Source organism: Rahnella sp. P4_A8 (assembly GCF_056402435.1).
This window is the reverse complement of sequence record NZ_JBFUHK010000004.1, coordinates 115,344-173,014: the sequence shown is the minus strand read 5'-3', so window position 1 is coordinate 173,014 and position 57,671 is coordinate 115,344. Positions and strand designations below refer to the sequence as shown.

The window sequence follows — 57,671 nt, the reverse complement described above, 5'->3', positions numbered from 1 at the left end:
CAGCAAAAACAAAGAGCTGATGAACAACATGCGTAACGTCGCACTGGAAGAACAAGCGGTCGAAACTCTGTTGTCTAAAGCGAAAGTGACTGAAAAAGCCACTACCTTTACTGAACTGATGAACCAGACTCAACCTGCATAATTGTAATGCACGTTGCTGAACCTGTTTACAGGTTTGCTTCCAAAGCCCGCGGTTTTTACTGCGGGCTTTTTATTTCCTGAAAATCAGGTATTTTTGTTTTGGCTGTTGTTTTTGCACTATATTTATCAATATAAAGCACAGCCCACGTAGAAACTGTTGACTGACACCCTCAGGATGGCTTTTTACTGGCTCAGGGGGCACGCCAAAAAAGAAATATCACTGCAGGCTTGAAAAAGGGGGCAATTCCCCCAATTGATAAGAGCTAACCCAGGTAAATTTGTAGTTAAAATCTGACTGATAAACACCGTCAGGCGTGTAAATGGCGACTTGGCCGCTTGAGCATAGTCATGTGTGCCTATCTCAAGTAGAATCGATTTTAAATAGCGCCAAACAGAATCTATTAGGAGACGGTTATGTCATACAGTGGTGAAAGAGAGCAATTTGCACCAAACATGGCGTTGGTACCCATGGTGGTTGAGCAAACTTCACGGGGCGAGCGTTCATACGATATTTTCTCCCGTCTGCTTAAGGAACGTATCATCTTCCTGACCGGTCAGGTTGAAGACCATATGGCTAACCTGATTGTTGCCCAGATGCTGTTCCTGGAAGCAGAAAGTCCGGAAAAAGACATTTATTTGTATATCAACTCACCGGGCGGCGTGATCACTGCCGGTATGTCGATTTATGACACCATGCAGTTCATCAAACCGGATGTCAGCACGATTTGTATGGGACAAGCCTGTTCAATGGGCGCATTCCTGTTAACAGCCGGTGCCGAAGGCAAACGCTTCTGCCTGCCAAATTCCCGTGTGATGATCCACCAGCCACTGGGCGGTTTCCAGGGCCAGGCGACGGATATTGAGATCCACGCTAAAGAAATTCTGAAAGTGAAATCTCGTATGAATGAGCTGATGGCGAAACATACGGGCAAATCTCTTGAAGAAATAGAGCGTGACACTGAGCGTGACCGTTTCCTGTCCGCTGATGAGGCTGTACAGTACGGGTTAGTAGACTCCGTATTTACCCATCGCGCCTGACGGCTTATTTCTGCCGGGCTGATGGTCTATAGTTATACTCATACGGACGTCTCAAAGGCAGGGCTTGAGTTACTGAAGTTCTGCAAGCAATGAGTCATAACAGGAATGAACAGACATCAGCCAATCATGCGGCTGTTGTGTAATATAGTCGTGTCGTGGTGTTATTGTTACGCTGCGGGACTGATACCAGAGAAGAGGTTTACTGATGACAGATAAGCGCAAAGACGGTTCAGGAAAGCTGCTGTACTGCTCTTTTTGCGGCAAAAGCCAGCATGAAGTTCGTAAGCTGATTGCCGGGCCGTCAGTGTATATCTGCGATGAATGTGTCGATTTATGTAATGACATTATTCGCGAAGAGATCAAAGAAGTCGCGCCACACCGTGAACGCAGTGCATTACCGACGCCGCATGAAATCCGTCAGCACCTTGACGATTATGTTATCGGCCAGGAACCTGCAAAAAAAGTGCTGGCAGTGGCGGTCTACAACCACTATAAGCGCCTGCGTAATGGCGATACCAGCAACGGTATAGAATTAGGCAAGAGTAACATCCTGCTGATCGGGCCGACCGGTAGCGGCAAAACGCTGCTGGCTGAAACCCTGGCGCGTTTCCTGGATGTGCCATTTACCATGGCCGATGCCACCACGCTGACCGAGGCCGGTTATGTGGGTGAGGACGTCGAAAATATCATTCAGAAACTGCTGCAGAAATGTGACTACGACGTACAGAAAGCGCAACGCGGCATTGTTTACATTGATGAAATTGACAAGATTTCTCGCAAGTCTGACAACCCATCGATCACGCGTGATGTGTCCGGTGAAGGTGTACAGCAGGCACTGCTGAAACTTATTGAAGGCACCGTGGCTGCTGTTCCACCGCAAGGCGGACGTAAGCATCCGCAGCAGGAATTCTTGCAGGTTGATACTTCGAAAATCCTGTTTATCTGTGGCGGTGCTTTTGCCGGCCTGGATAAAGTGATTGGACAGCGTATCAATACGAATACCGGTATCGGTTTCGGCGCTGAAGTGAAAGGCAAAGAGCAGAAAGCGACTGAAGGTCAGTTACTGGCTCAGGCTGAACCCGAAGATTTGATTAAATTTGGTCTGATCCCAGAGTTCATAGGTCGTCTGCCAGTGGTGGCGACTCTGAGTGAGCTCAATGAAGAAGCCCTGATTCAAATCCTGAAAGAGCCGAAAAATGCCCTGACTAAGCAATATCAGGCATTGTTTAATCTCGAAGGCGTTGAACTGGAATTCCGGGATGAAGCGCTGACGGCCATTGCCAAAAAAGCCATGATCCGTAAAACCGGTGCGCGTGGCCTGCGTTCCATTGTGGAAGCGGCATTGCTGGATACCATGTATGATCTGCCGTCTCTCGAAGATGTCGAGAAAGTGGTTATTGATGAATCCGTGATTGCGGGTCAGTCAGAGCCTCTGATGATTTATGGCAAGCCGGAAGCACAACAAGCATCTGGCGAATAATTAGCCAATCTATCCAGAGAGTTAGCCACGAAATGGGGGATTTTGTCCCCCATTTTTTTTTCGCACATTCTTATCGTTGAATGTCGGACATTCATCCCCATATACTCAGTTAACGACTTGCTGAAACCCGTCTGACTCGTGTTTCACGAGATTTCCTTAACCTGGCGGAAGCTAAACTAAGAGAGAGCTCTATGAACCCTGAGCGTTCTGAACGCATAGAAATCCCCGTATTGCCTCTGCGCGATGTGGTGGTTTATCCGCACATGGTGATCCCGTTGTTTGTTGGCAGGGAAAAATCGATTCGATGCCTCGAAGCTGCGATGGATCACGACAAAAAAATCATGCTGGTGGCGCAGAAAGAAGCCTCAACAGATGAGCCGGGCGTTAATGATCTCTTCTCCGTGGGTACGGTTGCCTCAATATTACAAATGCTGAAGCTCCCGGATGGCACGGTAAAAGTGCTGGTGGAAGGGTTACAACGCGCGCGTATTACGACACTTTCTGACAGTGGCGAGCATTTTGCTGCCCAGGCGGAGTACCTGGAATCTCCGGCCGTGGATGAACGCGAGCAGGAAGTTCTGGTGCGTACTGCGATTAATCAGTTTGAAGGCTACATCAAGCTGAACAAAAAGATCCCGCCGGAAGTGCTGACTTCGCTGAACAGCATTGAAGATGCTGCACGTCTGGCTGACACCATCGCGGCACATATGCCACTGAAACTCGCTGACAAACAATCTGTACTGGAAATGTTTGATATCACCGAGCGTCTGGAATATTTGATGGCGATGATGGAATCGGAAATTGACCTGTTGCAGGTTGAGAAACGCATTCGCAATCGTGTCAAAAAACAGATGGAGAAAAGTCAGCGCGAGTACTATCTGAATGAGCAAATGAAAGCGATTCAGAAAGAACTGGGCGAAATGGATGACACGCCTGACGAGCACGAGGCGCTGAAACGCAAAATCGAAGCGGCCAAAATGCCGAAAGATGCGCGTGAGAAAACCGAAGCTGAGCTGCAAAAACTGAAAATGATGTCGCCGATGTCCGCCGAAGCTACGGTTGTCCGTGGATATATCGACTGGATGCTTCAGGTGCCATGGAATGCCCGCAGCAAAGTGAAAAAGGACCTGATCAAAGCACAGGAAGTTCTGGATACTGACCATTATGGTCTGGAGCGTGTCAAAGACCGCATTCTGGAATACCTCGCCGTGCAGAGTCGCGTCAGCAAAATCAAAGGCCCAATCCTGTGTCTGGTCGGGCCTCCGGGTGTGGGTAAAACCTCACTGGGTCAGTCAATCGCACGCGCGACTGGCCGTCAGTATGTTCGTATGGCGTTGGGTGGCGTACGTGATGAAGCGGAAATCCGTGGTCACCGTCGTACCTATATCGGTTCCATGCCGGGCAAACTGATCCAGAAAATGGCGAAAGTGGGGGTTAAAAACCCGCTGTTCCTGCTTGATGAAATCGACAAGATGTCATCGGATATGCGTGGCGATCCGGCTTCTGCCTTGCTGGAAGTATTGGATCCGGAACAGAACGTGGCGTTCAACGATCACTATCTGGAAGTCGATTACGACCTGTCAGATGTGATGTTTGTGGCGACCTCGAACTCGATGAACATCCCGGCTCCGCTGCTGGACCGTATGGAAGTGATCCGTCTTTCCGGTTATACCGAAGACGAAAAACTGAACATCGCCAAACAGCACCTGTTGCCGAAACAGCTTGAACGTAATGCGCTTAAGAAGAACGAACTGACTGTGGATGACAGCGCAATAACTGGCATCATCCGTTTCTATACCCGTGAAGCGGGTGTACGTAGTCTGGAACGTGAGTTGTCGAAACTGTGCCGTAAAGCGGTTAAGCAATTGCTGATGGATAAAGACATCAAGCACATTGAAATTAACGGCGACAACCTGAAAGATTTCCTCGGCGTGCAGAAGGTCGATTATGGCCGTGCTGATACCGAAAACCGGGTGGGCCAGGTTACTGGTCTGGCGTGGACCGAAGTGGGCGGTGAATTGCTGACCATCGAAACGGCCTGCGTACCGGGCAAAGGTAAGCTGACTTACACCGGTTCTCTCGGTGAAGTCATGCAGGAATCCATTCAGGCTGCACTGACGGTTGTCCGTTCACGCGCAGACAAACTGGGTATCAACCCTGACTTCTACGAAAAACGTGATATTCACGTTCACGTACCCGAAGGGGCAACGCCGAAAGATGGCCCGAGTGCCGGTATTGCCATGTGTACCGCGCTGGTGTCTTGTCTGACGGGTAACCCGGTTCGTGCGGATGTTGCGATGACCGGTGAGATCACACTGCGTGGTCTGGTTCTGCCAATCGGTGGTCTGAAAGAAAAGCTGCTGGCGGCCCATCGTGGTGGCATCAAAGTGGTTCTGATCCCGGACGACAACAAACGTGATCTGGAAGAAATTCCGGCGAACGTGCTGGCAGATCTTGAGATCCATCCGGTAAAACGCATTGATGATGTTCTCAACATCGCACTGCAAAATCCGGCTTACGGAGCATTGCCGGTGGCAGCAAAATAGTGACCTCAGCTTACACAGTTGAATAAAACTCAGGCTGGCAGGTGAAATCTCACTTGCCAGCTTTTTTTTGTGCCGTTAACTTAGTGAACGGTCAAAGGGTTTCAGGCTGCTTTCAGTCGCTTGCATCACTCTGACAAGATTGATATAACAGCAGCGCGGTCACGTCTGCAGGGAAAATGCGCCGTGATGAACGAATTTTAAGAGGGGATGATAAGAGTGAATAAGTCACAATTGATCGACAAAATTGCTGCCGGTGCTGATATTTCTAAAGCCGCAGCGGGACGTGTTTTAGATGCTGTTCTTGCATCTGTCACTGACACCCTGAAAGCTGGGGATGAAGTAGCTCTGGTTGGTTTTGGTACTTTCTCCGTTCGCGAGCGTTCAGCACGTACTGGTCGTAACCCACAGACCGGTAAAGAAATCAGCATTGCAGCCGCTAAAGTGCCGGGCTTCCGTGCAGGTAAAGCGCTGAAAGATGCCGTTAACGGTTAATTACCCGCAGACTGACGTTGAAACTGTGTGAGGCGCATCACTGATGCTTTTCATTCAGGTCTGGTTGTTAAACAATAACCTGACGTCATCGGGCTGGTAAGGTAAGATACAAGGCGCATCGAAAACGGTGCGCTTTTTTTATTACAGCGGAGTGTTGCCACACTATGATGGACAATTTACGCGCGGCCGCCAATCACGTCGTGCTCAAAATCATTCTGGCCCTGATTATTCTGTCCTTTATTTTGACAGGGGTAGGCAACTACCTGATCGGCGGTTCAGGCGACTATGCAGCGAAAGTGAATGGTCAGGAAATAGGACGTGCTCAGCTGGAACAGGCAGTTCAAAACCAGCGTAGCCGCTTGCAACAGCAGCTTGGAGATCAATTCTCTGCGCTTGCGGGCAGCGACGGTTATATGCAGCAATTACGCCAGGAATCCCTGAGCAACCTGATTGACGTCACGTTGCTGGATCAGTATTCCAAAAAATTAGGCATTACCGTCAGCGATCAGCAGATCAAAGATGCGATTTTTGCGACCCCGCAATTCCAGACTGATGGCCGTTTCGACAATGCTAAATATCTGCAAAGCATCCAGGGTATGGGATACACCGCGGATAACTTTGCGCAGTTGATGAAACAACAGTTAATCAGTCAGCAACTTGAGCAAGCCTACGGTCAGTCCGATTTCGTTTTGCCAGTGGAAAGTAAATCTCTAGGTGGGTTGATTCTGCAAAGTCGTGATGTGCAGACTGCCACATTGGATACCGATGCGCTGGCAGCTAAACAGCAGGTCACTGACGCTGAATTGCAGGCATTCTACGACCAGAATAAAAACAGTTTCCTCTCGCCTGAACAGGTGAAAGTCAGCTACATCGAAATGGATGCAGCGGCCATGCAGGGGAAAACTAACGTGACGGATGCGGATATCAGCGCCTATTACGACCAGCATAAAAGCGAATTTGGTCAGCCTGAACGCCGTCGCTACAGTGTCATTGTTCTGAAATCTCAGGCCGATGCTGACGCAGTGGCTGCCGAGCTGAAAAAAGGCACCGATTTCGCGGAACTGGCTAAGACCAAATCGACCGATGCGCTGAGTGCCAGACAAGGTGGTGACCTCGGCTGGATGGAGCCTGAAACGACGTTACCAGAATTTAAAAATGCCAATCTGACCACCAAAGGTCAGGTGTCTGGTGTGATTAAATCGGACAGCGGTTTCTTCATTTTGCGCCTTGATGACGTGACGCCTGAGCAGGTCAAACCGTTAGCTGACGTTCGCAACACGATTGCCGACAAGCTTAAACAAGAGAAATCATTGGATGCCTACTACGCGCTGCAACAGAAAGTCAGCGAAGCGGCAACCAATGACAACGAATCTCTGGCTTCAGCTGAAGATGTTGCCGGTACGAAAGCGGTTCACACAGATTGGTTCACTCAGAATCAAATCCCGGCAGGTATCAATTTCAAACCTGTCGTACAGGCGATTTTCGACGGTGGCCTGATTGGTCAGGACGGTTCTCCTGGCAGTAACTCAGACATTATTACCGTTGATGGTGACCGCGCCTTTGTAGTTCGCGTGGATGCGCACAAAGCTGAAGGGGTTAAACCTTTCGCTGACGTGAAAGATCAGGTGACGACGCTGGTGAAACGGCAGAAAGCACAGGATCAGGCGCGTATGGAAGGTGAGAAACTGCTGACCGCGTTGAAAGAAGGCAAAGGCGATGACGCCATGAAAGCTGCCGGCCTGACATTTGGTGCCGTCCAGAAAGTACAGCGTAGCCAGCAGCCTTCTGCATTCGAAGAAAACGTTTACGCACTGCCTCATCCTCAGAAAGACCAACCGGTTTATGGGCTGACTCAGGACGATAAAGGCAACAGTGTACTGGTCAAACTGAATGCGGTGACGCCGGGTACCATTCCTGCCGCTGATACAGCACGTTTCAATCAGGAAATGCAACAGACGTCCTCGAATGTGGCCTTTGATTCGCTGCTGACCAACCTGCGTCAGGAAGCGAAAATCAAATACGGTTCTGCTGCACAAAACCAGTAAACGCCGCAAAGTTTTGCAACGCGTTGCAACAAACAAAAGGCCGCTTCCGCGGCCTTTTCCACATTTGAATGTTGCCCGTTGTCCGCTTTCTCTGCCTGATGCATTCTCTCCGTGCTGTCAAACACATGGAGGATACAGCATGAAAAAATTAGGCATCACCTCACTTTCGTTAGCTCTCGCTCTGGGACTTTCCACACTACCGGTCATGTTGCAGGCCGCGCCCAATGCGGCCAGCAGCGTGGCGACCACGACGGCGGCGCCAGCGACGGCAGCCAGCAAAGTCACTGGCCCGCAAGTGAAAAAGGAACAAGTGGCAGTGACCGATGAAAGTACCGTAAGCATCAACACGGCGACTGCGGAAGAATTTGCCAATGTGATGAACGGAGTAGGGATGAAAAAAGCGCAAGCCATCGTCAGTTACCGCGAAGATCTTGGGCAATTTACGGATATCGAACAATTGCGTGAAGTTCCGGGAATTGGTGCTGCATTGTTTGAACGTAACAAGGACCGTCTGAAATTGTGACGGATGTCGCGGCGGTGATCCCTTAACGGTTGCCGCCGTTTTCTTCTGCTAATCTCTAGAGACATCTGACCAGTTTGGTTGTAAGCCTCAGACGACTATCAGGAGTTTCTTAACGATTATGCATACGTTCATTAAAGTTCGCGGTTTCCACATTGACGTTTATCAGCACGTAAACAACGCGCGTTATCTGGAATTTCTTGAAACAGCGCGCTGGGAATGGCTCGACAATCAGTCAGGTTTCCAGTGGATGAGCCAGAACAAGATTGCCTTCATCGTGGTGAATATCAACATCAATTACCGCAAGCCTGCGGTATTGGGGGATGTATTGCGCATTGACAGCAGTTTGCAGCAACTGAACGGGCGCAGTGGTGTTCTCGAGCAGGTTGTCACGTGTGAAGGTGATGTGGTTGCGGATGCGACGCTGACGTTCGTGTGTATCGATTTGCGTACGCAAAAAGCGCTGCCGCTGGAAGGGGAATTGCTCGAGCGGTTACGTGAACTGGAACTGGAAAACGATTAATCGTTTCCCCTTACGCAAGATCACTTTCCCGTCAAAAGAATACGCCAACGGGCGGTTGAAAGCCGCCCGTTACCGGCAAAACATTAAAACTGAAAAATTAACGCAGTCCGGTTTTGTTCTTCAGGCTGGTCATCACGCCCGCTTTATCCTGCTGGTATTGCTGCAAACCATTAGCGCGTAAATGACAGGCGGCACATTCACCACAACCATCACCAGCAATGCCGTTGTAGCAGGTCAGCGTTTTATGACGAACCAGATCCAACTGCTGGTAATAATCGGCCAGCGCCCAGGTTTCGGCTTTATTGAGCCACATCAGCGGCGTTTCGAAACGCACATCTCGCGCCAGACCCAGCGACACAGCCGTATTCAGCGCCTTGACGAATTCATCACGGCAATCCGGATAACCGGAGAAGTCAGTTTCACACACGCCGGTGATGACGGCTTCTGCCTGGATCTGATAGGCATAAATGGCCGCCAGCGTCAGGAAAAGAATATTACGACCGGGAACGAACGTACTCGGCAAGCCCCCGTTGTTTTCATCACCAAAATTAGGCACCGGAATGTTATCGCGGGTCAGGCTGCTGACAGCCAGTTCGTTTAACAACCCGACATCCAGCACTTTATGGGCACGTGCGCCCAGTTCCACAGACAGTTTTTGTGCAATCTCGATTTCTGCACGATGACGCTGACCATAATCGAAAGTAACGCAGTGGACTTCGTCATATTGCTTCAGAGCCTGAATCAGACAGGTTGTTGAATCTTGTCCGCCGCTAAAAACTACCACTGCTCTTTTCATTCTGATTACCTGTTGTTTGAAACCATTATCTGAAATTCACTGCGCATCGGGCAGTAAAAGTGCCCTAATGTTACTTTCCTTTACCCCCGGAGTGTAGTGAAACAGCTCCTTCAGGCACTTTCCGTTGGCAGCGGCGGCGGAACCCATGCCTGACAGAAATCGAACCAGCCCCATGCGGTGAGTTGCACACCGCTGATGCGTGGTGGTGCGCTGACCTGATACTGATAATTAAACAACGGTGTGACGATGGCCGACTGCATCCACTGAAATAAATGATCGCGCAGTTCGTCCGAGCGATGGTTCTCCAGCGGGATTTGCTGAATAGCGGCCAGGCGCTGTTGCTGGCAAACATAATCTTTTTCGCGCAGGATCCCCGGCCAGAGCGGATCTTGCTGTAACCAGTTCTCCAGGGAGGCATCGGGAGATTCGCCAATCAAACGATCACCGAGAAGCAGATCGGCCCAGCCCAGCAGCGCATCATCTTCCCAAAGTCGCCCGGCATGATATTTAACCTCCAGTGCACAATCTTCTTCCGCCAGCTTTTCCTTTAGTGCCTGCGCCACCAGCTCAAATTCAACCGGCGGGTGAAACAGCAATGTCAGCTTTTCAGGCAATGGAACATCAGCATCGTCATGCAAAGGTATTGGCCAGCCAGGCAGCATTTCTTTGCTGGCTTTCACCAGATCATGATCGATAGGCAAATTATCCAGCATGCCGCTGCGCTGGATCAGACGGACGATTTTACGCGCCTGAGCCTCATTCAATACGCCACGTTTCAGATTGGCGGCGATGTAGCAAAATCCCAAGCTGGTGCTGCGTCTGACCGGTTTCACGCGCGATAATTCATCCTGTTCACCCAAAATGATCCTGACCGGATGCTGGCAACTGACATTGCTTTTTTGTGCAAAGAGTTGCGGTGTGATCCAAAATTCAATAGCCGCCAGATAAGGATGCTGTAAGGCGTACAACGTATGTTGTTCAAGCCTGATCAGTTCAGGTGAAAAGGTAGTCAGGCGAAAAGGACCCGCGCCGATATGTGGATTATCGGGATGGGATAACAGGCAGTTAAGGTCGGCAAACCGGTGCGCCAGCCAGTAATCGGGTTTATCGAGATCAAACTGCAGACAAAGTGCGTGCGGCTGAGACAATTTGCTCACGCAAGCCAGATTATGTTTACTGCGCGGTGAGTTTTGCAGTTGTTCAAAGCGCGCCATTAATTGCGCGGTCTTCAGTGGTTCTCCGTTATGCCAGAACAACTGACTACGCAGGAAAAATTGCCAGGTTTTGCCGTTATTACTGATTTGCCAGTGATGGGCCAGATCGGGCTGGGGGGCTGAATTTCCCGGAATAAAACGCGTCAGTCCTGCATGAATAGTATGGGCAAGATGTTGCTCGGCACGGCCGGTCAACGTCAGCGGATCTAAAGGCTGGAGAGGGCGATAATAGGGTATACGCAGCGTGGGCGCATCTTCCTGCCATTGCCCGCCCAAATGCGGCGCCAGCAGTGCATTGAGATGGCTCGGATCCAGCTGGCTTAGCTGCAACGCGGCCGAATGTTCGCCATTTTTCAGCAACTCCTGCAAACAGGCTCCCCGCAATTCTTCGGGGGTTTTCAGGCAGCAAAGTGACGCACGCTTCCCCCGACCTGCTTGGGATTGCCAGTCAATCCAGCCCGCATCCTGAAAGTGTTTCAGCAACGTTCGGGTATGACGTTCACTGCAACAGAAAATCTCAGCCAGTTCGGCCACGGTAAACTGAACCGGAACTTGTCCGGTCTTCAGGTATAAACGCTGAAATTGATTAAGCCGGTTTTGCAGGCGCACGGTAAATACGGAACCTTATTTTTGCTGTGAATTATCCTGTTCATCATATCGTGCGTATGGCGCGCTGGCTTGCAGCGAAGAGCCAGAGTGTGAGCTAAAACCGGAACAGTATTCACAAACTGTTCACTATTAGTTCCGCAAATCGCAGTCCATACTTTGAGGGTGAAAATCATTCCTTTTCTGAGAGAAAATATGTTCCGTTTAGCTGCATTTGATATGGATGGCACTCTGCTTTTACCCGATCACACGCTGGGCGAAAAAACACTGGCAACATTGCGTCAGCTGGCTGAAAAGCCGGTAAAACTGACGTTTGCCACCGGCCGTCATTATCTCGAAATGAAAGATATTCTGGCGAACATCGGACTGGACGGTTTTCTGATCACCGGAAACGGCACGCGAATTCATGACTTGTCTGGGCACCGGTTGCATGCCAGTGACTTGTCCGAAGATTGTGCACACGAGCTTTTGCACACGCAATGGGATACACCTGCCAGCCAGCATGTATTCCGTGATGATGGCTGGTTTACGTCTCTGGACGATCCGGATTTGCTGATCCCGCATCAGTTCAGCGGCTTCCGCTATCAGTTACAGGATCTGCGTTTATTGCCTGATTCTGGTAACAGCAAAGTGTGTTTCTGCGCACCGCATGAAACCTTGCTGGCGCTGGTACCCCAACTGGAAGCGCATTTCGGCCCRCGTCTTGACCTGTGTTTTTCAGCGGCAGATTGTCTGGATGTGCAGCCCGCAGGCAGTAATAAAGGCAGTGCTCTGGCGCTTCTCACTGCAGGTCTGGGGATCGATATGTCTGAATGCATGGCATTCGGCGATGCCATGAACGACAAGGAAATGCTGGAAAGTGTCGGGATGGGGCTGATTATGGGCAACGCCTTGCCGGTGCTGAAAGAGCAGGCCTCTCATTTACAAATCATCGGACATTGCCGTAATCAGGCTGTGTCTCACTTTTTGCAACACTGGCTGCACACTCCACACCTCACCTATTCCCCCGAATATTAAGGTATTGCAGCAAGCCGGGTTCACTTTAACTGTCCCGGCTTTTTTCCTCTTCATCCTTCGAACTGCAACTGCGTTAGCTGCATTCTTTCACCCGAATCACTTACTCTTGTAAGCTCATCGGGATTCATTCATTTGCTGCCTTGTTGTAGTTCGAATGATTTCGAGGATATTCAGTTGAGACCTTCCAGTTGTGCAGCGTAAACGGAAATATCCCCGATATTCTTCGCTACCCAGTTGTCATCAAAGTAGGTATTCAGATAACGTTCACCGCTGTCGCAAAGCAGGGTAACGATCGAGCCGGTTTCACCTTTCTCGCGCATTTGTTTTGCCAGTTGCAATGCCCCCCACATATTGGTTCCCGTCGAGCCGCCGACTTTTCTCCCCAGTACCTGTTCAAGCCAGCGAACGGTAGCAATGCTTGCAGCATCAGGTACTTGCATCATGCTGTCAATGACGTCGGGGATAAATGAGGGTTCGGCGCGCGGGCGGCCAATGCCTTCAATGCGGCTGCTGCATTGAGCGGTAACGCTGGCATCACGTTGCTGAAAGTAATCGTAAAAGACAGAGTTTTCCGGATCCACCACGACCAGTTCGGTATCGTGCCCCTGATAGCGGATGTAGCGGCCTAGCGTTGCGGACGTTCCGCCGGTACCCGCACTCATCACCAGATAACGCGGCACCGGATACGGTTCGCGGGACATCTGACGGAAAATACTGTCTGCAATGTTGTTGTTTCCGCGCCAGTCGGTGGCCCGTTCTGCGTAGGTGAACTGATCCATATAATGGCCGTTCAGCTCTTTAGCGAGCTGCTCTGAGGCAGCATAAATCTGACCTGAGTTTTCGACAAAGTGGCAGCGACCACCATAAAACTCAATTTGCTGAATTTTGCGCGGGGCTGTACAGGCAGGCATTACGGCAATAAAGGGCAGGCCCAGCAGACGCGCGAAATAGGCTTCGGAGACAGCGGTACTGCCCGAAGACGCCTCAATAATCGGCGTATTTTCGCGGATCCAGCCATTGCACAGGCCATATAAAAACAATGAGCGTGCCAGACGATGTTTCAGGCTTCCGGAAGGATGCGTGCTTTCATCTTTGAGGTACAACGAAATTCCAGGAAAGTCGTTCAGCGTGAGACGAATTAAATGTGTGTCGGCTGAACGTTGATAATCGGCGTCGATTTCTTTAATGGCGTGAGTGACCCAGGAATTGCGCATGTTGCAGGCTCATTTAAGTGTTTTGATGAGATAAAGAATAACGTAATCACCAGAGAAATAAGTTACTCTTTGACCCATAGATCATCTTATTTGGAGAAATATTTTCTCCGGGAGTGCGATATGGTAGATAAAATTGACCTCAGGCTTTTATCGCTGCTACAGCGGGATTGCACCCTTTCTCTGAACGAGCTGGCTGAGGCCGTCAACCTCACCACCACCCCCTGCTGGAAAAGAATAAAGCGCCTTGAAGATGACGGGATTATTTGCGGAAAAGTGGCGTTACTTGACGCTGAGAAACTGGGACTTAGCCTGACAGCATTTGTGCTGATTAAAACCCAGCATCACAACAGCGAGTGGTATCAGCGATTTGTTCAGCAAGTCGAAGCGTTTCCAGAGGTGCTGGGTTTTTACCGGATGGCGGGCGAGTACGATTATTTGCTGCAAGTTCAGGTCTCCGATATGAAAAGCTACGATAACTTTTACAAGCGACTTGTGAATGGCATTCCGGGACTGAACGACGTGACCTCAAGTTTTGCGATGGAGCGCATAAAATCGACCACAGCATTGCCGATTTAATGCAAAAGTTGCAGTAAAAAGTTTCATCAGAAACCCCTGTTAACTCTGGTATCCTTGTCGGCCTGAAGAGAAAATTGGTCTTTCTGTCGCCGGTTTAACTCAATAAAATTATTATTATTTGTATGGAAAACACTGCGTGAGATTGTTTGCACAATTAGGCTGGTACTTCCGGCGTGAATGGCGCCGGTATTTGGGTGCCGTCGCCTTACTGGTCATTATCGCCGTTCTGCAATTACTGCCGCCAAAACTGGTGGGCGTAATTATCGATGGTGTTACGTCAAAACAAATGTCTTACGGCGTGCTTTTTGCGTGGCTTGGCCTGATGCTCGGCACGGCTGTTGTGGTGTATCTGCTGCGTTATGTCTGGCGCGTGCTGCTGTTCGGCGCGTCTTATCAGCTTGCTGTTGAACTACGACAGGATTTTTTCCGTCAGCTGAGCCGTCAGCATCCCGCTTTTTATCTGCGCCATCGCACCGGTGATTTGATTGCCCGAGCGACTAATGACGTCGACCGGGTGGTGTTCGCTGCGGGAGAGGGCGTATTGACGCTGGTCGATTCGCTGGTCATGGGGCTGGCGGTACTTATCGTTATGGCAACCCAGATCAGCTGGGAACTGACGTTATTGTCGCTGGTGCCGATGCCGGTAATGGCGATCATTATCAAGCGATATGGTGATCAACTTCATTCCCGTTTCAAAACCGCACAGGCGGCGTTTTCCTCGCTTAACGATCAGGCGCAGGAAAGCCTGACCAGTATCCGTATGATCAAAGCTTTTGGCCTGGAGAATCATCAGTCATCGCAGTTTGCTGATGTGGCTGCGGATACCGGTGCAAAAAATATGCGTGTCGCGCGTGTTGATGCCCGCTTTGATCCGACCATCTATGTCTCTATCGGTATGGCAAACCTGCTGGCCATCGGCGGCGGTAGCTGGATGGTAGTCAATGGCCACCTGACGCTGGGTGAACTCACCAGCTTTGTGATGTACCTTGGCCTGATGATCTGGCCGATGCTCGCGCTCGCCTGGATGTTTAACATTGTCGAACGTGGCAGCGCGGCTTACAGCCGTATCCGTAGCCTGTTACAGGAAGCCCCGGCTGTTGTTGATGGCACAACACCGTTACCGGCAGGCCGCGCGACGCTTGAGGCTCACATCAACGATTTCCATTATCCGGAAAATAGCCACGCTGCTTTAACGACCGTTACTTTTTCCCTGCAACCAGGGCAAATGCTGGGGTTATGCGGTCCGACAGGTTCCGGTAAAAGTACGCTGCTTTCACTCCTTCAGCGCCAGTTCGATGTCACTGACGGTGACGTGTCCTATCACGGGTTATCCCTTAAAGAAATCCAGCTTGATGACTGGCGTGCCCGGCTGGCAGTTGTCAGTCAGACGCCTTTCTTGTTCTCAGACACTGTCGCGCAGAACATTGCGCTCGGAAGGCCTGATGCCACGCAGGAAGAGATTGAAGAAGCCGCGCGTCTCGCCAGCGTTCATGATGACATTCTGCGATTGCCTCAGGGATATGAAACTGAAGTCGGCGAGCGCGGCGTCATGTTATCGGGTGGTCAGAAGCAGCGTATTTCGATTGCGCGCGCATTGCTCCTCAAAGCCGAAATTCTGATCCTGGATGATGCTTTATCCGCCGTTGATGGCCGGACGGAGCACCAGATTCTGCACAATCTGCGTCAGTGGGGAAATGACCGTACGGTGATCATCAGCGCACATCGTCTCTCTGCACTGACCGAAGCCAGTGAGATTCTGGTCTTCAGCCAGGGGAGTATTTCGCAGCGTGGCAATCATGACCAGCTTGCTGCCGAAGCCGGCTGGTACCGCGATATGTTCCGTTATCAGCAATTAGAAGCTGCGCTGGATGATGTGTCACAGGAAAAGGAGCCGGAACACCGTGGCTGAACCCAAAAAAATTAAAATTCAGAAGCTTTGGCCAACGCTAAAGCGCCTGTTGAAATACGGGAAACCTTACCGCAAGCCGTTGTCTTATGCGGTTCTGATGTTGTGGATTGCAGCGGCAGCGGAAGTGACCGGCCCTATATTAATCAGCTTCTTTATCGATCACTACGTGGCTAAAGGTGAAATGCCGTGGGGGAAAGTCAGTTTGCTCGCGCTGAGTTTTATCTTCCTGCAATTCCTGGCAGCAAGCCTGCACTATTTTCAGGCACTGTTGTTCAACCGTGCTGCGGTGGGGGTCGTCCAATGCTTGCGCACCGAAGTCATGGATGCGGCATTACGGCAACCGTTGAGCGCATTTGATACACAGCCTGTAGGTCAGCTGATTTCCCGCGTGACTAATGACACGGAAGTTATCCGTGATCTGTATGTGACCGTGGTGTCGACAGTCTTACGCAGCATCGCCCTGATTGGTGCGATGCTGGTGGCGATGTTCAGCCTCGACTGGCGACTGGCATCGGTGGCAATTTGTATCTTCCCGGCCGTATTTGTCGTGATGGGGCTGTACCAGATTTACAGTACGCCGGTGGTGCGCAAAGTACGCGCTTATCTGGCGGATATTAATGATGGCTTCAATGAAGTCATCAACGGTATGAATGTGATTCAGCAATTCCGTCAGCAGAAAAGGTTTGGCGAACGACTTGCCCGCGCCAGCCAGTCGCACTACCTGGCCCGCATGCAAACGCTGCGACTGGAAGGATTTCTGTTGCGTCCTTTGCTCAGCTTATTCTCGTCGTTGATTTTATGCGGTCTGCTCATTCTCTTTGGATTCAGTGCCGAAGGTTCTGTGGGCGTTGGGGTTCTGTACGCCTTCATCAATTATCTCGGACGGCTCAACGAGCCTCTGATTGAACTGACCTCACAACAATCGATTATGCAGCAGGCAGTCGTTGCCGGTGAACGTATCTTTGATTTGATGGACAGGACGCAACAGCAATACGGGCCAGACGAAAAGTTGCTCACCAGCGGCGAGATTGACATCAAAGACGTCAGCTTTGCTTACCTCCCGGATAAATGGGTGCTGGAAAATATTTCCCTGCACGTGCCTTCGCGCGGTTTTGTGGCGTTGGTTGGACATACCGGCAGTGGTAAAAGTACGCTGGCAAATCTGCTGATGGGTTATTACCCGTTAAACAAAGGTGAGGTCAGGGTTGACGGACGTAACCTCGCCGACTTATCGCACACCAGCCTGCGCAAAGGTATTGCAATGGTTCAGCAGGATCCGGTGGTTCTGGCAGAATCCGTGTTCGCTAATGTCACGTTAGGCCGTGATATTGATGAAGCGCAGGTGTGGCACGCGCTGGACATTGTGCAGCTCTCACCGCTGGTACGCGAAATGCCCGAAGGTTTGAATACGCGTCTGGGAGAGCAGGGCAATAATCTTTCTGTCGGGCAGAAACAATTACTGGCGATGGCGCGCGTTTTGGTGCAGGCACCGGAAATTCTGATCCTTGACGAGGCAACGGCCAATATTGATTCCGGCACCGAGCAGGCTATTCAGCGTGCATTACGGGCTATCCGGCAGCAGACTACGCTTGTGGTTATCGCACATCGGCTTTCGACGATTGTGGATGCCGATAATATTTTGGTATTGCACCGTGGCCAGGCTGTTGAGCAGGGTAATCACTTGCAACTGCTGGCAGAAAAAGGCCGGTATTATCAGATGTATCAGTTGCAACTTGCCGGACAGCAATTGGCTTCTGCCGGACAGATTATGCCTGCAACAGAAAACGCATAATCTTTGCATCGGTGCCGTATCCCTGCGGCACCGGCTTTCTTCTTTCTCCGTTTTTCATTTCCTGTTTTTCTTTTCCCCGCACTGTATTCATGCAGGCAGAACCCTTTTTCAATTCGGGTGCACTAAAAAGCAGCGGTGAGCACTTAAATGGTGCGTGTGCTGCTGTGCTGCATATGGCATGACAACTGTGCGCCTGGTCACGATTATTCTGAAAATGCCGTATTACGCGGGAATTGCATGAATCTGCGCCCGATTTCAACTCTGGCACATCCTTTGCTTTATCCAATCCGTATCGGGCGCGAATCCTCTCGCGGCAAGCCCTTAATTCGAGGAGTGGCACAATGAAGCTGGTTACTGTGGTGATCAAACCTTTTAAGCTGGAAGACGTGCGTGAAGCGCTGTCTGCTGTTGGAATTCAGGGGCTGACCGTAACGGAAGTTAAAGGTTTTGGCCGTCAGAAAGGTCATGCCGAACTTTACCGTGGCGCGGAATACAGCGTGAACTTTCTGCCAAAAGTAAAAATCGACATTGCTATTGCAGACGATCAGCTTGATGAAGTGATCGATGTGATCAGCAAAGCGGCCTATACCGGCAAGATCGGTGATGGCAAAATTTTCGTTGCTGAATTGCAACGTGTTATCCGTATTCGTACTGGTGAAACCGACGAAGCAGCACTGTAATTTCAGGCTTTTATCTCTCATACCAATCGGTTTGAGATAAATCAGATTAGAAAAAACAGTTTTGAGAAACAGGGGTGGGTTAATAATGAAAAAACTTTTATCCATGATGGGGCTTGGTGCCGTGGCTTTGCTGCCTTCGCTTGCCATGGCAGCAGCGCCAGCAGCGGCAAACGGTGCTGATAACGCCTTTATGATGATTTGTACCGCGCTGGTATTGTTCATGACCGTACCGGGCGTGGCGTTGTTCTACGGTGGCTTACTGCGTTCTAAAAACGTTTTGTCCATGCTGACTCAGGTTATTGTCACCTTTGCTCTGGTCTGCGTGTTGTGGATCCTCTACGGCTACAGTCTGGCCTTCAGCGAAGGTAACGCGTTCTTCGGTGGTTTCAGTAACGTCATGATGAAAGGCATCGGCCTGGACTCCGTGACAGGCACCTTCTCCCAGATGATCCACGTTGCTTTCCAGTGCTCATTTGCCTGTATCACTGTGGCGCTGATCGTGGGCGGTATCGCTGAACGTGTACGTTTCTCAGCGGTTCTGATTTTCACTGTGATCTGGCTGACTTTCTCTTACATCCCGATGGCTCACATGGTGTGGGCAGGCGGTTTCCTGGCTGCTGATGGTGCGCTGGACTTTGCCGGTGGTACTGTTGTTCACATCAACGCCGCTATCGCAGGTCTGGTGGGGGCTTATCTGCTGGGTAAACGTGCCGGTTTCGGTAAAGAAGCTTTCAAACCACACAACCTGCCAATGGTCTTCACTGGTGCATCAATCCTGTATGTGGGTTGGTTCGGCTTCAACGCAGGTTCTGCAAGTGCAGCAAGCCCTGTTGCCGCGTTGGCTTTCCTGAACACGGTGATTGCAACGGCTGGTGCAATCCTGTCCTGGACACTGGTTGAATGGATGGTGCGTGGTAAACCTTCACTGCTGGGCGCAAGCTCCGGTGCTATCGCAGGTCTGGTCGCTATCACACCTGCATGTGGTACGGTCGGCGTGGGTGGTGCTCTCATCATCGGTCTCGTAGGCGGTATCACTGGCCTGTGGGGTGTGGTTACCCTGAAAAAATGGCTGCGTGTTGATGACACCTGTGACGTGTTCGGTGTTCATGGTGTGTGCGGTATCGTAGGTTGTCTGCTGACTGGCGTATTCACTTCCAGCTCACTCGGCGGCGTAGGTTATGCAGAAGGTGTGACCATGGGCCATCAGGTTTGGGTTCAGTTCTTCAGCGTGTGCGTGACATTGGTCTGGTCTGGTGTTGTTGCTTTCATCGGTTACAAAGTGGCGGACATGATCGTAGGTCTGCGTGTTCCTGAAGAACAAGAACGCGAAGGGCTGGATGTTAATAGCCACGGCGAAAACGCTTACAACCAATAATGAGATTTCAGAGAAAGTAGTGCGCTAACTCTCTCATTAATGAGTTAAAAATAATAAAATAATGATGATATGCAAAAGGGGCGATAATGATATCGCCCCTTTTTAATGCGCCATTTTTACAGGGCGCTCTTTAATGATGATTATTCAGGCTTTCGCTGACGAATAACCCCTTCCTGTACTGTGGAGGCGACCAGCACGCCATCGCGGGTATAAAACTGTCCACGCACAAAACCACGCGCACCGGATGCAGAGGTACTTTCGACGGCATACAGCAACCAGTCATCCATGCGGAACGGGCGGTGGAACCACATCGAATGGTCGATGGTCGCGACCTGCATTCCCGGTTCAAGGAAGCCAATGCCATGGGGTTGCAGCGCCGTAGGCAGGAAATTGAAGTCAGACGCATAGCCCAGTAAATACTGATGAATTCGCAAATCATCTGGCATTTCACCGTTGGCCCTGAACCACACTGCACGGTTAGGCTCTTCGACACTCCCTTTCATCGGGTTATGAAACTTCACCGGACGCATTTCAATAGGCTTATGACCAATAAATTTTTCGCGGAATTTTTCCGGTATCAGATGCGCCAGATTTTTAGCAATATCTGATTCTGATACCAGTGTTTCCGGCGGCGGCACATCCGGCATGGTGTTCTGATGCTCAAAACCACTTTCCTGGCTTTGGAACGACGCCGTCATATAGAAAATCGGCTTGCCATGCTGCACCGCTTTTACGCGGCGGGCGCTGAAACTGTTGCCATCGCGCAGGATTTCCACGTCATAGATAATCGGCTTGCTGCTGTCACCCGGGCGCAAAAAGTAGCTGTGGAAAGAATGGATACCACGTTCCGCCGGGACAGTCTGTTTGGCGGCATATAATGCCTGGCCTACGACCTGACCGCCAAAGACCTGACGTAAACCCAGGTCTTCACTTTGACCACGAAACAGCCCTTCTTCAATTTTTTCCAGATCAAGCAGATCCAGCAGATTTTTTAATGCCTGACTCATAGTGGCCTCATGAAAGTTACCGGAGAAATCGACCTAAGTTGTTCGGGGTAATGCAGGCAGGAATTTTCTGAAATACGCCTTAACCGACAGGTCTAACCTGTTAATCATAGTGGATCTTACGTTTTGTCAGAAGATCTGTTTGGCCGCTGACAGGAAAACCTCAGACTTTTGTGCCATGATTAGTAGGTAAGCTGGTTAAAGTCACTAAATTCATCGTCGGCGTTTATTACAGCTTGTCGACAAGCGACTAATAAAAAAGGGAGTACGATCAATGAAACTTTGGCAGATAGTAGGTGGAACCGCGCTGTCTCTGACTCTTGCCGGGTGCGCACAGCATCATGAGGCACCAGCGCAGCAACCTCCTGTGAATACGGCGGCTAGCCCGGACACCGGACCTGCGATCACTGGCCCGAATGTATCGGGTAGCGTGTTTATCAATCAGCGTGTAGCCTTGCCACCGGATGCTGTCCTGACGGTGACATTGTCTGATGCTTCGGTGGCGGATGCGCCATCCCGCGTGATTTCGCAAAAGGTGGCGAGAACTCAGGGTAAACAGGCACCGTTTACCTTCATCCTGCCGTATAACCCGCAGGAAATTGCCCCTAACGCGCGTATTCTGCTGAGTGCGGCGGTAACCATCAATGGTCAGATGACCTTCATCACTGACTCCATTAAAGAAGTGATTAATCACGGTCAGGGTACACGTGCCGATCTGCAACTTGTCCCGGTTGTCGCCGTCCCTGTAGCGACCAAACCCAGTGCCCTGGGACCAATGACTAACCCGTCAAATCCAGGACTGGGCACTTCGCCTGCACCGGTTAGTATGGTACCTGCACAACCAACGACCTATTAATTCATCACTTATGATGGCTAAGCACCGCTCTCGCGGTGCTTTTTTATGTGCGTTTTGAAGGCAGGCATTCACCATTTCCAGCCGTATTTCTCTAAATCGATTTTGCCTTTCTTAAACGTGATGCCCTCGGCCAGCAGTGCCTGACGCTGACGTTTAAAGTCTTCGCCCTGCAAAGAGATTTCACCGTGCCGGTTTATCACCCGGTGCCAGGGAAGAGTGCTGCCTTCCGGCAATTTCTTGAGTACCCCCCCGACCTGACGTGCCGCGCGGGGTGAACCGGCCAGTTGCGCGACGTTCCCGTAAGTTGTGACCTGCCCGACCGGGATGGCGGCGATAATCTGAAATACGCGCTGGCGAAAGTTATCGGGTTCCGACATGACATCCTCCTCAGTGATTTGCGCCAGTATGACGCAAAAATTAAGGTTTTGTAGGCTCTGATTCAGGCGTATTGTTTAAGAAAACAACGGTTGTCGGCAGTTAACTTGCTTTTGTTTCGGCCATCACAGATAATGCCCACCGCTTCGATTCTCTTAGCAGAGAAATGAAGCTGACAACGTCAATGGGGGCCCTGTTGGTTCTCCCGCAACGCTAACTTGTCAACTTGGTCAGGTCCGGAAGGAAGCAGCCATGGCAGGTGTCGTGTGTGCCGGGATGTAGCTGGCAGGGCCTCCACCATTTCAGGCCTCCGGAATTATCTCTTCTCTTTGATTTCCTCCTAAAAATATCTTCAAAGCCAGGCTGCGCCCATAAAAAAGGGCACGTTTTCACGCGCCCTCTGTTAACCCGCAAGTTTCAGTGATGAACCAGCGTCGCAAAATAATACACCAGCGGGATTGCCAGAATATAAAGGCCTACAGGCACTTCACGTGCTTTTCCTGCGACCACTTTAATGATGACGTAAAACAGCAGGCCGCCGGCGATACCGGTGCCGAAGCTGTTGGAAATCAGCGTAATCATTACCATCATCAGTACCGGCAGCGCGTCGGTAAAATTCGCTAAGTCCACTTTTCGCAAATTACTGAACATGTTCAGGCCAATCAGAATCAGTGCCGGTGCGGTCGCCTCTTTCGGGATCATCAGCGCAATCGGAGTAAATAACAGCATCAGCAGAAACATGACTGCAGCGGTAAGTGCCGTCAGGCCAGTTTTCCCGCCTGCTTCAGCGGCGGCAGAGGATTCGATCAATGCTGTAGCTGCAGGAATACCGACGATCGGGCCCAGCGCTGCTGCAATGGAATCCACCATGAAAGGCCGGTTGATATTTTTCATATTGCCGTGTTCATCGAGCAATCCAGCCTCACCACCGACAGCCAGTGTGGTGCCCATCGTAGAGAAGAACTCCGAGGCGAAGAAGATAAACAGGAATGGCAGAAAGGCGATGTTGATAGCACCGATAAGATCGACTTTGCCCAATAACGGAGCAACCGAGTGAGGCAGCGAGATCCATTGCTCAGGTAAATGCGTTACGCCAAACGGTATACCCGCCACCGTCGCCAGCAAAATGGCCCATAAAATGGCACCCGGTACTTTACGAGCCTGTAACCCCACGGCGACCAGCAGACCAAGAAGCGCAATTAACGCACCCGGCGCAGTAAAATCTCCCAGAGCCAGCGCATGTGTTTTGGTATTTGCCATTACCAGCCCGGCATTGCGGAAGCCGAGCAGGGCGACAAAAATGCCAATAGAAGCGGTCAGCCCAAGCTTGATCGACTGCGGAACAGAACGGGTGACTACTTCGCGTAAGCCAAACACTGTCATCACGAAAAATAAAATCCCCGACCAGCATGCAATCCCCAGCGCGACGGGCCAGGTAATGCCGTCGCCCGCCAGCGTAATACCGACCAGTACCGAGCCGCCAATGCCAGGCCCGACCATAAAGGGCAGGTTGGCGTAAAAAGCCATCAGGAGAGAGCCCAGTACAAACACCAGGATCACGCCGGTGGTGGCTGCGCCTTTATCTATACCACTGACGGCCAGCAAGCCCGGGATCACCACCAGTAAATACGCCGCCGCCAGAAACCCGGTGATGCCTGCCAGACATTCCGTTTTAATCTTGGTCTGGCGCTGGTGCAGATGGAAGCGGCGTTGTAACCAGCTTTCGTCTGCTGAGACGGTAACATTTTTCACAGAACTTTCGGACATACTTAAATTCCCCTGAAAATAATTTTTATAATGTTGTGTTTGCTATCTTTTTACGTCTGGTGGTTTTGAGAATGCTTCAGATTTCTTCTGGCCAGATTTCCAGAACCGGGTTGACGATTTCCCGTGAACCGCCATCTGTCAGCCCTAAATCAGTCAGATGTGGGCCTGCATTACAGGCTAAGCACGTTCCTTCGATAGCTTTGAAAACGCGATAAGGCGGTTCCCAGTCTGCGACCTGTGCACTGAGGTCGCGCAGGTTTTTAAACTGCTTCGCCAGTTCCGTGGCCGGTAAATCAGACAGCATTCCGGCAATCGGCATATCGATATTGGCCAGCAACTTGCCATGCTGGCTCAACGCCATACCGCCGCCGCTGGCGATCAGCTGATTGGCCGCTATCATCATGTCGACAGGATCCCGGCCGATAATCACCAGATTATGGGCGTCGTGAGAGTAAGAGGTCGCGATGGCACCGCGCAATGCTCCCCAGCCTTCAAGTAATGCCATTTTCGGTGTGGCGTCGTGGCGGCCATGGCGGTGCTGAACCCAAATCAGGCTGAAGCCGTCAGGTATCTGTACGGCACCATCCCGCACATTCACGGTTACTTCACTCCATTGTGTAAAGCGTGCGCCTTTAATATTGCGCAGACGCGCTTTGCCGTTGTTCAGCCCCGGAATTTTTAGCCTGAAATCAGCGGCGTTCAGCGGCGTTAAGCGCATGGTGTCTCGTGGTGGAACCACTCCGCTCGCGGCGGCAGGGGTAAACAGCAGCTTGCCTTGCTGAGCTACACAGGTTCCGCCGACATATACTGCACGCGGAAGAAGATTTTCCAGCGAGTCAAACGCGATAAGATCAGCCGTGCGGCCTGCGGCAATCAGCCCTAAATCAGAACGTTGCATGCGAATAGCGGCATTCAACGTCGCCATGCGTAGTACATCTTCTGCACGTAATCCGTAGGAAATCAGGAGCTTGATTAAGGCGATCAGCCCGCCTTTTTCCAGCAGATGATCGGGCGGTACGTCGTCAGTACACAATGTTATTTGTGATGAAAGATGGGGAAGTGCGAGCAAAGCGGCTGCGATATCGGGCAGAAGATAAGGATGTGAGCCGCGAATTTGCAGCGTCAGACCGGCACGCAGCTTTTCCAGGGCATCATCAGCCGAGGTCAGTTCGTGATCTGATGTCACACCTGCGGCAAGATACGCCTGCAATTGTTCATCTTTGAGGCCGCGTGCGTGGCCTTCAATCAGCTTTCCGCTGTTTAGTCCGGCTTCGAGGATTTCCAGCATTCGCCCGCTGCCATTGAGCACGCCATGCATATCCATCACTTCGGCGACACCTGCAATTTCCGGCCAGCTAAGCATTGTCTGCATTTCCTGGCCTGTGAAATCCGCACCGGACATCTCTAAGCCCGGTGTTGACGGCACGCTGGAAGGCGCAGCGCATATCACGCGTAATGGCAGATTACGGCTGGACTGGATGGCGTACTGCACCCCGGCAACGCCCAGCACATTCGCCAGTTCATGCGGATCCCAAAACACCGTTGTTGTGCCCTGAGCGACGACGACTTCGGCGTATTTTTCGGGTGGCAAATGCGAGCTTTCGATGTGAACGTGCGTGTCGATAAGGCCGGGAGAGAGGTAATTTCCTGATAAATCATCAACGTTTTCAGTCTGCGTGAATTTCCCGCGTGAATGAACGCTGGCAATCATATTGCCGGTGATGCCGACATCGGCTTCGCGAATTTCCCCTGTGACCATGTCGATAACACGGGCATTAATCAGCAGACGGTCGAAAGGGATGTTCCCCAGTGCTGCGTTTATGGCCCGCTGGCGCAGGGGCTGGGAGGTGATGCCGTCGGTCATATCAGTGTCCGGATTTAAACAATGGTGAGGCTAATGTAGGGAGCAGGGGGGGCTTTGCACAGATGAATTATTTTATCCGTTTATAAGATACGGTTATGCTGAGCAAACGTTTTCTATTTTTCGCGGAATAGCTGCTCATATGTCTGAACCCTGGCGCCGGTTACCTGCCCTTTCCCTCAAGCAAATTCAATACTTTGTGACGCTGGCACAACTGCGCAGTTTCACCGATACGGCGAATCGTCTGGCGATCAGTCAGCCCGCGCTGAGCAGTGCGCTTCGGCAAATTGAATCGGTATTAGGGGGCAAACTACTCAACCGGACGGCACAAGGTGTGAGTCTGACTGAACAGGGTGAGGCTGTTCTGCCATATGCAGAACGTTTATTGAATACCGCGCTTAGTGTTTTCGATGATATGCAGCAAATTATGCGTCAGGGCGGGGATGGCACATTACGCATTGGATTAGTACCTTCGGTGAGTACATTGTTATTTCCGGTCGTTCCACAATTACTGGCGGAATATTTCCCTGATATGCGTGTGGAATTTCATGACCTGACAAACGATGCATTATTACTGGAACTGGAGAACGGATCAGTGGATTTTGGTATCGGTGCAACAGACAGTACAGTGCCGGAATCCATAGCTGTTTATCCACTGCTGGAAGATCCTTTTGTGGCGGTTATCAGACGCGACGATCCGCTTTCTCAGGATCACAATATTCCCTGGCGACAACTGCTGAAAAGAGATATTGCCTTGTTCTCAAAGGGGAATGTTAGCAGGCTGGTGACATCACTGAGTGAGAGTCATCGTTTGAATTTACGGGTGAGTTATCGCGTAGATTTTCAGGAGACGTTATATGGACTGGTGCGTTCGCGTCTGGCATTAGCAATATTACCAGAGTTATATACTGCAACACTTAACGATAATGAATTAACAGTGATTCACTTGCAGCAGCCCACATTAAGCAGAACAGTGGCGATGATGCGCAAACCCGCACCATTGCGTTCACCTAAAACGGAACAATGTTTTCAGTTTCTGTTGCAAACATTTCATCGGCAGATCAAAGAGAAAGTAGAAAAACTTAACTCAAAGATATAGTTAAATAATATTAACGATAATATGGTTAAATATTAACCAGCCAGACCGGGGGATATTCCGGCCTGGCTTTATAGATCAGCGTACAAATTTCCAGACTGATACCGGGATTTTATCGTACAACTTGTTCATCGTTAGCTCCGCTAAACGATGGTCAGCTGCCGAGTAAAACAATTCCAGCTCGTCGTCGGAAAGTTCGTACTTATTTTTTTCAATAACACGTTCAAGTGTATCGATAGTGGTGCATTTTCGTAAACGCATCAAATAGTCGATTTTGTTCATCTTAGCCTTTTGATTTTTATCTGATGACTGCATATAAATTATTACTCAAGTCTTCATTAGGGTACAGATGTAGTCCCCTGAGAACATTCTGAATAACCGCTTCTTGGTCTTTTGCCATTGGCGTAAATCAGAATCGTTAATTCCATAATTACTGAACAGCGTGTAGGTATCATCCAGATACTCTTCAACCAGATCACTTAAATGGTTATCGTCTGGATACTTAATTTTAAAACTCATCACAAAGGATGCAATGTGCTCAATCAGTTCATTGAGCTGCAAGTTAACAGCCGAAGTCGGATCGTTAACCCAACCATGATGACTGTCACCCAGTGTCGCAATCCCTTCATCATACAGCATTTCATTCAGGTAGCGTAACTGAGCGATATCGTGCCGCTTAGGCGAGTACTCATCCATATCATCCCCTCCGTAATGGTTTATTCGGTGTTGATAACACTCTGTGAGTAAACAACAAAACTTAATGGCTTACAGGAAACGGCTCTCACTAAAACGCTATGAACTGGCTTAAACATCAAAGACAATCACAATGAACAGTGTTCGGGATGAGGTTTAAAGGATTTAATATACAGCCGGTATTTTAAATATAATTCATTTTTAGAAAGCTGTGCAAACGTATTACTCAAACTTACAATTCTTCAGCCGTTGAGCCTTTGAAGGACTCAATAATATCAAACTCCAATCCGTCAGGTTTAACCCAGAATCTGACACTTTGCTTCGTTAACTCATCAGCATTAATGTCCAGACAACCATTGAAAATCGTCCATTTGAACTGGTAAGTCATTGAATAATAGTTTTTGCCAATTTGTGTTATTGACACGATCTGCAAAGAATTTGTTTCATAACGCGCATTTTCTGAAAAATAAGTTAAATCTCCAATTAAGGACTCTTCAATTTCAGACAAAGCAGGTTCAATAATCTGTTGTAACTCATCAACCGTAAGAATATTCCCATTAATATCACAATGGATCAATTTCTTCAAAGGCATTTACCTCTTAAGCACATATCCCTTCATTATCGCATATTTTCATCAGGATGTGTTTTGGGCAGAGAAAAAAATTTCCAAACCAAAATTCCATAACTTTTTGATTGTAGTGCAAATTACAACTCATTCATCAATTTTTACTCTTTTTTAACAGTTAAGATCCGTGTTCTTTCAAAAACGGCCTGCTATCCCTTCTGCCGTAAAAAACTGAAACAGTTCATGTATTGATACTCATACCCTATTGTGATGTTATATTATAACTTTTTGGAGGGGGTATGACAAAAACACTCTTTACACTTTCTTCGCCGGTACGCTGCGTCGCTGTACTGGCTGTGCTCGCTTTGTTATGGGCAGCTATTTACTGGGCAATTTCACTACCATGATTTTTGTTAATGACCTCGAAGTGGGGTATGACCGTCAGGCGGTGGCCATGCCCCTTAACGGACAGTTTTGTCCGGGTTCCCTGACAGCTGTCATTGGTGCCAACGGTGCCGGGAAATCCACCTTTCTCAAAACATTAGCCGGTTTGCAGCAGGCTGTGGCAGGGAATATAACTTTCACGGGCGGGAAACGCCCCCGACTGGCGTATTTGCCACAGCAGGCTGAGCTGGATCGCAGTTTCCCTATCAGCGTGTTTGATCTGGTCGCGATGGGATGCTGGCCGCAAAGCGGGTTATTCGGTGGCATAAACCAACAGTCTGCGATAGCCGTCGATAAGGCGCTGGAGACGGTGGGGATGACGGAAATGTCGCATCTGCCCGTAGGATCGCTTTCTGGCGGGCAATTGCAACGTACGCTGTTTGCCCGCTTACTGGTGCAACAGGCACCCCTCATTATGCTTGATGAACCGTTCACAGGTATCGACACTCAAACCATCGATTTACTGTTAAAAGTCATCGCGCAATGGCATCAGGAAGGAAAAACTGTCATCGCGGTTTTGCATGATATTTCGATGGTTGCACGACACTTTCCGCACGTGCTTTACCTCAGTGGACAGCAGAATTTATGGGGAAGCGCACAGGATGTCCTCGGGCATTTTCCTCATCAGGCGCATGCCTGCATTTCGACAGAACCTTTCTCCCTGACGACGGGAGTCGCAAATTCATGATGCTTTTTCATCTGCTTGCCGATCCTTTCATTGAATTCGGTTTCATGCGGCGCGCTTTGATTGCCTGCATCGCATTATCAATCAGCGCCACGCCATTGGGCGTTTTCCTGTTATTACGCCGGATGAGTCTGGTGGGTGATGCACTTTCGCATGCTGTTTTACCCGGCGCAGCGATTGGCTATCTGATCTCGGGGATGTCGCTGGTCGCCATGGGGATTGGTGGTTTTATCGCAGGCCTGGCTGTTGCGATGCTGTCCGGGCTGGTGAGTCGTCGTACACAATTGAAAGAAGACGCCAGTTTCGCCGGTTTCTATCTTGGCTCTCTGGCACTTGGGGTCACGCTGGTTTCCCTGCGCGGTTCGAGCGTGGATCTTTTACATGTGCTGTTTGGCTCAATTCTTGCCATCGATTCATCCGCCATGATTATGGTCGGTATTATCGCCAGTCTTTCTTTACTGGTCTTGGCATGCATTTACCGTGCACTGGTCATTGAGTCATTTGATTCGCTATTTCTGCGTGTCAGCGCCGGAAAATGGCTGGCAGCGATCCATGGAATGTTTCTGGCGCTGGTGGTGATCAATCTGGTGGCGGGTTTCCAGATCCTCGGCACTCTGATGTCTGTCGGGCTGATGATGTTGCCTGCCGCCAGTGCCCGTTTCTGGGCTCGCGACCTGCCTCATACCTTACTGAGCGCGATGATTATTGGTGTGATTGCCAGCGTTGTAGGACTCATCTGGTCTTATTATGCTTCGTTGCCCGCCGGGCCCGCGATAGTGCTGAGTGCGACAGTGATCTTCTTCATTTCGGTTTTATTCGGAAAGCGGGGCGGCATGTTAACCGCCTCGCGAAGTTAAGCAGCAATACGTTAATAAGCAGTACCACAATTAAGGGGACATGATGAAATTATTACCTGTATCACTCGCAGTAGCTGCCCTGCTGTCGAGTCCGCTGGCGATGGCTAAAACCGTCAATGCGGTAGCCAGCTTTTCAATTCTTGGAGATATCGTTCAGGAAGTGGGGGGGGAGCATGTGAAAGTCACGACGTTAGTCGGACCGGACGGTGACCCGCATAGCTTCGAACCTTCACCTAAAGACAGCAAAGCCATCAATGCGTCTGATGTTGTCTTTGTCAGCGGTCTGGGCCTGGAAGGGTGGATCGATCGCCTGGTGACTGCATCGGGTTATAAAGGTCATCTGGTAACAGCATCGGAAGGCGTAAATTCCCGCAAAATGGAAGAAGACGGTAAGCAAATCACCGATCCTCATGCATGGAACAGTATGGCGAATGGCGTGATTTATGCCACTAACGTGATGAATGCGCTGATCAAAGTGGATCCAGAAGATGCGGATTATTTCCGTCAGCGCGGCACTGCTTATATTGAACAATTGCAAAAGCTGGATGCGTGGGCAAAAACTGAATTTACCGGTATCCCACAGTCGAAACGTAAAGTGCTGACCAGCCATGATGCCTTCGGCTATTTTGGTCAGGAATATCACGTCAGCTTTATGGCGCCCGTTGGTTTTTCTACGGAAGCTGAAGCAAGTGCCAGTGGTGTGGCTTCTCTGATTAAGCAGATTAAAGCAGAGAAGGTGAAAACTTACTTCATCGAAAATCAGACCGACCCGCGTCTGGTTAAACAGATAGCAGCAGCCAGCGGTGCTGAGCCAGGGGGGGAGTTGTACCCTGAAGCATTGTCCGGCCCGAAAGGACCAGCGACAACTTACGTGAAAGCGTTTAAGCATAACGTTGAGACGATTGTCGCCAGCATGAAATAAGATCTTCGCTCCTCACGGCTATGCTGTGGGGAGCTTTACATCATGTCTTAGCATAAGAAAAAGCCCTGTCGGGCAAGCGACGGGGCTTTTGTTTTTAGTACAGAAGGAATGAGAAGACGAGGTGTTAACGCTTTTTCTTCTTACCTTGTACGGCTTTAAAACGTGGATTGCTTTTGCAAATCACATAAACCCTGCCTTTGCGGCGGACTACGCGGCAATCCGGATGACGATTTTTCGCTGAACGTAATGAACTCAGAACTTGCATAACGATTTCCCTGATGTCATTTATTTCTTACCGAGGAAGCTGCCGAAGCGTTGGTTAAAGCGCGCGGTACTGCCTTCTTTGGAATACTCTTTCTGCTTACCGGTGTAGTAAGGGTGAGAGGCTGAAGACACTTCAATGCTGATATACGGGTAGGTAGCCCCTTCCAGTTCAATGGTGCGGTCCGTCGAGATAGTCGAGCCAACTTTGAAGTATTCGTCAGCACTGGTGTCGTGAAAAACCACGGTGCGGTACGCAGGATGGATAGTGGGTTTCATAATGCCTCTAAATGTTATGTTATACTATAACATTAATTATGCGCTCATCCTTTTTCAGGTTCAAGTCTCAGGCGAAAAAAAAGGCCGCATAAGCGGCCTTTCGTTTAGGTGGGAGATCCGGTTACAGCGTCGGATGCTCTACTTTGTGCGTATGTTCGATATCCTCGTTCTTCTTACCAAAGCGGCGACGAACCACCACGAAGAAGACCGGAACAAAGAAGATCGCCAGCAGGGTCGCCGTGATCATCCCGCCCATTACGCCGGTACCTACAGCGTTCTGTGAGCCGGAACCTGCACCGGAACTGATAACCAGCGGCATAACACCAAGGATGAACGCCAGCGATGTCATCAGGATCGGGCGCAGACGCATACGAACCGCTTCAAGCGTTGATTCGATAAGACCTTTGCCTTCTTTATCCATCAGGTCTTTGGCGAATTCAACAATCAATATGGCGTTCTTCGCAGACAGCCCGATAGTGGTCAGCAGACCCACCTGGAAGTATACGTCGTTGCTCAAACCGCGCATCGTAGCTGCAATAAGTGCACCGACAACACCGAGCGGAACCACCAGCATAACCGAGAACGGTATTGACCAGCTTTCGTACAACGCTGCCAGACACAGGAAGACGACGATCAGGGAGATAGCGTACAAGGCCGGGGCCTGGTTACCTGACAAACGTTCCTGATAAGACAGGCCAGTCCAGTCATAGCCGATACCGTTTGGCAGTTTAGAAGCCAGAGACTCCATCATCGCCATGGCAGCACCCGAACTTTTACCCGGAGCTGGCTGACCCAGAATTTCCATTGATGGCAGGCCGTTATAACGTTCCAGACGCGGTGAGCCGTATTCCCATTTCGCACTTGAGAACGCGGAGAACGGCACCATCTGGCCTGCGCTGCCACGGACATACAGATTGTTGATGTCTGATGGCAACATACGGTATTTATTTTCAGCCTGAACGTACACTTTCTTCACACGACCACGATCGATGAAGTCGTTGACGTAGCTACCACCAACCGAGGCACCCAATGTGGTGTTGATGTCGGAAATTGAAACGCCAAGTGCCGTTGCTTTTTCCTGATCAATCTCGATTTTGTACTGTGGTGTATCTTCCAGACCGTTCGGACGAACCTGAGTCAGCAAGTCAGGATGTTGAGCCACCATGCCCAGCAACTGGTTACGTGCTTGTGTCAGTTTGTCATGCCCAAGGTTAGCCTGGTCAATCAGCTGGAAGTCGAAGCCTGTCGCCGTACCCAACTCAACAATCGCGGGTAAGTTGAACGGGAACACCAGTGCATCTTTAATGGTACTGAACGCACCCATTGCACGGCCTGCAATCGCAGGAACCTTGTTTTCAGCGCCGCTACGCTCAGACCAGTCTTTCAGACTGACGAACGCGATACCGGTATTCTGACCACGACCTGCGAAGCCAAAGCCGTTAACCGTAAACACCGAGTTCACGTTAGCTTTTTCTTTGTTCAGATAGTAATCGGTAACTTCATCGAGCACTTTCTGCGTACGTTCCTGGGTTGCACCTGCTGGCAATTGCGCCATGGTCAGGAATACACCCTGGTCTTCTTCCGGCAGGAAGGAGGTTGGCAGGCGGATAAACAGGAATGCCATGCCGACAACGATCAACAGATAAATCACCAGATAACGACCGGTGCTGCGCAGAATGTTGCCTACGCTGTCGGTGTAGTGGTGCGTACTTTGCTCGAATTTCTTGTTAAACCAGCCGAAGAAACCTTTCTTCTCGTGATGCTCGCCTTTGGCAACCGGCTTAAGCATGGTCGCACAAAGCGCAGGCGTCAGGATCATCGCCACCAGAACCGACAGCACCATGGCAGAAACGATGGTGATGGAGAACTGACGGTAGATAACACCGGTTGAACCGCCGAAGAAGGCCATCGGAATGAATACTGCGGACAGCACCATCGCGATACCGACCAATGCACCCTGGATTTGCTCCATGGATTTTTTGGTGGCTTCTTTAGGCGGCAGCCCCTCTTCGACCATGACGCGTTCGACGTTCTCGACGACGACGATGGCGTCATCGACGAGCAAGCCTATCGCGAGCACCATCCCGAACATCGTCAGGGTGTTTATCGAATAACCGAATGCCGCCAGGATTGCAAAGGTGCCCAGCAAGACCACAGGAACCGCGATCGTTGGGATCAGGGTTGCGCGGAAGTTTTGCAGGAACAGGAACATCACCAGGAATACCAGGACGATGGCCTCGAACAGCGTTTTACCGACTTCTTTAATCGAGATTTTTACGAACGGCGTAGTGTCGTATGGGTAAACAACTTCTAAGCCAGCCGGGAAGAACGGTTCAAGTTTAGCCAGCGTGGCTTTTACAGACGCTGCGGTGTTCAGGGCGTTCGCACCCGTTGCCAGTTTGATACCCAAACCTGACGCAGGTTGTCCGTTAAAACGGGCAATAACGTCGTAGTTTTCACCACCGAGTTCGATTTTAGCCACATCTTTCAGGCGAACCTGAGAACCATCCTGATTCACTTTCAGAATGATTTTGCCGAATTCATCCGGTGACTTCAGACGGGTCTGGGCCACGATAGAGGAGTTCAACTGCTGGCCCGGAACCGGTGGCGTACCACCCAACTGACCGGCTGCAATCTGGTTGTTCTGAACTTTGATGGCGTTAATCACATCCACCGGCGTCAGCTGGAAGTTGTTCAGTTTGTTCGGATCCATCCAGATACGCATCGCGTACTGAGCACCGAACAGCTGAACGTCACCCACACCGGCGGTACGGCTGATAGGATCCTTGACGTTGGAACCGACGTAGTCGGCGATGTCATCCTGAGTCATTGAACCATTGTTGGAAATAAAACCGGCCACCATCAGGAAGCTGCTGCTCGATTTCTCAACGGAAATACCCTGTTGCTGAACTTCCTGCGGCAGCAACGGCGTTGCGAGCTGCAGTTTGTTCTGAACCTGTACCTGTGCGATATCCGCGTCAGTACCTGAAGCAAAGGTCAGGGTAATCTGAACAGTACCGGATGAATCACTGGTCGACGACATGTACATCATGTTGTCGATACCGTTCATGTTCTGTTCAATAACCTGAGTAACGGTATCCTGTACCGTCTGCGCATCCGCGCCCGGATAGGTTGCGGTCAGCTGGATAGCCGGTGGCGCAACGGTTGGATACTGCGCAATTGGCAATTTAAGAATTGCCAATCCCCCCGCCAACATGATTATGATGGCGATCACCCATGCAAAGATGGGACGATCTATAAAAAACTTAGCCATGAATTACCGGCTCCTATTAAGACTTCGTCGCTGTAGCGGGCGCTGCTGCGTTTTGATCGACTTCCTGTGCAGTAACCTGTACGCCTGGCTTAATTTTTTGCAGTCCTGTCACGATAACTTTATCGCCACTTTTTAAACCGTCAGTAACAACCCATTTGTCGCCAATAGCTTGTGTTGTGGTCACAGTACGAAGTTCAACTTTATTGTCAGCGCCGATAACCATCGCTGTTGCATCACCACGCGGGTTACGGGTGATACCTTGCTGCGGAACCAGCAGTGCGTTGTTGTTAACACCTTCATCAAGACGTGCGCGCACAAACATACCCGGCAGCAGGGAATCATTTGGATTCGGGAAGATGGCTCGTAAAGTAATGGAACCGGTGGTTTCATCAACAGTCACATCAGAGAATTCTAATGTACCCGGCTGTGAATATTCTTTACCGTTATCCATCAGCAGTTTGACTTGCGCTTTACCGTCAGCCTGTTTCAGTGAACCGTCAGCCAGTTCCTGTTTCAGACGCAGGAAATCATTGCTGGACTGTGTTACGTCAACGTAGATAGGGTCGAGCTGTTGCACGGTTGCCAGCGCAGTGGCCTGGCCGTTAGACACCAGTGCACCTTCTGTCACAGACGATTTACCGATACGTCCGCTGATCGGGGAGGTCACTTTGGTGTAAGCGAGATTGATGCGTGCAGACTCAACGGCTGCTTTCGCACTGACTACTGCAGCATCAGCCTGTGCCGCAGTTGCGACAGCCGTATCGTAATCTTGCTTGCTGATGTAACTGGTACCGAGCAGAGGCTTGTAACGTGTCACGGTAAGACGGGAAATTTGTGCATTCGCCTGAGCTTTTACCAGATCGCCTTTAGCGCTGTCATACGCGGCCTGATAAGTGGCAGGATCAATTTGATATAAGGAGGTACCGGCTTTGATGTCGCTACCTTCAACGAAGTTACGTTTGAGAATGATACCGTTAACCTGCGGGCGCACTTCAGCAATGCGAAAAGCAGCAGTACGACCAGGAAGTTCGGTAGTCACATTAAGCGGTTCAGTTTTCAGGGTAACGACGCCAACCTGCGGAGCCTGTGGCGCACCTTGCTGAGCTTCTTTATCGTTACATCCTGTAAGTGCTAAGCTTCCGGATAGCATCAGAACTACCGCCAGAGGCGTTAACCCTCTGTTTTTGTTCATAAATAAACCTCAAGTGTCCGATTTCAAATTGTCCAATGGATCACAACATCCCAAATCCATTGCTGCGCTTTTAGTATGTGCGTGCTATGTTACATACATTCAAGAATGTATGTAAATCAAACTCCCCATAAAGATAAACCTATGGCACGAAAAACCAAATCACAGGCACTGGAAACCAGACAACAGATTCTGGATGCTGCTGTGCGTGAATTTTCTGCCCGTGGAGTATCGTCGACATCACTGACTGATATTGCAAATGCAGCCGGTGTGACGCGGGGCGCAATTTATTGGCATTTCAGGAACAAAGTGGAACTGTTTAACGCGATCTGGGAAGCTTATGAATCCCGGATAAAAGTGCTCGAAGTAGAGTATCAGACAAAGTTTCCGAATAATCCACTGCGTATTTTGCGCGAAATCCTTATTTACATACTGGTCGCCACCGTCACAGATAGCCAGCGTAAAGCATTGATGGAGATTATATTCCATAAATGTGAATTTGTTGGGGAGATGACATCGGTTCATGAAGCGCGCAAAGCGCTCTATATGGAAGGATACGGTAAAATTGAGCGTATTCTCGTACGCTGCATAGAAGAAAAGCAACTCCCGGCCAATCTCGATACCCGCCAGGCCGCAGTTATTTTACGCGCCTATCTMTCCGGTTTAATGGAAAACTGGTTATTTATTCCTGAAAGCTTTGATTTAGAAGGCAATGCCGGAAGGTTTGTGGATACGTATATAGATATGCTCCGCCACTCATCCTTTCTTACCATGATAAAATAACGTCTTACTGCTTTCCGCTGTATTAATAAGCCTGCAAATCTGTTCTCCATTTTGGCGACAAAATAAACACACTGATGTTGTATTCAGATACGCTTTTCTCCTTCCTTTCATCGTGAACGCTGCTATTGTCATCACCTATTATTCATTTGGTATGAGTTGACACCGACGTATGTTTATCTGGTTTCTGGCCGCCGCTTCTGACGTAATTTCTCTCCTGAAAAAAAAGGGAATGGCAGGTTTTTTTACGTTTGTGATATGCGTTGCATTGTTTCTTTTCTCCTTCCCCGGTCATGCTGCCAGTAATGATATTCCGGGCCGTAATGAAGTTCAAAACCAGCTTGATGCGTTAAATCGCCAAAAAAACCTGACGCCGGTCGATAAGCTATCGCAACAGGATTTGATCCACACGCTGGAATACCTTGATGCGCTCGATCGGGTGAAACAGGAAGTTAATCAGCTGCAAAAACAGGTCGCAGAAGCACCGCAGAAGTTACGGGTGGCGATGGATGGCCTCGAGCAAATCAAAAACAACCCCAAAGATGACGTCAACAAAGCGCAACTTGGCGCTTTATCGCTGCGTCAGCTGGAAAATCGTCTTAACGATACCCTCGATGATCTYCAGTCTTCTCAGGAAGATTTATCCACATTCAATACCCAGCTGATTTCCCTGCAAACCCAGCCGGAACGCGTGCAGAACGCGATGTACACCTATTCGCTGGCTATCCAGAAAATCCGCAATCAGCTCAATGGCATGTCGCCTGGTCAGCAAGATTTACGAACTACTCAGCAAAATATGCTCGTGACGCAGCAGGCTTTGCTGACTGCGCAGATTGATCTGCAACGTAAGAGCCTCGAGGCCAACACTACGTTACAGGATTTACTGCAAAAACAACGCGATTACACCAATGCGCACATCAGCCAGCTGGAACATACCGCGCAGCTGTTGCAGGAAGTGGTCAACGGAAAACGGCTGATTTTGTCTGAACGCACGGCAAAAGAAGCACAGACCCCGGACGACACCTCGGACATCCAAAATGATCCGCTTGTTGCGCAGGAACTGGGGATTAACCGCCAGCTCAGTGAACGCCTGATTGCCGCCACGGAAGAGGGCAACCAACTGGTGCAGAAAAACATCACGGTGAAAAACTGGCTCGACCGTTCGGCGCAGGCTGAGCATGACCTCAAAGAGCAAATCACTGTACTGAAAGGCAGTTTATTGCTGTCGCGCATTTTGTATCAGCAACAACAAAATACCATCCCGCCTTCCGGCCTGATAACGGACATGAGCACGCACATTGCCGATCTGCGTCTCGAACAGTTCAAGATCAATCAGCAGCGTGATGCCTTATTCCAGGGCGACAGCTACATTCAGGGCGTAGTGGCCAACAGCAAAGAGACGATTAACGGCGATATCAGTGATGCACTGGATCAGATTGTCGACATGCGACGTGAGCTACTTGATCAACTGAATAAACAGCTCGGTAATCAGCTGTCGCTGGCCATCAGTTTGCAGATTAACCAGCAACAATTGCTGAGCATCAACCAGTCGCTGACCGAAACGCTGACCCAGCAAATTTTTTGGGTGAGCAGCAATAAACCGATGAACTGGGAGTTCATCAAGTCATTGCCAGATGAAGTGAAAAATCAGCTGAGCAGCCTGCATGTCAGTATTCCGCCGGGTGAGCTGATGCTGGGTGCACTGCATTCCCTGCCGGTGACCATTCCGCTGTTAACCGTAATTTTGTTGCTGCTGTGGCGCAGGAAATATATTAACCAGCGGATTGAAATGTTGAGCAATGATGTCGGACAGCTCAAGCGGGACAGCCAATTGCATACGCCGCAGGCGCTGGCATTAATGGCGCTGAATGTTTTGCCCGGCGTCCTGCTGATGCTCGGCATCGGCTACTGGCTTTCAGTGTGTGATATCGAGCCGAGTGATTTCTTCTGGACACTGGCGCAACGGTTGGCGGTTTTCCAGCTGGTGATGGGCTTTTGTTATCGAATTCTCAAACCGGGCGGCATAAATGAACGGCACTTCAATACGCCGGCGGCCACTTGTGCTCACTATCGTCGTTCTGTCATTCGTCTGAGTCTGGTGATGTTACCGCTGATTTTCTGGTCGGTACGCGGTGAGAAAGCGCCGCTCGGGCTGGTGGATGACATCATCGGTCAGGTCGTGATTTTCCTGACGATGCTAGCCCTGACTGTTCTGGTTTTCCCGATTGCGCGCGATGGCTGGCGTGAAAAAGATTCGCACAGTATTCGGCTGGTGGTGGTGACGGCGATTGCCCTGGCACCGATTTTCTTCGTCGGATTGGTGGTCAGCGGGTATTTTTACACCACGTTGCGACTGGCAGGTCGCTGGATTGACAGCCTGTATCTGCTGATTTTCTGGAACATTGCCTATCTTGCGGCATTGCGCGGACTCAGTGTTGCCGAGCGGCGCCTGGCTTATCGCCGAGCGCTGGCGCGTCGCCAGACCATAGCGGCGAAAGATGGCGCGGAGGGCAACGAGCCAGTCGAAGAGCCGCAGATCGGGTTGGATCAGATCAACCAGCAGTCATTACGCCTGACCACGATGGGTCTGTTCTTTATCTTCGCGACAGTGTTTTACTGGATTTGGTCGGATTTGCTGACGGTGATTTCGTATCTGGACAGCATTACCTTGTGGCATTACTCCAGCACGGTGGCGGGCGCGGTCATTCAGCAAACGGTGACGCTGGGGAATTTCCTGCTCGGTTTCCTCGCGGTGATTGTGGCGTATGTATTAACGCGAAATTTGCCGGGATTGCTTGAGGTTGTCGTGTTGTCGCGGCTGCAATTGCGGCAGGGGACGTCCTACGCCATTACGACCATTCTGACCTATTCGATTACGGTGATTGGCGCAGTGACAGCGCTCGGATCGCTCGGCGTCTCGTGGGATAAATTGCAATGGCTGGTGGCCGCGCTGTCGGTGGGGCTGGGCTTTGGTTTGCAGGAGATCTTCGCGAACTTTGTTTCAGGGCTGATCATTCTCTTCGAACGCCCGGTGCGTATTGGCGATACCGTGACCATCGGGACATTCTCAGGCACCGTCAGCCGCATTCGTATCCGTGCGACCACGATTATCGATTTCGACCGCAAAGAAGTGATCATCCCGAATAAAGCGTTTGTGACCGAGCGGCTGATCAACTGGTCGTTGAGCGACACCGTCACCCGCGTGTTGATCAAACTCGGTGTGGCGTATGGTTCCGATCTCGACAAAGTGAAAGAGATCTTATTGCAGGCGGCGCATGAAAATGCCCGTGTGATGAGTGACCCCGCGCCATTGGTGTTCTTCCTGAATTTCGGGGCCAGCACGCTCGATCACGAACTGCGAGTGTATGTGCGTGAGCTGGGGGATCGCAGTTATACCGTGGATGAACTTAACCGCAGCATTGATAAGCTTTGCCGCGAAAACGGCATTAATATCGCGTTCAATCAGCTGGAGGTGTATCTGCATAATCAGGACGGCAGTGAAGTGCAGGAAGTGAAACGTGTAATGCGACAACCGGGCGATGAACCGGATGCATTGCCACAGAGCTGAGAAATTCGGTGCCATTCAGGGGAAATTGACGGGTTCCCCTGAAGCAGGCAGCCGGTCAGCTTAAAGGTAACTGATCGAAAGCGTACTCTTACTGTTTTTCAACTTTTCCTGATAATCGCGTTGTACGATTTCCAGCGCCGCAAGCGCGGTTTCAGGGGCAATTTCATTGCACTCAAGCAGGTAAATCAAATCGACAGCAAGCTGAAGTTCGGGGGGCGCATTTTCTACGGACATATAGGCCAACATTATGATTAGCAGGTTTTGGACTTACTATTATAGATAAGAAAAGGTCCGGCCTGAATGCCGGATTAAAAAAATGTGATAAAGATTCAAAAACCTTTTTCCTGCCGCTCGATTTGTCTCTCTATTTTGGCCAGCGCCTGACGACAACGCATTAAACGTCCTTCGAGCGCCGCCAGTTCCTTCTGCACCCGCTGCTGATCGCTGAATGTCGCCAGCTGACCCAGCGTGGTTTCCCGATCTTCAATCATCGCAATCAGACGTCGCTCGAACTGCTGAGTTTCCGCCAGTTTGGTGTAATTATCATGGCTTTTGCGTTCCGGTGTCTGGTGCGTTTTGCGCAGAGACTGGGTCGCCAGCTCGCGCTGCATGGCGGTAATTTGTGCCACCAGCCGTTCGGCGATAAACGCCACCTGCGCAGAGCGTTTTTCGAGTACTTCCTGATTCAGTTGCCGCAAATTGGTTTTAATTTCTGCCAGATAATCGCGCAACCGGGTGCCTTTGGTTGAGAAAAGTGCGACATCAAACCGTGCCTGTGAGGCGGAAACATGGCCGATCGGTTCAATTTCCCGAGCCAGTGTTTCGATCTGCTGATCGAGGACATGTAAAATTCGTTCTGTGCTCACGATAATCTCCCTTAAACTCTGGCGTAGCTTACCGGTATGACAGCCTCTGCGCACTTGTTTACACTGAGAAACCGTAAATCGTCTATGCAGCCTGTTTTAAGCTGAAGGAAATGCATGAAACGTGTACTACTGATTACCGTTGGCTGGTTGTGTGTGGTGCTGGCGACGCTCGGCGTGGTGTTACCGTTGTTGCCGACAACTCCCTTTTTACTGCTGGCGGCCTGGTGCTTTGCCCGGTCCTCACCCCGTTTCCATCAGTGGTTATTGTACCGCTCATGGTTTGGCAGCTATCTGCGCCACTGGCAGACACATCGCGCGTTACCGAAAGGTGTAAAGCCGAAAGCGGTTGCGCTGATTGTGGTGACTTTCGCTATTTCGATATATTTTGTGCCGTTATTGTGGGTGCGTATTTTATTGGTTTGCATGATGTTTTCGCTGCTGATCATGATGTGGCGATTACCTGTGGTTGACCTTGAGCAATAAAACAGGCGATCATGTCCGGCTGCGGGTTGCTTTTTAAAGCAGCTTTGCATAGATTTGGGCATCTCGTACGTCGGTGCGCTCCCAATTTCCTTCCTTGAACGACATGCTTTATACAGGCATGGCGGGGGACATTTGACCGCCCGCGTTTAAGTATGAACAGCAGCTTTATCAGGCAATTACATTATGACCGCTACCGCACAGCAGCTACAGTTTATTAAAGACAGTATCAAAACCATCCCTGACTATCCTAAGCCAGGCATACTGTTCCGTGACGTCACCAGCTTGCTGGAAGACCCAAAAGCTTACGCTGCAAGCATTCAGTTACTGGCCGACCGTTACCGCGATGCCGGCGTCACCAAAGTGGTGGGCACTGAAGCACGAGGTTTCCTGTTTGGCGCACCGGTTGCGCTGGTTCTGGGCGTGGGCTTTGTTCCCGTGCGTAAACCGGGCAAATTACCGCGTGAAACCATCAGCGAAACCTACGATCTTGAATACGGCACTGACAGTCTTGAAATCCACGTTGATGCGATTCAACCTGGCGAAAAAATTCTGGTGATCGACGATTTGCTGGCAACAGGCGGCACGATTGAAGCCACCGCGAAACTGATCCGTCGTCTGGGGGGAGAAGTGACTGATGCTGCATTCATCATTAACCTGCCGGAACTGGGCGGTGAAAAACGCCTGAACGATTCAAATATCAACTGCTACAGCCTGGTCTGTTTCGACGGCCACTGATTCATGCGCGTTGATGTGAACTGGCCTCGCCGTTAACGCGAGGCCTTTTGCTTTCTGCGCCGTTATTTCCCTCTTTCTTCTGCCCAGACCACCATTATTTTATCGTCACCTTGCTGACGGCTGAAGGCATAATATTGCGCCGTCAGCTGCGATTTCTGCACGCCTGCGCCAACCGCCGGATGTTGTTCCCTGAAAGTTCCCAGTTTTTGCCAATGCTTCAGTAAAGCCTGTTTCGGGCCGGTCAGCTCACTCCAGTTCATGTCAGAACGCGTTCCCTGTAAAGGATCTGAACCCGTCGCGCCAAACTGGCGACCACTTTCATCGCCGTAATAAATCTGCACCGCGCCGGGTGCCAGTAGCAACAAATCTGCGGCGCGCTGCTGTAACGGTAGAGAACCTTTGGCATCGGCAGCGAAAAACAGCCGGGTATCATGCGATGACAAATAACTGAGGACATTGAAATCCTGCATTTTCTCCGCCATCTGCTGATAAGTTGCATCGATGCTGGCAAAACAACTCAGCGCCGCCGCGGCCTGATCCTGAAAATCAAAATTAATCATTGCGTCAAAACCATTGGCGTAATAATCACTTTTCATCACGCCGTGGCCCCATGCCTCGCCGGTCATCCAGAATGGTGCGTCATCCAGCGCCTTTGCAGGATTGGCCGTTTTCCATTGTTTCAGGGCTTCGGCTGAACGGTCTTTGAGTAATGCCAGTGTCGCTTTTTCGACGTGTTTGGCGGTATCCACACGGAATCCGTCTATGCCGTAATCCCGCACCCACTGACTGAGCCAGGTGACCAGATAATCACGCGGTGTTGCACCGGGAATTTCACGTGCGGCCGTATCGGGTTTGTTGCGATAGAAAACGGGCAGGCCGCTGGCTTGCGTCGATTCCGTTTTAATATCCGGCAGGAAGGCCAATGACATCGTCAGATCGTCATAACCGGGCGAGTCATAGTCACCAATGTCGGTGCGGATCCATTTTTTCCCCCACCAGGTGCTCCAGCCGTCTTTGTCGCCGAAATTAATATAATCATTAAAACTGTGCCAGTTCTGGCCTGGACCGGGCTTCCAGTCAGTCCAGTTTTTGCCGAGTGTTTTTCCGATGTCATCACCTTTCAGATACAACGAGCCGAACTGGAAGGTTTGCATGTCTGCCAGCGTGGCATAGCCGGTGTGATTGACGACAACATCAAATAAAATGCGGATCCCACGTTTGTGCGCTTCGCTGACCAGTTTCTGTAAATCTTCGCCGGTGCCCATATTGGCATCGAGTTTTGTCCAGTCGAGCGTGTAATAGCCGTGATAGGCATAATGCGGGAAGTCGCCTTTGGTGCCGCCGCCGACCCAACCGTGGATCTGCTCGAGCGGCGAACTGATCCAAAGTGCGTTAACGCCGAGCTGTTGCAGATAGTCGAGTTTGCTGGTCAGCCCGGCCAGATCACCGCCGTGGAAAGTGCCGATTTCCTGCATTCCGTCACTGTGACGGCCATAGCTGTGATCGTTATCCGGATTGCCGTTTTCAAAGCGATCGGTCAGTACGAAATACACCGTGGCGTTTTTCCAGCTAAACGCCGCGGGCGCTTTGCGCTCTGCTGTTTCCAGTAACAACAGGCCGCCGCTGGCCGGATCCGGCATCATTGTGATGTGGCCGCCGCTGACCTGTGTGCTCTGACCAGAATAAAAATCGCGAACAGTTTCACCCTCAGCAAAAGTGCCGGAGACATCGACGGTCAGCGGTTTTCCATCTCCACGCGGACAGGTTTTCGCCACCGGGGCGACGGTCTCCTCCGCCGTTTTCAAACTGAGCTGAAGCGTGGGTGTGCCGCTGCGGGTATCAATTCGAACCTGATAATCCCCCGCGCGGAACAGTTTCCAGTTAACCGGCACCTGGCTTTCACAAGGTTGCAGCGACAGCATTTCGTTAAGCTTTACCGCACCCGTGGGTTGCCAGCACTGATTATCCTGATGTAATTCCAGTGTGCGTTGTCCCTTAGGTAATGTGGCGTGGCTGGTGAATATTCCGCTGACCGGTTCGGCGAAACCGGGGAAGCCTTGCAGCGTCCAGTCGGCCTGTGCGGCGGGAGAAATGAGCAATAATAAAGGCAGTGTCAGGTGTTTCATGGCTCTCCTTACGAAAGGCAGGAAGCATTATCAGAACAGAGGTGAATTTAAGTGTAATGAGTGGGCAAAATTTGCCCTCATCCCGTGAGGCGAATTGTCAGGAGGAGGAGGAAGGTGGAGAAACTGCGGCGCGCTGCGCAAAAAGTAAAGTAATAGGAATGATGGCGACCCTGCTGGTACACTAAGAAGTGGCAGTCTGGCTCCGGCATCATTATGCTGAGTCTTCAGTCTCCGTTTCGCAGACCAGCGCAGAAAGACGGGTTAAACGATGTTTTTTCGTGTATCGTCAAATTATTCATTATAAATCAACGATGAAGTATTAATGAGCTATCAGGTTCTTGCCCGTAAGTGGCGCCCCCAAACTTTTGCCGACGTCGTCGGACAGGAACATGTGCTGACCGCGCTGGCCAATGGCTTGTCGCTCGGGCGCATCCATCACGCCTACCTGTTTTCCGGTACCCGTGGCGTAGGGAAAACCACCATCGCCCGTCTGCTGGCGAAAGGCCTTAACTGCGAAACTGGCATTACCTCCACCCCTTGTGGCGTGTGTGATAACTGCCGCGAGATCGAGCAGGGCCGTTTTGTCGATCTGATTGAAATCGATGCCGCTTCCCGTACCAAAGTCGAAGACACCCGCGAGCTGCTGGATAACGTGCAATATGCACCGGCGCGGGGCCGCTTCAAAGTTTACCTGATTGACGAAGTGCACATGCTCTCGCGTCACAGTTTTAATGCGCTGTTGAAAACGCTGGAAGAGCCGCCCGCACACGTCAAATTCCTGCTGGCAACGACGGATCCGCAAAAACTGCCGGTCACCATTTTATCGCGTTGTTTGCAGTTCCATCTCAAAGCGCTGGACGCTGAACAGATCCGTAAACAGCTCGAACATGTATTAACCCAGGAAACCATCGCCACGGAACCGCGCGCTTTACAGCTGCTTTCGCGCGCTGCCGACGGCAGTATGCGTGATGCGCTGAGCCTGACCGATCAGGCGATCGCGATGGGGCAGGGCGCGGTGACGACCGAAACCGTGGCACAAATGCTCGGTACACTGGATGACGAACAACCGCTGGCAATGCTGGAAGCRCTGGTCAGCGCCGATGGCGGACAGATGATGGCGCAGGTCGAACAGGCCGCGTCCCGTGGCGTGGACTGGGAAAATTTGCTGGTGGAAACGCTGGCGTTGCTGCACCGCATTGCAATGGTTCAGTTGTTACCGTCGGTTCTCGATAATCATTACGCGGCGATTGAACAACGCCTGCGCGAACTGGCGCGTGTCATTCCGCCTGCGGACGTACAGCTTTATTATCAGACCTTACTGATTGGCCGCAAAGAGCTGGCCTATGCGCCGGACAAACGTATGGGTGTTGAAATGACGCTGCTGCGCGCGCTGGCCTTCCATCCGAAAGTGATTATTGCTGAACCGGCTCCCCAGCCAGTCGCAGCCCCAGCTTATGTGGCGCCGCAGGCTCCATCACAACCGGCGGCACCGCGTAACGCACCGCCGCAACAAAACGATAATGCGCCTGCGCCGCAGGGAAATGCAGAACCGGCGTCAATGCCGGATTCCACCGCGCAACTTTTACAGGCACGAACACAATTGCTCAGGCAGGGGAGTACCACCCCAAAAAAAGCTGAGCCGGCAGCGCCAGGAAAAGCGCGGCCGGCAACCTCAGCACTGGAGCGTCTCGCTTCGGTGACTGAGCGTGCGCAGACATTGGCTGTGAAGAAAGAACCTGCCGCGCCGATAAAAGAAGAAGCGTATCGCTGGAAAGCGATGATGGAACCGGAAGTCGCACCGGAACCGGTGGCGACACCGAAAGCGCTGCGCACCGCGCTGGAACATGAAAAATCGCCGGAACTGGCTTCCCGCCTGGCGGAAGAAGCGATTGAACGTGATGAATGGGCGGCTGAGATCAGCCGGATGACCATTCCGAAACTGGTGCAGCAACTGGCGCTGAATGCGTATCGTGAGCAGCCGGAACCAGGCAAAATCTGCCTGCACCTGCGTTCCTCGCAAAAGCACCTGAATTCGCCGTCCGCGCAGAAAGTGCTGACGGATGCTTTATCGGCATTGCATCAGACGCCGGTTGAACTGACCGTGCTGGAAGATGATAATCTGGCGGTGAAGACGCCGCTGGAATGGCGACAGGCCATTTATGAAGAAAAACTGGCGCAGGCGCGTCAGTCTATTATTGCGGATAACAACATTCAGACTTTGCGCCGTTTCTTCGACGCTGAGCTGGATGAAGAAAGTATTCGCCCAATTTAAACGCCGCGATTGTGACGCGGCCATTGCTGAGAGAGAAGACTATGTTTGGAAAAGGCGGCATTGGTAACCTGATGAAACAGGCCCAGCAAATGCAGGAAAAAATGCAACAGGCTCAGGCGGAAATCGCTCAGCTGGAAGTGACCGGTGAGTCAGGCGCTGGCCTGGTGAAAATCACCATCAACGGTGCGCACAACGTGCGTCGCGTTGAAATCGATCCAAGCCTGCTGGAAGACGATAAAGACATGCTGGAAGATCTGATCGCTGCGGCGTTCAACGATGCTGCACGTCGTATCGATGAAACTCAGAAAGAAAAAATGGCAGCCGTATCTGGCGGCATGCAATTGCCACCAGGCTTCAAGATGCCATTCTGATGCAAACCAGCCCTCTCCTTGAATCTTTAATGGAGGCGTTGCGTTGCCTGCCGGGCGTCGGCCCGAAGTCCGCGCAACGTATGGCATTCCAGTTGCTGCAACGTGATCGCAGCGGCGGAATGCGGCTGGCGCAGTCTTTAACGCGTGCCATGTCTGAGATCGGCCATTGTGCCGATTGCCGTACCTTCACCGAGCAGGAAGTCTGTACGATTTGCGCCAATCCACGGCGTAAAGAAAACGGTCAGGTTTGTGTGGTGGAAAGCCCGGCGGACATTCATGCGATAGAACAAACCGGTCAGTTCTCTGGTCGCTATTTTGTGCTGATGGGACACCTGTCACCACTCGATGGCATCGGGCCGGACGACATCGGTTTAGGCCGTCTGGAAGAGCGTCTTGAAAGTGAAAATATTCAGGAAGTGATCCTGGCGACTAACCCGACGGTTGAAGGTGAAGCGACCGCCAACTACATCGCTGAAATGTGCGGCCAGTATGGCGTACTGGCGAGCCGCATTGCGCACGGTGTGCCAGTCGGAGGCGAACTGGATATGGTCGACGGCACCACGCTGTCGCATTCCCTTGCCGGACGCCATCCCTTTCGGTTCTGACTGTTATGCGGGCGCGGTTCTCTGCGCCCCGTTTTATTCAGCTATCCCTCTGCATTTCTTCTTAAAATTTTCTCCCTGTGCTTGAAAAGCCTGACACGTAACCCCACTTATTCCTCAACGTCTGATTTGGTCAATAACAGTATCTGGATTGAGGTAATTTGATGAGTATGAAAGGACAAGAGACACGCGGATTCCAGTCTGAAGTAAAACAACTGCTTCATCTGATGATCCATTCCCTGTATTCAAACAAAGAAATTTTCCTGCGCGAGCTGATTTCCAACGCCTCAGATGCCGCTGATAAACTGCGTTTCCGCGCATTGTCTGCGCCTGAACTTTATGAAGGTGATGGCGAGCTGCATGTCCGTCTGGCATTTGATAAAGAAAAACGCACCCTGACGCTGAGTGATAACGGTATCGGCATGAGCCGTGACGAAGTTATCGATAACCTCGGTACCATCGCCAAATCCGGCACCAAAGCGTTCCTGCAATCTGTCGGTTCCGAGCAGGCGAAAGACAGCCAGTTGATTGGTCAGTTTGGTGTGGGCTTCTACTCTGCCTTTATCGTGGCAGACAAAGTCACCGTGCGCACCCGCGCAGCCGGTGCCAGCGCTGACGAAGGCGTATTCTGGGAATCTGCCGGTGAAGGCGAGTACACCCTGGCGGATATCGAGAAAGCCGATCGCGGGACTGAAATTACCCTGCATTTGCGCGAAGATCAGGACGAATTCCTGGATGACTGGCGCGTGCGCTCCATCATCAGTAAATATTCCGACCATATTGCGTTGCCGGTTGAAGTCGAAACCCGTAACGAAGAAGACGACACCGTCACCTGGGAACAAATCAACAAGGCACAGGCCCTGTGGACCCGCGGTAAAGCGGAAGTCACCGACGACGAATATAAAGAATTCTACAAACACATTTCCCATGATTTCAGCGATCCGCTGAGCTGGAGCCACAACCGCGTTGAAGGTAAGCAGGAATACACCAGCCTGCTGTACATCCCTTCACAGGCACCGTGGGATATGTGGAACCGCGACCATAAACACGGCCTGAAACTGTATGTGCAGCGCGTGTTTATCATGGACGAAGCCGAGCAGTTCATGCCGAACTACCTGCGTTTTGTTCGTGGTCTGATAGATTCCAACGATCTGCCGCTGAACGTGTCCCGTGAAATTCTGCAGGACAGCCGCATCACCCAGAACCTGCGCAGTGCGCTGACCAAACGTGTTCTGCAAATGCTGGAAAAACTGGCGAAAGACGACAACGAAAAATACCTGCAATTCTGGAAACAGTTTGGTCTGGTATTGAAAGAAGGTCCGGCAGAAGACGGTGCGAACAAAGAAGCGATCGCCAAACTGCTGCGTTTCGCCAGCACCCGCAACGACAGCAGCGAGCAGACGTTGTCGCTGGAAGAGTATGTAGCGTCGATGGTTGAAGGCCAGGACAAAATTTATTACATCACTGCCGACAGCTATGCGGCCGCGAAGAGCAGCCCGCATCTGGAATTGTTCCGCAAAAAAGGCATTGAAGTCCTGTTGCTGTCTGACCGTATCGACGAATGGATGATGAGCTATCTGACTGAGTTTGATGGCAAAGTCTTCCAGTCCGTCAGCAAGGCCGACGACACACTGGACAAACTGGCTGACGAAAGCGAAGAGCAGAAAGAAGCCGAAAAAGCGCTGGAGCCGTTCGTTGAGCGCGTGAAAACGCTGCTGGGCGATCGTGTGAAAGAAGTGCGTCTGACGCACCGTCTGACTGACACGCCAGCCATCGTTACCACCGGTGCCGACGAAATGACCACGCAGATGGCAAAACTGTTTGCCGCTGCCGGTCAGGATGCGCCGGAAGTGAAATACATCTTTGAGCTGAACCCGGAACACGCGCTGGTGAAACGTGCTTCTGATGTGGCTGATGAAGATCAGTTCAGCGAGTGGATTGAGCTGCTGCTGGATCAGGCGCTGTTCGCAGAACGCGGCACGCTGGAAGATCCAAACCTGTTCATCCGTCGCATGAATACGCTGTTACAGGCGTAATCAGCTGGCGTAAAACGAAAAGGGTGTCGTGAAAGCGACACCCTTTTTTATTGCTTTGCTTCTTCCCGTTTCCATTCCCTGAAAGCCTGTGAGTAAAGTTCAGCAATCATGCCGGTAGCGTGATGTTCTCGCTGGTCGTGGTCCCGCAAACTGGCGGGTGGAACGACGGATGGCGCAGGCTTAACCCCAATTTCAGCAGGGCTTGTTCCTTGAGCAAAAGTGCTCAGAATGGTATGGTTGACCGTTTTTCGAGATTCATAAAAATTACATGCAAGGGGATTTACGCAATGCGTATCATTCTGCTGGGCGCTCCGGGCGCAGGTAAGGGTACTCAGGCTCAATTCATCATGGAGAAATTTGGTATTCCGCAAATTTCTACCGGTGATATGTTGCGCGCCGCTGTGAAGGCCGGAAGTGAACTCGGCAAGAAAGCAAAAGAGATTATGGATGCCGGTAAACTGGTAACCGACGAACTGGTTATCGCACTGGTGAAAGAACGTATTCAGCAGGAAGATTGCCGCAACGGTTTCCTGTTAGACGGTTTCCCTCGTACCATTCCGCAGGCTGATGCCATGAAAGACGCGGGCATCAAAGTGGATTACGTGCTGGAATTCGACGTGCCTGACGARCTGATCGTCGATCGCATCGTAGGTCGTCGCGTACACCCTGGCTCTGGCCGCGTGTACCACATCCATTACAATCCACCTAAAGTGGAAGGTAAAGACGATGTCACCGGCGAAGAACTGATCACCCGTAAAGATGATCAGGAAGAAACCGTGCGTAAACGTCTGGTGGAATACCATGAGCTGACTGAGCCGCTGGTGTCCTACTACAGCAAAGAAGCTGAAGCGGGCAATACCAGGTACGTCAAAATTGACGGTACACAACAGGTCTCTGCAGTGCGTGACGAACTGGCTGCTATTCTGAGCTGATCGTCTGTTCTGCGCACTATCACGGGGTGACTACGGTCGCCCCGTTTGTTTTTTTAGGGACTCCATTTCCAATACCCAAAATAATTCGAGCGGCGGCAAGCGAGCGTGACGGGGATTAATAATAACAATTCGCATTGATAGTTTCTGCCGTTGTTCCCATCGTCTTTGTTTTCGTTACAATGACCTGCGCCTCTTTGCCGCAGCACAAATAAACGGTGGCGCCCATAACTTTTCGCACTGGCTTCAGTGCCTTCAATTTAGGAAATTCAGCATGACGCAGACCAAATTCGGTGTTCTCCTGGTCAACCTCGGGACGCCGGAAGCTCCGACCCCGCAGGCCGTTAGAAAATATCTGGCTGAATTTTTGAGTGATATCCGTGTGGTTGATACCCCCCGCTGGCTGTGGTGGCCGATCCTGAATTTGGTGATCCTGCCGCTGCGTTCCCCGCGCGTGTCCAAACTGTATAAAGCCGTGTGGATGGAAGAGGGCTCACCGCTGATGGTTTACAGCCGTCGTCAGCAGAAAGCGCTGGCAGAACGCCTGCCGGGTACGCCGGTTGAACTGGCGATGAGTTACGGCAAGCCGGGCATGAAAGAACCGATTGAAAAACTGCTGGCGCAGGGCGTGACCAAAATGGTGGTGCTGCCGCTGTATCCGCAATACTCTTGCTCAACCAGCGCCGCGGTATTTGACGGCGTGGCGCGTGTGCTGAAATCGCAGCGTCGCCTGCCTTCAATGAGCTTTATCCGTGATTACGCCACGCATCCGGCTTATATTTCCGCGCTGAAAGCCAGCATCGAACGTTCGTTCGCTCAGCATGGCGAACCGGACCGCCTGGTGTTGTCCTTCCACGGCATTCCAAAGCGTTTCGTCGCGCAGGGTGATGACTACGAACAGCGTTGCCGGGATACAGTGCAGGCGCTGACCGATGCGCTGCAACTGCCTGCGGGCAAAATTATGCTGACCTTCCAGTCCCGCTTTGGTCGCGAACCATGGCTGACGCCTTACACCGATGAAACGCTGAAAGGCCTTCCGGATCAGGGAGTTAAGCATGTTCAGATCCTCTGCCCGGGCTTTGCGGCAGACTGTCTGGAGACACTGGAGGAAATCAAAGGCGAGAACCGCGAGATTTTTATTCATGCAGGCGGCGAGCGCTTCGAATATATTGACGCCTTAAACGACCAGCCGGAACATATTGATTTGCTGCAACAGCTGGTCACTCAGCACTTCTGACTGAAGCCTGAGTTTTTTGAATCTCCCGAGAATAATGCATGAAATTTCCTGGTAAACGTAAGTCCAAACACTATTTTCCGGTCAGCGCACGCGACCCTTTATTGCGTGATTCTATGTTGCAGGCAATGCAGCCGGAGTCAGAAGCCGGTGCCTCGTACATCGCCGGCATTGACCAGACGATGGTCGATATCGAAGCGCGTGTTGATGAGAATTTTGTTGCCCGCTACGGGCTGACGCCCGGTGAATCCAATATTCTTGATGATGAGATGTCGGAAACGCTGTATCAGGAACTGATGAGCAACGCCCTGATCACGCACCAGTTTGCGGGCGGCACGGTCGGTAACACACTGCACAACTATTCCGTGCTGGCCGATGACCGTTCGGTGCTGCTCGGCGTGATGTGTAATAACGTTAAAATTGGCGATTATGCTTACCGTTATCTTTGCAACACCTCCAGCCGCGTAGATCTTAACTTCCTGCAGGGCGTGGATGGCGCGATAGGTCGTTGCTTTACGCTGATCAGCGATACCGGCGAGCGCACCTTTGCCATCAGTCCGGGCAAAATGAACGGTCTGCGTGCGGAAAATGTGCCGGAAGATGTGATAGCAGGAGCCTCCGCGCTGTTACTGACCTCGTATTTGCTGCGCAGCAAGCCGGGCGAACCGATGCCGGAAGCTACCATGCAGGCGATTGAGTACGCGAAGAAGTACCATGTGCCGGTGGTCTTAACATTGGGCACACAATACGTTATCGCCGAAGATCCGCAGGCATGGCGTGATTTCATCCGTGATAACGTGTCGATTCTGGCGATGAACGAAGATGAAGGTTTTGCGCTGACTGGCCTGAAAGATCCGCTGATGGCGGCGGATAAGGCGCTGGACTGGGTCGATCTGGTGTTGTGTACCGCCGGGCCGAACGGCCTGTTTATGGCGAGTTATACCGAAGACGAATTCAAACGCACCACCCAGCATCCGCTGCTGCCGGGGACGATTGCCGAATTCAATCAGTACGAATTCAGCCGCGCGATGCGTCGTGACTGTTGTCAGCAACCGTTGAAGATTTATTCCCACATCGCGCCGTATATGGGCGGGCCGGAGAAAATCATGAACACCAACGGAGCGGGGGACGGGGCATTATCGGCGCTGCTGCATGATATCGCCGCCAACGGTTTCCACCGGACTTCTGTGCCGAATTCCAGCAAACATTCCCGCGAGTATCTGACCTATTCCTCGCTGGCGCAGGTGTGTAAATACGCCAACCGCGTCAGCTATCAGGTGCTGAACCAGCATTCTCCGCGTCTGACGCGTGGCCTGCCGGAACGTGAAGACAGCCTGGAAGAGAGTTACTGGGAGCGCTAGGGAGTCAGGCGGCTGTCAACATTTTGATGAAAATCAGAAGGGCGTTGAGATAGAAGCCATTTTTTATAAAGCCACTTAAACAGGCGCAGTGATGAACTGCGCCCTTATTTTTTTAATCACTAACAGATGATCAGATCGGGCAAAACGGACGCTTTTCGTCTTCGGTCATAATATCGATTTGCAGCATATCCAGCATGCTGTTGGCGATTTCCCGCTCGCCCATCACCACGCGATCCGCACCGCGTTCCAGGATATAGGTGACTTCATCGTCATAATGCGCACGGGCGATAATTTCGATATTTGGCCGCTTGACGCGGGCTGATGCGACGATTTCACCGGCTTCATAACCGTTGGGAATGGTCACCAGCAGCCAGCGGGCGCAGTCGAGACGCGCCAGATCCATCACTTCCTGATTGGCGGCATTGCCCAGCACCGTACTAATGCCCTGGTCACGCAGCGCCTCGACACGCGGACGCGAATTTTCAATCACCACCAGCGGGATCCCCGCAGCCTGAAGTTTCTCGCCGAGCAGACTGCCGACGCGTCCGTAACCCACCAGCAGTGCGTGATTGCACAAATCGAACGGGATTTGCTTCTCGTCTTCAACCGCTTCTTCAACGCTCTGGTCTTCGATGGTTTCCGTTTTCGCCAGATATTTTTCCAGCAGCGTGAACAGCAGCGGGTTAAACATAATCGACAGAATTGCCCCCGCCAGCACCAGATTACGGCCATGTTCAGACAGCAGTCCCAGCGAAATCCCCAGACCGGCGAGAATAAAGGCGAATTCGCCGATCTGCGCCAGACTGACGGAAATCGTCAGCGCGGTGCGTTTGGAATGCCCGAACATCTTCACCAGCAGGAACGCGGCAATGGATTTACCGAACACGATAATCGCCAGCGTGGCGATCACGGTCAGCGGTTCACGCACCAGAATCATCGGGTCGAATAACATGCCAACCGAGACGAAGAACAGCACCGCGAAGGCATCGCGCAGCGGTAACGTGTCGTGCGCCGCACGCTGGCTGAGTTCGGATTCATTGAGCACCATACCGGCGAAGAACGCGCCCAGCGCGAACGACACATCAAAGAATTCCACGGCGCCGTAAGCGATGCCCAGCGCCAGTGCCAGAACTGACAGCGTAAACAGTTCACGTGAACCGGTGCTGGCGGTTTTGGCGAGGATCCACGGCACTACACGGCGGCCCACCACCATCATCAGCACCATAAACGCGATCACTTTACCAATCGTCACGGCAAGCCCGGTGAGCAGTTCTACCGGGCTGGAGTGATGGCTTTCCAGCATGCCGCTGAACGCAGGCAGCAGAACCAGCGTCAGCACCATCACCAGGTCTTCAACAATCAGCCAGCCGATGGCGATTTGCCCGCGCTGGCTTTCAATCAGTTGCCGTTCTTCCAGCGCCCGCAGCAACACCACGGTACTGGCGGTGGACAGACACAGCCCGAACACCAGTCCGGTGGCCAGATCCCAGCCCATCAGGCTTGATAATCCCATTCCAAGCAGTGTTGCAACCGCGATTTGCGCTACAGCGCCGGGAATGGCTATCGACTTTACGGCGAGTAAATCTTTCAGAGAAAAATGCAAACCTACGCCAAACATCAGCAGGATGACGCCGATTTCTGCCAGCTCCGGTGCCAGTGAAGTGTCTGCAACGAAGCCCGGTGTAAACGGACCGGCCAGCACGCCAGCAGCGAGATAGCCAACCAGAGGAGAAATTCGCAGGCGGTTGGCGAGCATTCCTAACAGGAACGCTAAGACCAGACCGCCAACGATGGTAGTGATGAGAGGCGTAGAATGATGCATTCAGACTCCTTCTGGTTATGCATAAAGCAAATATGTTGCTGATTGTTTCTAAGTTTATGGTAAAAATCGTTTTCACGTTGGGGAATTTTGGCCTTTTTTATTTAAAATCATCAGCAGACGATAAAAAAAATTCCAACGCGGGATTTAAATGGGTTTTATCAGGCAGATATCAAGGGAATAAGGGTTCAGACGCTGCCGATATTTAACTATCGGCAGCCGGGAAGGAAAGGTTAAAGGCTATTTGCGTTCTATATTTGGCAGGAATGCTGTCAGGATCCCGAGCAACGGCAGGAAGGCACAAATCTGATACACCAGTTCGATACTGGTTTTATCGGCCACATAGCCGAGCACCGCAGCCCCCAGCCCGCCCATGCCAAAGGCCAGACCGAAGAACAGGCCGGAAACCATGCCGACTTTGCCCGGCATCAGCTCCTGCGCGAACACCAGAATGGCTGAGAATGCCGAGGCGAGGATCACGCCGATAATCACGCTAAGCACGCTGGTCCACATCAGACTGGCGTGCGGCAAAAGTAGTGTAAATGGCGCGACGCCGAGAATTGAAGCCCAAATGACGTATTTTCGCCCAATCTTATCACCCACCGGCCCGCCGATAATGGTGCCCGCAGCCACTGCAAACAGAAAAACAAACAGATGGATTTGTGCGCTTTGCACCGATACACCAAATTTATGGATCAGGTAAAAGGTGTAATAGCTGCTCAGGCTGGTCAGGTAGAAGTACTTGGAAAATATCAGGATCAGCAAAATACCCAGTGACATCGCCACCGTTTTACGTGGCAACAGGGTCACATGACTTTTCACCGGCCCGCGCGTTTTGGCGATCAGGTTTTGCTGGCGATACCATTTACTGATTTGCAGTAACACCACAATGCCGAGCAGCGCAGCCAGTGAGAACCACGCAACATTGCCTTTACCGTAAGGCGCAATAATCAGTGCAGCCAGCAGCGGGCCGAGGGAAGCGCCGAAATTACCGCCCACCTGGAACAGCGATTGCGCCAGCCCGTGACGACCGCCGGAAGCCATGCGTGCCACGCGCGAAGACTCAGGGTGGAAAACCGAAGAACCCGTCCCGACCAGCGCCGCCGCCAGCAGCACGACAGGGAAACTCTGCGCCACAGCCAGCAGCAGCAGCCCGGAGAGCGTAAAGCCCATGCCGACCGGCAAAGAATAGGGTTGCGGATGTTTGTCGGTGTAATAGCCGATCAGCGGCTGCAACAGTGATGCGGTGATCTGATACGTCAGCGTGATCAGCCCGATCTGTGTGAAGCTCAGGGAAAACTCGTTTTGCAGCAACGGATAAATCGCCAGTATCAGCGACTGGATCATGTCATTAAGCAGGTGAGAAACGCTGATCGCCGCCAGAATAGAAAACGCAGTCTTTTTGACTGCGTCTTTCTGCGGGCTGGCTGGCGTTGACGTCGTGTCTGTCATAGCAGAGGAGGCCTTCTTATTGTAGAGGTGCAGAGTACCGGCCTGTCAGCTGATTTTCGCGATCTCAGCAAACTGACCTTTCAGTAAGCGACAAAGATCGCCTGCCGCCAGTTCAATATCAAGGCCGCGTTTACCGCCTGAAACATAAATGGTATTGAACGTCTGCGCCGGGCTGTCGATCACCGTGGGCAGCAGCTTTTTCTGTCCGAGCGGACTGATGCCACCGACCAGATAACCGGTAACGCGTTGTGCAATCATAGGATCCGCCATATCGGCTTTTTTCGCCCCCAGCGCTTTCGCGACTTTTTTTAAGTCCAGTTGGGATGCCACCGGCGTGACCGCCACGGCCAGATTTTTAGCATCACCATTCAACGAAACCAGCAGGGTTTTATAAACCTGACGGGCGTCCAGACCGAGTTTTTTTACGGCTTCATCGCCAAAATTGGTTTCATCGCTGCTGTGTTCATACGGATGAAGGGTGAAGCTGACTTTATTCTTTTCCAGGAGTAATACGGCAGGGGTCATAGCCTGTCTCCTCTGTTTTATTTTATGTTGTTGTTCGAAATTTCATCACCTGTTCAATCTGATGAAATTAAACAATAAAGTGCACTTAATAAGCGAAGGAGAAATAGTAGAGCAATGAATGGTTATTGCCAAGACCCAACACAGATTGCTACCCTGTGCCAGCCGGTGTTGCGCCTGTAAAGGCTGACACTGAAGCTATAACTAATAAAATGAAATTCCTCTTTGACTGGCCGATAGAAATATCGGCCATTTTTTTAATCTCCGTCATCCTTCAGGCTATCTCTTCTTTGCGAGTAATTCCGGCAGATTCCCTTCGCCATACAAATGCAGCGCACCTACTGCGACCACATAGTTTCCCGCCGGGAGATCCAGCAACAGTTGTTTCCAGCGAATGTTTCGCTGATTCATCAGGATATCGTA

General features: G+C 51.2%; 51 protein-coding genes, 1 other RNA gene and 1 other annotated feature (2 of these 53 cut by a window edge). Of the genes, 31 read left to right on the top strand and 21 right to left on the bottom strand.

Annotation, left to right across the window (positions count from 1 at the left end; all coding sequences use genetic code 11):
- From tig to AC1DUO_RS04085, 8 genes are all read left to right on the top strand, one after another.
- Positions 1–142, top strand: partial view of a trigger factor gene (gene tig / locus AC1DUO_RS04120; protein WP_013576641.1) — the 3' portion only. 1,163 nt of this gene lie to the left of the window's left edge; the window shows 142 of its 1,305 coding nt (coding positions 1,164–1,305); the start codon falls outside the window, past its left edge; its stop codon occupies positions 140–142.
- A gap of 413 nt (positions 143–555) precedes the next feature.
- Entirely contained in the window at positions 556–1,179 is a 624-nt protein-coding gene (clpP, locus tag AC1DUO_RS04115) for an ATP-dependent Clp endopeptidase proteolytic subunit ClpP (protein ID WP_013576640.1), read from the top strand.
- 205 nt (positions 1,180–1,384) lie between these two features.
- Complete coding sequence (gene clpX / locus AC1DUO_RS04110) at positions 1,385–2,659, top strand: ATP-dependent protease ATP-binding subunit ClpX (protein ID WP_013576639.1); 1,275 nt, start codon at positions 1,385–1,387, stop codon at positions 2,657–2,659.
- 191 nt (positions 2,660–2,850) lie between these two features.
- Positions 2,851–5,205: an endopeptidase La gene (gene lon / locus AC1DUO_RS04105; protein WP_013576638.1), complete on the top strand. Its 2,355-nt coding sequence runs from the start codon at positions 2,851–2,853 to the stop codon at positions 5,203–5,205.
- A 216-nt stretch (positions 5,206–5,421) separates the two neighbouring features.
- A complete protein-coding gene (hupB, locus tag AC1DUO_RS04100; RefSeq protein ID WP_013576637.1) occupies positions 5,422–5,697 on the top strand; it encodes a nucleoid-associated protein HU-beta in 276 nt (91 codons plus the stop codon).
- Between the two features lie 164 nt (positions 5,698–5,861).
- Positions 5,862–7,742: a peptidylprolyl isomerase gene (gene ppiD / locus AC1DUO_RS04095; protein WP_013576636.1), complete on the top strand. Its 1,881-nt coding sequence runs from the start codon at positions 5,862–5,864 to the stop codon at positions 7,740–7,742.
- 139 nt (positions 7,743–7,881) lie between these two features.
- Positions 7,882–8,265, top strand: coding sequence for a ComEA family DNA-binding protein (locus tag AC1DUO_RS04090; RefSeq protein ID WP_013576635.1), 384 nt, complete (start codon positions 7,882–7,884; stop codon positions 8,263–8,265).
- A gap of 118 nt (positions 8,266–8,383) precedes the next feature.
- Positions 8,384–8,785 (top strand): YbgC/FadM family acyl-CoA thioesterase, encoded by a 402-nt coding sequence (locus AC1DUO_RS04085; protein ID WP_013576634.1) that lies wholly within the window; start codon positions 8,384–8,386, stop codon positions 8,783–8,785.
- Between the two features lie 97 nt (positions 8,786–8,882).
- On the opposite strand, the gene queC is transcribed toward AC1DUO_RS04085, so the two are convergent.
- The gene (gene queC, locus AC1DUO_RS04080; protein ID WP_013576633.1) at positions 8,883–9,581 is read right to left on the bottom strand and encodes a 7-cyano-7-deazaguanine synthase QueC; all 699 of its coding nucleotides are present in this window, start codon (positions 9,579–9,581) and stop codon (positions 8,883–8,885) included.
- A 110-nt stretch (positions 9,582–9,691) separates the two neighbouring features.
- The gene (locus AC1DUO_RS04075) at positions 9,692–11,404 is read right to left on the bottom strand and encodes an SgrR family transcriptional regulator (RefSeq protein WP_119261886.1); all 1,713 of its coding nucleotides are present in this window, start codon (positions 11,402–11,404) and stop codon (positions 9,692–9,694) included.
- A 192-nt stretch (positions 11,405–11,596) separates the two neighbouring features.
- On the opposite strand from AC1DUO_RS04075, the gene cof reads away from it, so the two are divergent.
- Entirely contained in the window at positions 11,597–12,418 is an 822-nt protein-coding gene (gene cof / locus AC1DUO_RS04070) for an HMP-PP phosphatase (protein WP_013576631.1), read from the top strand.
- A 170-nt stretch (positions 12,419–12,588) separates the two neighbouring features.
- On the opposite strand, the gene AC1DUO_RS04065 is transcribed toward cof, so the two are convergent.
- Complete coding sequence (locus AC1DUO_RS04065; RefSeq protein WP_013576630.1) at positions 12,589–13,632, bottom strand: PLP-dependent cysteine synthase family protein; 1,044 nt, start codon at positions 13,630–13,632, stop codon at positions 12,589–12,591.
- A gap of 120 nt (positions 13,633–13,752) precedes the next feature.
- Between AC1DUO_RS04065 and AC1DUO_RS04060 the strand changes: the two genes are divergently transcribed.
- From AC1DUO_RS04060 to amtB, 5 genes are all read left to right on the top strand, one after another.
- The gene (locus AC1DUO_RS04060; protein WP_013576629.1) at positions 13,753–14,208 is read left to right on the top strand and encodes an Lrp/AsnC family transcriptional regulator; all 456 of its coding nucleotides are present in this window, start codon (positions 13,753–13,755) and stop codon (positions 14,206–14,208) included.
- A 136-nt stretch (positions 14,209–14,344) separates the two neighbouring features.
- Complete coding sequence (locus AC1DUO_RS04055; protein ID WP_119261885.1) at positions 14,345–16,117, top strand: SmdA family multidrug ABC transporter permease/ATP-binding protein; 1,773 nt, start codon at positions 14,345–14,347, stop codon at positions 16,115–16,117.
- Positions 16,077–17,909 carry a SmdB family multidrug efflux ABC transporter permease/ATP-binding protein gene (locus tag AC1DUO_RS04050; RefSeq protein ID WP_370447488.1) on the top strand — a complete coding sequence of 611 codons (1,833 nt, stop codon included), beginning with the start codon at positions 16,077–16,079 and terminating at the stop codon, positions 17,907–17,909. The genes AC1DUO_RS04055 and AC1DUO_RS04050 overlap by 41 nt, the downstream gene beginning before the upstream one ends.
- Positions 17,910–18,250: 341 nt before the next feature.
- Positions 18,251–18,589, top strand: coding sequence for a P-II family nitrogen regulator (gene glnK, locus AC1DUO_RS04045; RefSeq protein ID WP_009639071.1), 339 nt, complete (start codon positions 18,251–18,253; stop codon positions 18,587–18,589).
- An 85-nt stretch (positions 18,590–18,674) separates the two neighbouring features.
- Positions 18,675–19,964 carry an ammonium transporter AmtB gene (amtB, locus tag AC1DUO_RS04040; protein WP_013576624.1) on the top strand — a complete coding sequence of 430 codons (1,290 nt, stop codon included), beginning with the start codon at positions 18,675–18,677 and terminating at the stop codon, positions 19,962–19,964.
- Positions 19,965–20,104: 140 nt separating this feature from the next.
- On the opposite strand, the gene tesB is transcribed toward amtB, so the two are convergent.
- On the bottom strand, positions 20,105–20,971 hold the full coding sequence (gene tesB / locus AC1DUO_RS04035; protein ID WP_013576623.1) for an acyl-CoA thioesterase II: 867 nt from the start codon (positions 20,969–20,971) through the stop codon (positions 20,105–20,107).
- 271 nt (positions 20,972–21,242) lie between these two features.
- Here tesB and AC1DUO_RS04030 point away from each other — a divergent pair, with 271 nt between their 5' ends.
- The gene (locus tag AC1DUO_RS04030) at positions 21,243–21,824 is read left to right on the top strand and encodes a YbaY family lipoprotein (protein WP_037036825.1); all 582 of its coding nucleotides are present in this window, start codon (positions 21,243–21,245) and stop codon (positions 21,822–21,824) included.
- A gap of 68 nt (positions 21,825–21,892) precedes the next feature.
- On the opposite strand, the gene AC1DUO_RS04025 is transcribed toward AC1DUO_RS04030, so the two are convergent.
- On the bottom strand, positions 21,893–22,201 hold the full coding sequence (locus AC1DUO_RS04025; RefSeq protein WP_037036827.1) for an MGMT family protein: 309 nt from the start codon (positions 22,199–22,201) through the stop codon (positions 21,893–21,895).
- 192 nt (positions 22,202–22,393) lie between these two features.
- Between AC1DUO_RS04025 and ffs the strand changes: the two genes are divergently transcribed.
- Positions 22,394–22,490, top strand: an RNA gene (gene ffs / locus AC1DUO_RS04020) — signal recognition particle sRNA small type.
- 126 nt (positions 22,491–22,616) lie between these two features.
- Here ffs and AC1DUO_RS04015 read toward each other — a convergent pair.
- Both AC1DUO_RS04015 and AC1DUO_RS04010 read right to left on the bottom strand, forming a co-directional pair.
- Positions 22,617–23,966, bottom strand: a complete 1,350-nt coding sequence (locus tag AC1DUO_RS04015) for an NCS2 family permease (protein ID WP_119261884.1) — start codon at positions 23,964–23,966, stop codon at positions 22,617–22,619.
- Between the two features lie 76 nt (positions 23,967–24,042).
- Positions 24,043–25,830, bottom strand: coding sequence for an adenine deaminase (locus AC1DUO_RS04010; RefSeq protein WP_013576619.1), 1,788 nt, complete (start codon positions 25,828–25,830; stop codon positions 24,043–24,045).
- A gap of 139 nt (positions 25,831–25,969) precedes the next feature.
- Between AC1DUO_RS04010 and AC1DUO_RS04005 the strand changes: the two genes are divergently transcribed.
- Positions 25,970–26,926 carry a LysR family transcriptional regulator gene (locus tag AC1DUO_RS04005; RefSeq protein WP_013576618.1) on the top strand — a complete coding sequence of 319 codons (957 nt, stop codon included), beginning with the start codon at positions 25,970–25,972 and terminating at the stop codon, positions 26,924–26,926.
- Positions 26,927–27,001: 75 nt separating this feature from the next.
- On the opposite strand, the gene AC1DUO_RS04000 is transcribed toward AC1DUO_RS04005, so the two are convergent.
- The 3 genes from AC1DUO_RS04000 to AC1DUO_RS03990 all read right to left on the bottom strand — a co-directional run bounded on the left by AC1DUO_RS04000 (position 27,002) and on the right by AC1DUO_RS03990 (position 28,208).
- Positions 27,002–27,205: an HHA domain-containing protein gene (locus AC1DUO_RS04000; RefSeq protein ID WP_013576617.1), complete on the bottom strand. Its 204-nt coding sequence runs from the start codon at positions 27,203–27,205 to the stop codon at positions 27,002–27,004.
- Between the two features lie 45 nt (positions 27,206–27,250).
- Positions 27,251–27,619: an Hha toxicity modulator TomB gene (gene tomB / locus AC1DUO_RS03995; RefSeq protein WP_013576616.1), complete on the bottom strand. Its 369-nt coding sequence runs from the start codon at positions 27,617–27,619 to the stop codon at positions 27,251–27,253.
- Positions 27,620–27,848: 229 nt separating this feature from the next.
- Positions 27,849–28,208: a hypothetical protein gene (locus AC1DUO_RS03990; RefSeq protein ID WP_015690306.1), complete on the bottom strand. Its 360-nt coding sequence runs from the start codon at positions 28,206–28,208 to the stop codon at positions 27,849–27,851.
- Between the two features lie 376 nt (positions 28,209–28,584).
- Here AC1DUO_RS03990 and AC1DUO_RS03985 point away from each other — a divergent pair, with 376 nt between their 5' ends.
- Genes AC1DUO_RS03985 through AC1DUO_RS03975 form a run of 3 tightly spaced genes read left to right on the top strand, consistent with a single transcriptional unit; the run spans position 28,585 to position 31,089 of the window.
- Positions 28,585–29,313 (top strand): metal ABC transporter ATP-binding protein, encoded by a 729-nt coding sequence (locus tag AC1DUO_RS03985; protein WP_173362112.1) that lies wholly within the window; start codon positions 28,585–28,587, stop codon positions 29,311–29,313.
- Complete coding sequence (locus AC1DUO_RS03980; protein WP_013576613.1) at positions 29,310–30,167, top strand: metal ABC transporter permease; 858 nt, start codon at positions 29,310–29,312, stop codon at positions 30,165–30,167. The genes AC1DUO_RS03985 and AC1DUO_RS03980 overlap by 4 nt, the downstream gene beginning before the upstream one ends.
- 43 nt (positions 30,168–30,210) lie before the next feature.
- Positions 30,211–31,089, top strand: a complete 879-nt coding sequence (locus tag AC1DUO_RS03975) for a metal ABC transporter substrate-binding protein (protein WP_013576612.1) — start codon at positions 30,211–30,213, stop codon at positions 31,087–31,089.
- Positions 31,090–31,213: 124 nt separating this feature from the next.
- Here the strand turns inward: AC1DUO_RS03975 and ykgO are convergent, their stop codons facing one another.
- From ykgO to AC1DUO_RS03955, 4 genes are all read right to left on the bottom strand, one after another.
- A complete protein-coding gene (gene ykgO, locus AC1DUO_RS03970) occupies positions 31,214–31,354 on the bottom strand; it encodes a type B 50S ribosomal protein L36 (protein WP_013576611.1) in 141 nt (46 codons plus the stop codon).
- A 20-nt stretch (positions 31,355–31,374) separates the two neighbouring features.
- Positions 31,375–31,629 (bottom strand): type B 50S ribosomal protein L31, encoded by a 255-nt coding sequence (locus AC1DUO_RS03965; RefSeq protein ID WP_013576610.1) that lies wholly within the window; start codon positions 31,627–31,629, stop codon positions 31,375–31,377.
- 121 nt (positions 31,630–31,750) lie between these two features.
- Entirely contained in the window at positions 31,751–34,903 is a 3,153-nt protein-coding gene (gene acrB, locus AC1DUO_RS03960; RefSeq protein ID WP_013576609.1) for a multidrug efflux RND transporter permease subunit AcrB, read from the bottom strand.
- Positions 34,904–34,919: 16 nt separating this feature from the next.
- Positions 34,920–36,095 (bottom strand): efflux RND transporter periplasmic adaptor subunit, encoded by a 1,176-nt coding sequence (locus tag AC1DUO_RS03955; protein WP_013576608.1) that lies wholly within the window; start codon positions 36,093–36,095, stop codon positions 34,920–34,922.
- A gap of 141 nt (positions 36,096–36,236) precedes the next feature.
- Between AC1DUO_RS03955 and acrR the strand changes: the two genes are divergently transcribed.
- Both acrR and mscK read left to right on the top strand, forming a co-directional pair.
- A complete protein-coding gene (acrR, locus tag AC1DUO_RS03950) occupies positions 36,237–36,875 on the top strand; it encodes a multidrug efflux transporter transcriptional repressor AcrR (protein WP_013576607.1) in 639 nt (212 codons plus the stop codon).
- A gap of 169 nt (positions 36,876–37,044) precedes the next feature.
- Positions 37,045–40,440 carry a mechanosensitive channel MscK gene (gene mscK, locus AC1DUO_RS03945; protein ID WP_119261883.1) on the top strand — a complete coding sequence of 1,132 codons (3,396 nt, stop codon included), beginning with the start codon at positions 37,045–37,047 and terminating at the stop codon, positions 40,438–40,440.
- Positions 40,441–40,500: 60 nt separating this feature from the next.
- Here the strand turns inward: mscK and rsmS are convergent, their stop codons facing one another.
- Both rsmS and priC read right to left on the bottom strand, forming a co-directional pair.
- Entirely contained in the window at positions 40,501–40,674 is a 174-nt protein-coding gene (rsmS, locus tag AC1DUO_RS03940; protein WP_015690305.1) for a pleiotropic regulatory protein RsmS, read from the bottom strand.
- A gap of 95 nt (positions 40,675–40,769) precedes the next feature.
- Positions 40,770–41,306 (bottom strand): primosomal replication protein PriC, encoded by a 537-nt coding sequence (priC, locus tag AC1DUO_RS03935; protein ID WP_013576604.1) that lies wholly within the window; start codon positions 41,304–41,306, stop codon positions 40,770–40,772.
- Positions 41,307–41,420: 114 nt separating this feature from the next.
- On the opposite strand from priC, the gene AC1DUO_RS03930 reads away from it, so the two are divergent.
- A complete protein-coding gene (locus tag AC1DUO_RS03930) occupies positions 41,421–41,789 on the top strand; it encodes a DUF454 family protein (RefSeq protein ID WP_112151709.1) in 369 nt (122 codons plus the stop codon).
- A gap of 183 nt (positions 41,790–41,972) precedes the next feature.
- Positions 41,973–42,524: an adenine phosphoribosyltransferase gene (gene apt / locus AC1DUO_RS03925; RefSeq protein WP_013576602.1), complete on the top strand. Its 552-nt coding sequence runs from the start codon at positions 41,973–41,975 to the stop codon at positions 42,522–42,524.
- A gap of 62 nt (positions 42,525–42,586) precedes the next feature.
- Here the strand turns inward: apt and AC1DUO_RS03920 are convergent, their stop codons facing one another.
- The gene (locus tag AC1DUO_RS03920; RefSeq protein WP_112151708.1) at positions 42,587–44,650 is read right to left on the bottom strand and encodes an alpha-amylase; all 2,064 of its coding nucleotides are present in this window, start codon (positions 44,648–44,650) and stop codon (positions 42,587–42,589) included.
- A gap of 322 nt (positions 44,651–44,972) precedes the next feature.
- On the opposite strand from AC1DUO_RS03920, the gene dnaX reads away from it, so the two are divergent.
- The 7 genes from dnaX to AC1DUO_RS03885 all read left to right on the top strand — a co-directional run bounded on the left by dnaX (position 44,973) and on the right by AC1DUO_RS03885 (position 53,455).
- Positions 44,973–46,922 (top strand): DNA polymerase III subunit gamma/tau, encoded by a 1,950-nt coding sequence (gene dnaX / locus AC1DUO_RS03915; RefSeq protein WP_119261882.1) that lies wholly within the window; start codon positions 44,973–44,975, stop codon positions 46,920–46,922.
- Positions 46,258–46,322 (top strand) — a sequence feature (DnaX frameshifting element). It overlaps the preceding gene by 65 nt.
- A 41-nt stretch (positions 46,923–46,963) precedes the next feature.
- Positions 46,964–47,293 carry a YbaB/EbfC family nucleoid-associated protein gene (locus tag AC1DUO_RS03910; protein ID WP_013576599.1) on the top strand — a complete coding sequence of 110 codons (330 nt, stop codon included), beginning with the start codon at positions 46,964–46,966 and terminating at the stop codon, positions 47,291–47,293.
- Positions 47,293–47,898 carry a recombination mediator RecR gene (recR, locus tag AC1DUO_RS03905; RefSeq protein WP_112197396.1) on the top strand — a complete coding sequence of 202 codons (606 nt, stop codon included), beginning with the start codon at positions 47,293–47,295 and terminating at the stop codon, positions 47,896–47,898. Before AC1DUO_RS03910 ends, recR begins: the two co-directional genes overlap by 1 nt.
- A 167-nt stretch (positions 47,899–48,065) precedes the next feature.
- Positions 48,066–49,931 (top strand): molecular chaperone HtpG, encoded by a 1,866-nt coding sequence (gene htpG / locus AC1DUO_RS03900; protein ID WP_037037477.1) that lies wholly within the window; start codon positions 48,066–48,068, stop codon positions 49,929–49,931.
- A 287-nt stretch (positions 49,932–50,218) separates the two neighbouring features.
- Positions 50,219–50,863 carry an adenylate kinase gene (gene adk, locus AC1DUO_RS03895; protein ID WP_013576596.1) on the top strand — a complete coding sequence of 215 codons (645 nt, stop codon included), beginning with the start codon at positions 50,219–50,221 and terminating at the stop codon, positions 50,861–50,863.
- Positions 50,864–51,134: 271 nt separating this feature from the next.
- Complete coding sequence (gene hemH / locus AC1DUO_RS03890; protein WP_119261881.1) at positions 51,135–52,097, top strand: ferrochelatase; 963 nt, start codon at positions 51,135–51,137, stop codon at positions 52,095–52,097.
- Between the two features lie 38 nt (positions 52,098–52,135).
- Positions 52,136–53,455 carry an inosine/guanosine kinase gene (locus AC1DUO_RS03885; protein WP_037036883.1) on the top strand — a complete coding sequence of 440 codons (1,320 nt, stop codon included), beginning with the start codon at positions 52,136–52,138 and terminating at the stop codon, positions 53,453–53,455.
- A gap of 130 nt (positions 53,456–53,585) precedes the next feature.
- Here the strand turns inward: AC1DUO_RS03885 and ybaL are convergent, their stop codons facing one another.
- From ybaL to AC1DUO_RS03865, 4 genes are all read right to left on the bottom strand, one after another.
- The gene (gene ybaL / locus AC1DUO_RS03880) at positions 53,586–55,277 is read right to left on the bottom strand and encodes a YbaL family putative K(+) efflux transporter (RefSeq protein WP_119261880.1); all 1,692 of its coding nucleotides are present in this window, start codon (positions 55,275–55,277) and stop codon (positions 53,586–53,588) included.
- A 237-nt stretch (positions 55,278–55,514) separates the two neighbouring features.
- Positions 55,515–56,726, bottom strand: coding sequence for an MFS transporter (locus AC1DUO_RS03875; protein WP_037036886.1), 1,212 nt, complete (start codon positions 56,724–56,726; stop codon positions 55,515–55,517).
- A gap of 45 nt (positions 56,727–56,771) precedes the next feature.
- Complete coding sequence (ybaK, locus tag AC1DUO_RS03870) at positions 56,772–57,251, bottom strand: Cys-tRNA(Pro)/Cys-tRNA(Cys) deacylase YbaK (RefSeq protein ID WP_013576591.1); 480 nt, start codon at positions 57,249–57,251, stop codon at positions 56,772–56,774.
- Between the two features lie 276 nt (positions 57,252–57,527).
- Positions 57,528–57,671 carry the end of a TraB/GumN family protein gene (locus AC1DUO_RS03865; protein WP_119261879.1) on the bottom strand. 663 nt of this gene lie beyond the right edge of the window, so 144 of the gene's 807 nt are visible here — the last part of the coding sequence; its start codon lies off the right edge, out of view; it ends in the stop codon at positions 57,528–57,530.

Bases quoted from the DNA above. Each gene is read 5' to 3' on its own strand.
- glnK (WP_009639071.1), top strand. From the start codon at position 18,251: ATGAAGCTGGTTACTGTGGTGATCAAACCTTTTAAGCTGGAAGACGTG.
- AC1DUO_RS04015 (WP_119261884.1), bottom strand. From the start codon at position 23,966: ATGTCCGAAAGTTCTGTGAAAAATGTTACCGTCTCAGCAGACGAAAGC.
- AC1DUO_RS03885 (WP_037036883.1), top strand. From the start codon at position 52,136: ATGAAATTTCCTGGTAAACGTAAGTCCAAACACTATTTTCCGGTCAGC.
- hemH (WP_119261881.1), top strand. From the start codon at position 51,135: ATGACGCAGACCAAATTCGGTGTTCTCCTGGTCAACCTCGGGACGCCG.
- amtB (WP_013576624.1), top strand. From the start codon at position 18,675: ATGAAAAAACTTTTATCCATGATGGGGCTTGGTGCCGTGGCTTTGCTG.
- AC1DUO_RS04005 (WP_013576618.1), top strand. From the start codon at position 25,970: ATGTCTGAACCCTGGCGCCGGTTACCTGCCCTTTCCCTCAAGCAAATT.
- ykgO (WP_013576611.1), bottom strand. From the start codon at position 31,354: ATGCAAGTTCTGAGTTCATTACGTTCAGCGAAAAATCGTCATCCGGAT.
- apt (WP_013576602.1), top strand. From the start codon at position 41,973: ATGACCGCTACCGCACAGCAGCTACAGTTTATTAAAGACAGTATCAAA.
- AC1DUO_RS04010 (WP_013576619.1), bottom strand. From the start codon at position 25,830: ATGACCGACGGCATCACCTCCCAGCCCCTGCGCCAGCGGGCCATAAAC.
- AC1DUO_RS04060 (WP_013576629.1), top strand. From the start codon at position 13,753: ATGGTAGATAAAATTGACCTCAGGCTTTTATCGCTGCTACAGCGGGAT.
- AC1DUO_RS04025 (WP_037036827.1), bottom strand. From the start codon at position 22,201: ATGTCGGAACCCGATAACTTTCGCCAGCGCGTATTTCAGATTATCGCC.
- AC1DUO_RS04050 (WP_370447488.1), top strand. From the start codon at position 16,077: ATGATGTGTCACAGGAAAAGGAGCCGGAACACCGTGGCTGAACCCAAA.
- ybaK (WP_013576591.1), bottom strand. From the start codon at position 57,251: ATGACCCCTGCCGTATTACTCCTGGAAAAGAATAAAGTCAGCTTCACC.
- ybaL (WP_119261880.1), bottom strand. From the start codon at position 55,277: ATGCATCATTCTACGCCTCTCATCACTACCATCGTTGGCGGTCTGGTC.
- AC1DUO_RS03985 (WP_173362112.1), top strand. From the start codon at position 28,585: ATGATTTTTGTTAATGACCTCGAAGTGGGGTATGACCGTCAGGCGGTG.
- ppiD (WP_013576636.1), top strand. From the start codon at position 5,862: ATGATGGACAATTTACGCGCGGCCGCCAATCACGTCGTGCTCAAAATC.
- clpX (WP_013576639.1), top strand. From the start codon at position 1,385: ATGACAGATAAGCGCAAAGACGGTTCAGGAAAGCTGCTGTACTGCTCT.
- acrB (WP_013576609.1), bottom strand. From the start codon at position 34,903: ATGGCTAAGTTTTTTATAGATCGTCCCATCTTTGCATGGGTGATCGCC.
- AC1DUO_RS04030 (WP_037036825.1), top strand. From the start codon at position 21,243: ATGAAACTTTGGCAGATAGTAGGTGGAACCGCGCTGTCTCTGACTCTT.
- recR (WP_112197396.1), top strand. From the start codon at position 47,293: ATGCAAACCAGCCCTCTCCTTGAATCTTTAATGGAGGCGTTGCGTTGC.
- AC1DUO_RS04090 (WP_013576635.1), top strand. From the start codon at position 7,882: ATGAAAAAATTAGGCATCACCTCACTTTCGTTAGCTCTCGCTCTGGGA.
- clpP (WP_013576640.1), top strand. From the start codon at position 556: ATGTCATACAGTGGTGAAAGAGAGCAATTTGCACCAAACATGGCGTTG.
- AC1DUO_RS03930 (WP_112151709.1), top strand. From the start codon at position 41,421: ATGAAACGTGTACTACTGATTACCGTTGGCTGGTTGTGTGTGGTGCTG.
- AC1DUO_RS03965 (WP_013576610.1), bottom strand. From the start codon at position 31,629: ATGAAACCCACTATCCATCCTGCGTACCGCACCGTGGTTTTTCACGAC.
- rsmS (WP_015690305.1), bottom strand. From the start codon at position 40,674: ATGTCCGTAGAAAATGCGCCCCCCGAACTTCAGCTTGCTGTCGATTTG.
- AC1DUO_RS03920 (WP_112151708.1), bottom strand. From the start codon at position 44,650: ATGAAACACCTGACACTGCCTTTATTATTGCTCATTTCTCCCGCCGCA.
- AC1DUO_RS04000 (WP_013576617.1), bottom strand. From the start codon at position 27,205: ATGAACAAAATCGACTATTTGATGCGTTTACGAAAATGCACCACTATC.
- htpG (WP_037037477.1), top strand. From the start codon at position 48,066: ATGAAAGGACAAGAGACACGCGGATTCCAGTCTGAAGTAAAACAACTG.
- AC1DUO_RS03990 (WP_015690306.1), bottom strand. From the start codon at position 28,208: ATGCCTTTGAAGAAATTGATCCATTGTGATATTAATGGGAATATTCTT.
- tomB (WP_013576616.1), bottom strand. From the start codon at position 27,619: ATGGATGAGTACTCGCCTAAGCGGCACGATATCGCTCAGTTACGCTAC.
- tesB (WP_013576623.1), bottom strand. From the start codon at position 20,971: ATGAGTCAGGCATTAAAAAATCTGCTGGATCTGCTTGATCTGGAAAAA.
- AC1DUO_RS03875 (WP_037036886.1), bottom strand. From the start codon at position 56,726: ATGACAGACACGACGTCAACGCCAGCCAGCCCGCAGAAAGACGCAGTC.
- AC1DUO_RS04085 (WP_013576634.1), top strand. From the start codon at position 8,384: ATGCATACGTTCATTAAAGTTCGCGGTTTCCACATTGACGTTTATCAG.
- AC1DUO_RS03955 (WP_013576608.1), bottom strand. From the start codon at position 36,095: ATGAACAAAAACAGAGGGTTAACGCCTCTGGCGGTAGTTCTGATGCTA.
- AC1DUO_RS03975 (WP_013576612.1), top strand. From the start codon at position 30,211: ATGAAATTATTACCTGTATCACTCGCAGTAGCTGCCCTGCTGTCGAGT.
- queC (WP_013576633.1), bottom strand. From the start codon at position 9,581: ATGAAAAGAGCAGTGGTAGTTTTTAGCGGCGGACAAGATTCAACAACC.
- lon (WP_013576638.1), top strand. From the start codon at position 2,851: ATGAACCCTGAGCGTTCTGAACGCATAGAAATCCCCGTATTGCCTCTG.
- AC1DUO_RS03980 (WP_013576613.1), top strand. From the start codon at position 29,310: ATGATGCTTTTTCATCTGCTTGCCGATCCTTTCATTGAATTCGGTTTC.
- AC1DUO_RS04065 (WP_013576630.1), bottom strand. From the start codon at position 13,632: ATGCGCAATTCCTGGGTCACTCACGCCATTAAAGAAATCGACGCCGAT.
- AC1DUO_RS03910 (WP_013576599.1), top strand. From the start codon at position 46,964: ATGTTTGGAAAAGGCGGCATTGGTAACCTGATGAAACAGGCCCAGCAA.